This window comes from Roseobacter sp. AzwK-3b, assembly GCF_000170875.1.
Taxonomy (GTDB): Bacteria; Pseudomonadota; Alphaproteobacteria; order Rhodobacterales; family Rhodobacteraceae; genus Roseovarius; species Roseovarius litoreus.
The window spans coordinates 1-57,671 of the sequence record NZ_ABCR01000014.1 but is presented as its reverse complement, the minus strand read 5'-3'; the positions used below and the strand labels follow the sequence as shown (position 1 = coordinate 57,671).

47 protein-coding genes (1 of these 47 running past the window's edge) are annotated in these 57,671 nt (G+C 64.2%); 23 read left to right on the top strand and 24 right to left on the bottom strand.

Annotated elements, in window-relative coordinates; translation table 11 throughout:
• A protein-coding gene (locus tag RAZWK3B_RS18325) for an ABC transporter permease (protein WP_007817814.1) crosses the window boundary here: on the bottom strand, positions 1–1,067 show its 5' portion. The gene continues 601 nt to the left of window position 1, outside the view; only the first 1,067 of its 1,668 coding nucleotides appear in the window; the start codon lies at positions 1,065–1,067; its stop codon lies off the left edge, out of view.
• Positions 1,068–1,197: 130 nt separating this feature from the next.
• A complete protein-coding gene (locus RAZWK3B_RS18320; RefSeq protein ID WP_007817812.1) occupies positions 1,198–1,575 on the bottom strand; it encodes a DUF6746 family protein in 378 nt (125 codons plus the stop codon).
• 442 nt (positions 1,576–2,017) lie between these two features.
• On the opposite strand from RAZWK3B_RS18320, the gene RAZWK3B_RS18315 reads away from it, so the two are divergent.
• From RAZWK3B_RS18315 to RAZWK3B_RS18295, 5 genes are all read left to right on the top strand, one after another.
• On the top strand, positions 2,018–3,595 hold the full coding sequence (locus RAZWK3B_RS18315; RefSeq protein ID WP_007817810.1) for an ABC transporter substrate-binding protein: 1,578 nt from the start codon (positions 2,018–2,020) through the stop codon (positions 3,593–3,595).
• Between the two features lie 86 nt (positions 3,596–3,681).
• Positions 3,682–4,665 carry an ABC transporter permease gene (locus RAZWK3B_RS18310; protein WP_007817807.1) on the top strand — a complete coding sequence of 328 codons (984 nt, stop codon included), beginning with the start codon at positions 3,682–3,684 and terminating at the stop codon, positions 4,663–4,665.
• A gap of 1 nt (position 4,666) precedes the next feature.
• Entirely contained in the window at positions 4,667–5,608 is a 942-nt protein-coding gene (locus RAZWK3B_RS18305; protein WP_007817805.1) for an ABC transporter permease, read from the top strand.
• The gene (locus tag RAZWK3B_RS18300; protein ID WP_007817803.1) at positions 5,605–6,618 is read left to right on the top strand and encodes an ABC transporter ATP-binding protein; all 1,014 of its coding nucleotides are present in this window, start codon (positions 5,605–5,607) and stop codon (positions 6,616–6,618) included. Before RAZWK3B_RS18305 ends, RAZWK3B_RS18300 begins: the two co-directional genes overlap by 4 nt.
• Positions 6,615–7,580: an ABC transporter ATP-binding protein gene (locus RAZWK3B_RS18295; RefSeq protein WP_007817801.1), complete on the top strand. Its 966-nt coding sequence runs from the start codon at positions 6,615–6,617 to the stop codon at positions 7,578–7,580. Before RAZWK3B_RS18300 ends, RAZWK3B_RS18295 begins: the two co-directional genes overlap by 4 nt.
• 102 nt (positions 7,581–7,682) lie before the next feature.
• Here RAZWK3B_RS18295 and bfr read toward each other — a convergent pair whose 3' ends face one another.
• From bfr to RAZWK3B_RS21320, 5 genes are read right to left on the bottom strand one after another with little or no spacing between them, the layout of a single operon-like run.
• On the bottom strand, positions 7,683–8,171 hold the full coding sequence (bfr, locus tag RAZWK3B_RS18290; RefSeq protein WP_007817799.1) for a bacterioferritin: 489 nt from the start codon (positions 8,169–8,171) through the stop codon (positions 7,683–7,685).
• Entirely contained in the window at positions 8,146–8,412 is a 267-nt protein-coding gene (locus RAZWK3B_RS18285) for a (2Fe-2S)-binding protein (protein ID WP_007817797.1), read from the bottom strand. The genes bfr and RAZWK3B_RS18285 overlap by 26 nt, the downstream gene beginning before the upstream one ends.
• Before the next feature lie 29 nt (positions 8,413–8,441).
• Entirely contained in the window at positions 8,442–8,906 is a 465-nt protein-coding gene (locus tag RAZWK3B_RS18280; protein WP_037296251.1) for a hypothetical protein, read from the bottom strand.
• Positions 8,903–9,067, bottom strand: coding sequence for a hemin uptake protein HemP (locus tag RAZWK3B_RS20750; RefSeq protein ID WP_007817793.1), 165 nt, complete (start codon positions 9,065–9,067; stop codon positions 8,903–8,905). The genes RAZWK3B_RS18280 and RAZWK3B_RS20750 overlap by 4 nt, the downstream gene beginning before the upstream one ends.
• The gene (locus tag RAZWK3B_RS21320; protein ID WP_007817792.1) at positions 9,064–9,222 is read right to left on the bottom strand and encodes a hypothetical protein; all 159 of its coding nucleotides are present in this window, start codon (positions 9,220–9,222) and stop codon (positions 9,064–9,066) included. The genes RAZWK3B_RS20750 and RAZWK3B_RS21320 overlap by 4 nt, the downstream gene beginning before the upstream one ends.
• Positions 9,223–9,428: 206 nt before the next feature.
• Between RAZWK3B_RS21320 and RAZWK3B_RS18275 the strand changes: the two genes are divergently transcribed.
• The 8 genes from RAZWK3B_RS18275 (at position 9,429) to ptsP (ending at position 16,095) form a co-directional block, all read left to right on the top strand.
• Complete coding sequence (locus RAZWK3B_RS18275; protein WP_007817790.1) at positions 9,429–9,905, top strand: NUDIX hydrolase; 477 nt, start codon at positions 9,429–9,431, stop codon at positions 9,903–9,905.
• 69 nt (positions 9,906–9,974) lie between these two features.
• Positions 9,975–10,421, top strand: coding sequence for a DUF1178 family protein (locus RAZWK3B_RS18270; protein ID WP_007817788.1), 447 nt, complete (start codon positions 9,975–9,977; stop codon positions 10,419–10,421).
• Positions 10,422–10,459: 38 nt separating this feature from the next.
• Positions 10,460–11,104 (top strand): SDR family NAD(P)-dependent oxidoreductase, encoded by a 645-nt coding sequence (locus RAZWK3B_RS18265; RefSeq protein ID WP_007817786.1) that lies wholly within the window; start codon positions 10,460–10,462, stop codon positions 11,102–11,104.
• Positions 11,105–11,225: 121 nt separating this feature from the next.
• A complete protein-coding gene (locus RAZWK3B_RS18260; protein WP_157132318.1) occupies positions 11,226–11,474 on the top strand; it encodes a hypothetical protein in 249 nt (82 codons plus the stop codon).
• A 111-nt stretch (positions 11,475–11,585) separates the two neighbouring features.
• On the top strand, positions 11,586–11,762 hold the full coding sequence (locus RAZWK3B_RS21315; RefSeq protein ID WP_007817782.1) for a hypothetical protein: 177 nt from the start codon (positions 11,586–11,588) through the stop codon (positions 11,760–11,762).
• Between the two features lie 89 nt (positions 11,763–11,851).
• Positions 11,852–12,418 (top strand): response regulator transcription factor, encoded by a 567-nt coding sequence (locus RAZWK3B_RS18255; RefSeq protein WP_007817780.1) that lies wholly within the window; start codon positions 11,852–11,854, stop codon positions 12,416–12,418.
• A 122-nt stretch (positions 12,419–12,540) separates the two neighbouring features.
• Positions 12,541–13,779 carry an aspartate kinase gene (locus RAZWK3B_RS18250; protein ID WP_007817778.1) on the top strand — a complete coding sequence of 413 codons (1,239 nt, stop codon included), beginning with the start codon at positions 12,541–12,543 and terminating at the stop codon, positions 13,777–13,779.
• Between the two features lie 72 nt (positions 13,780–13,851).
• On the top strand, positions 13,852–16,095 hold the full coding sequence (gene ptsP, locus RAZWK3B_RS18245) for a phosphoenolpyruvate--protein phosphotransferase (protein ID WP_007817776.1): 2,244 nt from the start codon (positions 13,852–13,854) through the stop codon (positions 16,093–16,095).
• A 225-nt stretch (positions 16,096–16,320) separates the two neighbouring features.
• On the opposite strand, the gene RAZWK3B_RS18240 is transcribed toward ptsP, so the two are convergent.
• Complete coding sequence (locus tag RAZWK3B_RS18240; protein ID WP_037296259.1) at positions 16,321–17,070, bottom strand: EcsC family protein; 750 nt, start codon at positions 17,068–17,070, stop codon at positions 16,321–16,323.
• 53 nt (positions 17,071–17,123) lie between these two features.
• Positions 17,124–17,609, bottom strand: coding sequence for a GNAT family N-acetyltransferase (locus tag RAZWK3B_RS18235; protein WP_007817772.1), 486 nt, complete (start codon positions 17,607–17,609; stop codon positions 17,124–17,126).
• Between the two features lie 89 nt (positions 17,610–17,698).
• On the opposite strand from RAZWK3B_RS18235, the gene RAZWK3B_RS18230 reads away from it, so the two are divergent.
• Positions 17,699–18,304, top strand: coding sequence for a flavin reductase family protein (locus RAZWK3B_RS18230; RefSeq protein WP_007817770.1), 606 nt, complete (start codon positions 17,699–17,701; stop codon positions 18,302–18,304).
• A 34-nt stretch (positions 18,305–18,338) separates the two neighbouring features.
• On the opposite strand, the gene RAZWK3B_RS18225 is transcribed toward RAZWK3B_RS18230, so the two are convergent.
• The 5 genes from RAZWK3B_RS18225 to RAZWK3B_RS18205 all read right to left on the bottom strand — a co-directional run bounded on the left by RAZWK3B_RS18225 (position 18,339) and on the right by RAZWK3B_RS18205 (position 23,563).
• Positions 18,339–19,889, bottom strand: a complete 1,551-nt coding sequence (locus RAZWK3B_RS18225; protein WP_007817768.1) for an SPOR domain-containing protein — start codon at positions 19,887–19,889, stop codon at positions 18,339–18,341.
• A 65-nt stretch (positions 19,890–19,954) separates the two neighbouring features.
• Complete coding sequence (gene upp, locus RAZWK3B_RS18220; RefSeq protein ID WP_007817766.1) at positions 19,955–20,587, bottom strand: uracil phosphoribosyltransferase; 633 nt, start codon at positions 20,585–20,587, stop codon at positions 19,955–19,957.
• 85 nt (positions 20,588–20,672) lie between these two features.
• Positions 20,673–21,860 carry a phosphopentomutase gene (locus tag RAZWK3B_RS18215; protein ID WP_007817764.1) on the bottom strand — a complete coding sequence of 396 codons (1,188 nt, stop codon included), beginning with the start codon at positions 21,858–21,860 and terminating at the stop codon, positions 20,673–20,675.
• Between the two features lie 2 nt (positions 21,861–21,862).
• Positions 21,863–23,167, bottom strand: coding sequence for a thymidine phosphorylase (locus RAZWK3B_RS18210; protein WP_007817762.1), 1,305 nt, complete (start codon positions 23,165–23,167; stop codon positions 21,863–21,865).
• A gap of 3 nt (positions 23,168–23,170) precedes the next feature.
• Positions 23,171–23,563, bottom strand: a complete 393-nt coding sequence (locus RAZWK3B_RS18205; protein WP_007817759.1) for a cytidine deaminase — start codon at positions 23,561–23,563, stop codon at positions 23,171–23,173.
• A 158-nt stretch (positions 23,564–23,721) separates the two neighbouring features.
• Here RAZWK3B_RS18205 and RAZWK3B_RS18200 point away from each other — a divergent pair, with 158 nt between their 5' ends.
• The 3 genes from RAZWK3B_RS18200 (at position 23,722) to RAZWK3B_RS18190 (ending at position 28,807) form a co-directional block, all read left to right on the top strand.
• On the top strand, positions 23,722–26,001 hold the full coding sequence (locus RAZWK3B_RS18200; RefSeq protein WP_007817756.1) for an NADP-dependent malic enzyme: 2,280 nt from the start codon (positions 23,722–23,724) through the stop codon (positions 25,999–26,001).
• Positions 26,002–26,246: 245 nt separating this feature from the next.
• Positions 26,247–28,139, top strand: a complete 1,893-nt coding sequence (gene prpE, locus RAZWK3B_RS18195) for a propionate-CoA ligase PrpE (RefSeq protein ID WP_007817754.1) — start codon at positions 26,247–26,249, stop codon at positions 28,137–28,139.
• A gap of 122 nt (positions 28,140–28,261) precedes the next feature.
• The gene (locus RAZWK3B_RS18190; protein WP_007817752.1) at positions 28,262–28,807 is read left to right on the top strand and encodes a CIA30 family protein; all 546 of its coding nucleotides are present in this window, start codon (positions 28,262–28,264) and stop codon (positions 28,805–28,807) included.
• An 11-nt stretch (positions 28,808–28,818) separates the two neighbouring features.
• On the opposite strand, the gene RAZWK3B_RS18185 is transcribed toward RAZWK3B_RS18190, so the two are convergent.
• The 3 genes from RAZWK3B_RS18185 to RAZWK3B_RS18175 form a co-directional block, all read right to left on the bottom strand.
• Positions 28,819–29,526, bottom strand: coding sequence for a type 1 glutamine amidotransferase domain-containing protein (locus tag RAZWK3B_RS18185; RefSeq protein WP_007817750.1), 708 nt, complete (start codon positions 29,524–29,526; stop codon positions 28,819–28,821).
• A gap of 56 nt (positions 29,527–29,582) precedes the next feature.
• Complete coding sequence (locus tag RAZWK3B_RS18180; RefSeq protein WP_007817748.1) at positions 29,583–30,260, bottom strand: DUF4396 domain-containing protein; 678 nt, start codon at positions 30,258–30,260, stop codon at positions 29,583–29,585.
• 100 nt (positions 30,261–30,360) lie between these two features.
• A complete protein-coding gene (locus tag RAZWK3B_RS18175; RefSeq protein WP_007817746.1) occupies positions 30,361–31,122 on the bottom strand; it encodes an NAD kinase in 762 nt (253 codons plus the stop codon).
• Between the two features lie 173 nt (positions 31,123–31,295).
• Here RAZWK3B_RS18175 and glyA point away from each other — a divergent pair, with 173 nt between their 5' ends.
• Positions 31,296–32,603: a serine hydroxymethyltransferase gene (gene glyA / locus RAZWK3B_RS18170; protein ID WP_007817745.1), complete on the top strand. Its 1,308-nt coding sequence runs from the start codon at positions 31,296–31,298 to the stop codon at positions 32,601–32,603.
• 111 nt (positions 32,604–32,714) lie between these two features.
• Here the strand turns inward: glyA and RAZWK3B_RS18165 are convergent, their stop codons facing one another.
• Entirely contained in the window at positions 32,715–33,089 is a 375-nt protein-coding gene (locus tag RAZWK3B_RS18165) for a hypothetical protein (RefSeq protein ID WP_007817742.1), read from the bottom strand.
• A 90-nt stretch (positions 33,090–33,179) separates the two neighbouring features.
• Between RAZWK3B_RS18165 and RAZWK3B_RS18160 the strand changes: the two genes are divergently transcribed.
• Positions 33,180–33,935, top strand: coding sequence for an alpha/beta fold hydrolase (locus tag RAZWK3B_RS18160; RefSeq protein ID WP_007817740.1), 756 nt, complete (start codon positions 33,180–33,182; stop codon positions 33,933–33,935).
• 94 nt (positions 33,936–34,029) lie between these two features.
• Here RAZWK3B_RS18160 and RAZWK3B_RS18155 read toward each other — a convergent pair whose 3' ends face one another.
• Positions 34,030–34,203 carry a CTP synthetase gene (locus tag RAZWK3B_RS18155; protein ID WP_157132317.1) on the bottom strand — a complete coding sequence of 58 codons (174 nt, stop codon included), beginning with the start codon at positions 34,201–34,203 and terminating at the stop codon, positions 34,030–34,032.
• A 174-nt stretch (positions 34,204–34,377) separates the two neighbouring features.
• Here RAZWK3B_RS18155 and RAZWK3B_RS18150 point away from each other — a divergent pair, with 174 nt between their 5' ends.
• Positions 34,378–34,584, top strand: a complete 207-nt coding sequence (locus RAZWK3B_RS18150) for a hypothetical protein (protein ID WP_007817736.1) — start codon at positions 34,378–34,380, stop codon at positions 34,582–34,584.
• 16 nt (positions 34,585–34,600) lie between these two features.
• A complete protein-coding gene (locus RAZWK3B_RS18145) occupies positions 34,601–35,587 on the top strand; it encodes a DUF6976 family protein (RefSeq protein WP_007817733.1) in 987 nt (328 codons plus the stop codon).
• A 64-nt stretch (positions 35,588–35,651) separates the two neighbouring features.
• Here the strand turns inward: RAZWK3B_RS18145 and RAZWK3B_RS18140 are convergent, their stop codons facing one another.
• From RAZWK3B_RS18140 to RAZWK3B_RS18120, 5 genes are all read right to left on the bottom strand, one after another.
• The gene (locus RAZWK3B_RS18140) at positions 35,652–53,516 is read right to left on the bottom strand and encodes a leukotoxin LktA family filamentous adhesin (RefSeq protein ID WP_007817731.1); all 17,865 of its coding nucleotides are present in this window, start codon (positions 53,514–53,516) and stop codon (positions 35,652–35,654) included.
• A gap of 60 nt (positions 53,517–53,576) precedes the next feature.
• The gene (locus RAZWK3B_RS18135; RefSeq protein WP_157132316.1) at positions 53,577–54,104 is read right to left on the bottom strand and encodes an invasion associated locus B family protein; all 528 of its coding nucleotides are present in this window, start codon (positions 54,102–54,104) and stop codon (positions 53,577–53,579) included.
• A gap of 42 nt (positions 54,105–54,146) precedes the next feature.
• Positions 54,147–55,688: a ShlB/FhaC/HecB family hemolysin secretion/activation protein gene (locus tag RAZWK3B_RS18130; RefSeq protein ID WP_007817728.1), complete on the bottom strand. Its 1,542-nt coding sequence runs from the start codon at positions 55,686–55,688 to the stop codon at positions 54,147–54,149.
• Entirely contained in the window at positions 55,685–56,047 is a 363-nt protein-coding gene (locus tag RAZWK3B_RS18125; protein ID WP_232279566.1) for an invasion associated locus B family protein, read from the bottom strand. The genes RAZWK3B_RS18130 and RAZWK3B_RS18125 overlap by 4 nt, the downstream gene beginning before the upstream one ends.
• 584 nt (positions 56,048–56,631) lie before the next feature.
• Positions 56,632–56,883 (bottom strand): hypothetical protein, encoded by a 252-nt coding sequence (locus tag RAZWK3B_RS18120; protein WP_007817723.1) that lies wholly within the window; start codon positions 56,881–56,883, stop codon positions 56,632–56,634.
• A 216-nt stretch (positions 56,884–57,099) separates the two neighbouring features.
• Here RAZWK3B_RS18120 and RAZWK3B_RS20915 point away from each other — a divergent pair, with 216 nt between their 5' ends.
• Both RAZWK3B_RS20915 and RAZWK3B_RS21310 read left to right on the top strand, forming a co-directional pair.
• Entirely contained in the window at positions 57,100–57,210 is a 111-nt protein-coding gene (locus RAZWK3B_RS20915; RefSeq protein ID WP_007817721.1) for a hypothetical protein, read from the top strand.
• Positions 57,211–57,277: 67 nt separating this feature from the next.
• Positions 57,278–57,421, top strand: a complete 144-nt coding sequence (locus RAZWK3B_RS21310) for a hypothetical protein (protein WP_007817720.1) — start codon at positions 57,278–57,280, stop codon at positions 57,419–57,421.
• The last annotated feature ends 250 nt before the right edge of the window (positions 57,422–57,671 follow it).

Here is a 57,671-nt window from a genome sequence, read left to right as displayed (position 1 = left end):
CGGTCCGGCCGGGTGCGTGCGCGAAACCCGATCAGCACCGCCCCGATCACCGTCAGAACCGCCGCAACCCCCGCCAGCAGAACGGAATTCTGCATCAGCGACAGATACCGGCTATCGAACAGGTTCTGCCCCGACCCCACCGCCATAAACCCCAGCATTATAACGGGGATCAGGAACCCAAGCGCCACCGGCGCAAGGCAGAACGCCGTCGCCATCCAACCCGCCGCACCGGTCAGCTGGGGCCGCTCCATCGTCTCGAACCGCGCGCCCTGCCCCGCAGTCCGCGCCTTGCCGCGCTGCGCCCGCTCCAGCCCCGCCAGAAGCAGCGCAAAGCTCAGCAAACACAGGGATAATTGCGCCGCCGCCGCCCGATCCCCAAGCGAGAACCACGCCTGGTAAATCCCCGTGGCAAAGGTCTGCACATTGAAGAACGCAACCGTTCCATAATCCGCGATGGTCTCCATCACCGCCAGCAGCGCGCCCCCCGCAATCGCAGGCCGCGCCATCGGCAGCGCCACCCGCAGAAAGGCCCGGAACGGCGAGCGCCCAAGCGTCCGCGCCACCAGAAACGCGTTCGAGGATTGCTGTTTGAACGAAGCCCGCGCCAGCAGGTAGACATAGGGATAAAGCACGATGGTCAGCATCAACGCCGCCCCGCCCAGACTACGGATTTCCGGGAACCAATACTCCCTCGGCCCCCAGCCCGTCACCTCGCGCAGCAAGGTCTGCACCGGCCCCGGATGATCCAGCAAGGATGTATAGGCATAGGCCAGCACATAGGCCGGAAACGCCAGTGGCAGCGCCAGCGCCACCTCCAGCCAGCGGGAGCCGGGAAAGCGGTAGACGGTGACAAGCCAAGCCGTCACACTGCCGATCAGTGCCGTCGAAACCCCTACGATCATTACCAAAATCAGCGTCGTGCGCGCATAGCGCGGCAGGACGGAGGCGAGAATATTGCGCCACGTATCAAGATCGCCAGTGAATGCCGCAAGCGCCGCCGCCAGGATCGGCGCGACGCAAAGGATCACGGCAATCCACGCAATTCGATGCAGCAGGCGTTCGGACATATCGGTGCTTTCGACGGTTCAGGCGCCATGGCTGCCACAAAACGCTGTCGGGTTCCAGACATTCCCGACAAAAAAAGTGTGGGATGCGGTGCGACCCTGTCTTCGGGCCGCACCGGGTTGCGGCTTCGCGTCAGCGATCCAGCAGTCTTGCCTGCGCCAGATAGGCCTCGCCAGCGGCACGCAGACGCTCGGGGTCATCGCCTTCGGATGTCTGGTGCACTTCCTCCAGAACCACAGGCAGCGCGCCCAACTCCTCGTTGATCTTCGCCAAGGCTATTTCCAGAGTATAGGTATATTCGTGCACCTCTTCCATATCCGCCGTCGTCAGCGGATCGCGGTCCAGCACATTGGCCAATTTGGCGTTATATTTAGCGAAATTCTCGACCGCCTGCTCCAGCGTCTCGGATGGTTCGGGCGCATAATGCGTCACCTGCTCGGCTGTTGCTGGCACCAAATGCCCAAGCGTGATCGCCGCAGCTGTGACAAGACTTCCAACGGTATGTTTCATCGGTCTGATCCTTTTTCGGATATATCATGCTGGCTACCGCGCGGGTTGGCCGATGATCCACCGACTGCGTACCGCTCAGGTCGCTCTCGTTTCGCGGGGACAGTTCTGCACCATCACCATTCGGGTGCAGATGATCCGCGCGACACCGTCGCGACGCTCGTGCAAAGGCCGGAAACCCAAGCCTCGCGCCACGCCACTGTCATGCTCACGGCTAAGGAAGCGCAAGATGGTTGTCAATATTTCCTGATTATTTTCGTAGGTCTTTAAGCAATTCGCACGGTCAGAACCTCTCACAATCCGGACGATACAGACCAAGCTTGACGAAACGTCATGCCCGGATGACGAATTATCTTTTGGCGTTCGCACACACCATGGTTAATCTTGCCTATCGTTAAGGCTACGAATTCAGAGAAAAATCCAAAATATCGACAGGGAGTCCACAATGAAAACAACAGCAATTCTGACCGCAGCGCTTCTGGCCAGCACTTCCATCGGCGCCTCTGCCGAGACACTGCGTTGGGCCCGTGCGGGGGATTCGCTCACCCTCGATCCGCATGCACAAAACGAAGGGCCGACCCACACGCTGGCCCATCAGATATATGAACCCCTGATTATCCGCGACATGACCGGCGCCTTCCAGCCGGCGCTTGCGACGGACTGGGCTCCCAAGGCGGATGATCCCAACGTCTGGGTTTTCAACCTGCGCCAGGGCGTCAAATACCATGACGGCTCGGATTTCACCGCCGAGGATGTGGTCTTTTCCATCACCCGTGCAAAATCCGAGAATTCCAACATGAAAGAGCTTTTGACCTCGGTGGTCGAAGTGCGCGCCGTGGACGATCATACCGTCGAATTCGTGACCGATGGGCCGAACCCGATCCTGCCCTCGAACCTGACCAACATGTTCATGATGGACAAAGGCTGGGCCGAAGCGAACGACTCCGTCACCGTGCAGGACGTCGAGGGCGGACAGACCACCTTTGCCTCCACCAACGCCATGGGAACCGGCGCTTACAAGCTGGTCAGCCGCGAGCCTGACGTGAAAACCGTCCTTACCCAGAACGAAAACTACTGGGGCAAGGACGAATTCCCGATGGATGTGACCGAGATCGTCTACACCCCGATCCAGAACGCCGCCACCCGCGTCGCGGCGCTTTTGTCAGGCGAAGTCGATTTCATTCAGGACGTTCCCGTGCAGGATCTGGGCCGCGTGGGCGAGACCGAGGGGCTGCTCGTCAAGACAGCGCCTCAGAACCGGGTGATTTTCTTCGGGATGAACATGGGCGCAGACGACATCGCCAATGACGATGTCGAAGGCAAGAACCCGCTGGCGGATGTGCGCGTGCGCAAGGCCATGTCCATGGCGATCAACCGCGACGCCATCAAGCAGGTGGTGATGCGCGGGCAATCCCAGCCCGCCGGCATGATCGCGCCCCCCTTCGTCAATGGCTGGACCGCCGAGATGGACAGCTCGGCCAAGACCGATATCGACGCCGCCAAGGCGCTGATGGCGGATGCCGGATATGGTGATGGCTTCTCGATCCAGCTCGACTGCCCGAACGACCGCTACATCAACGACGAGGCGATCTGTCAGGCCACCGTGGGGATGCTGGCGCAAATCGGTGTCACCGTGAATCTCGACGCGAAACCCAAGGCACAGCATTTCCCGCTGATTACCAATGATCAGACGGATTTCTACATGCTGGGCTGGGGCGTTCCGACCTACGATTCCGAGTACATCTTCAACTTCCTCGTTCACACCCGTGGCGAGGATCGCGGCAGCTGGAACGGGACCGGCTTCTCGAATGCGGACGTCGACGCGATGATCGTGTCGCTGGCCTCCGAGACCGACCTTGCCGCGCGCAACGAGACCATCCAGTCGATCTGGAACGTCGTGCAGGAAGAGCAGCTCTATATCCCGATCCACCATCAGGTGCTCAACTGGGGCATGACCAGCGCGGTTGGCACCGAAGTCAGCCCAGAGGATGACCCGAAGTTCAAGTTCTTCACGATGAACTGACGCGTATTCGGGCGGGCCGCATGCCCGCCCGGACATGCCGCGCCCCACCTATGGGGCGCGGTTTTCCGCATTGATCGGAGCCCCAGATGCTCGCCTATATCATCCGCCGCGTATTCCAGTCCGTGCTGGTCCTTCTGATCGTGGGGCTTGTCGCGTTCTCGATGTTCGCCTTCGTGGGCGACCCGGTCGACAACATGCTCGGCCAAGAACGCACCCAGGCCGATATCGAACGTCTGCGCCAGCAGCTTGGCCTCGACCGGCCCTTCATCGTGCAATACTGGCTGTTTCTCGAACAGGCCGCGCAGGGCAATTTCGGTCTCAGCTACCGACAGGGCCGCCCCGTGGCCGAGATCCTCATGGAGCGCTTGCCCGCAACGCTGGAACTTGCCTTCGTCTCGGGCCTTCTGGCCCTGTTTGGTGGCATTGCGCTTGGCATCTTCACGGCGATCCACCGTCGCGGCGCTGCAGCAAATATCATCATGACCCTGTCGCTGCTCGGCGTGTCGCTGCCTACCTTCCTGATCGGCATCCTGCTGATCTATGTCTTTTCCGTCGAGCTTGGCTGGCTGCCCAGCTTCGGGCGCGGCGAGGTGACGGATCTTGGCGGCTGGACCACGGGCTTTTTGACGGCAAGTGGTCTCAAGGCGCTGATCCTGCCGGCCATCACCCTTGGGCTTTACCAGATGACATTGATCATGCGGCTGGTGCGCACCGAAATGCTCGAGGTGCTGCGCATGGACTACATCCGCTTCGCCCGCGCCCGTGGCATCCGCGAAAAATCAGTCAATTTCCGCCATGCTCTGAAGAACACGCTGGTGCCGGTCATCACCATCACCGGCCTGCAACTGGGCAGCATCATCGCCTTCGCAATCATCACAGAGACGGTGTTCCAATGGCCCGGCGTCGGCCTTCTTTTCATCAACGCGATCCAGTTCGTCGATATCCCGGTGATGGCCGCCTATCTGATGATGATCTCGGTGATGTTCGTCGGCATCAACCTGATCGTGGACATGCTCTATTTCGCGATCGACCCGCGCCTGCGCGTCGACCGCACCGCAGGAGGGCACTGAGATGGCCGATACCAGCAACGATATCCGTCCCACCCGCCTGCGCCGCGTCTGGAACAGCGACATTGCCTGGTCGTTCCGCCATGCGCCGGTGGCCATGGTCTCGACGCTGATGGTTGTAGTGCTGATCCTCGGCGCAGTGCTGGCGCCCCTGATCGCGCCTCATGACCCGTTCAACCCAGCAACCTTGAACCTGATGAACGGCTTCACCCCGCCGGGCGTCGCCAACCAGTTCACCGGGGATTTCTTCGTGCTCGGCACCGATGATCAGGGCCGCGACGTCTTTTCGACGATCCTCTACGGGATGCGTATCTCGCTGTTCGTGGGCTTCGCGGCGGTGCTTCTGGCAATGGTGCTCGGCGTAACCCTCGGCCTCTTGGCAGGCTACGCAGGAGGCTGGACCGAAACGATCATCATGCGCATCGCCGATGTGCAGCTGACCTTCCCTGCGATCCTCGTGGCGATGCTGATCTTCGGGATCGCCAAGGGCATCACCCCGCCCGAATACCGCGACCAGATGGCGATCTGGGTGCTGATCCTGGCCATCGGCCTCAGCGATTGGGTGCAGTTCGCCCGGGTGGTGCGTGGTGCCACACTGGTCGAAAAGAACAAGGAATACGTGCAAGCCGCCCGCCTGATCGGGCGCACGCCCTTTGCCATCATGCTGCGCCACATCCTGCCCAATGTGCTCAACCCCGTGCTGGTAATCGCCACCATCAGTCTTGCGCTGGCGATCATCGCCGAGGCGACACTGTCCTTCCTCGGCGTAGGCGCCCCCCCGACCAAACCCAGCCTCGGCACGCTCATACGCATCGGTCAGGAATTCATGTTCTCCGGCGAATGGTGGATCCTGTTCTTCCCCGCCGCCACGCTTCTGGCGCTGGCGCTGTCGATCAACCTGCTGGGCGACTGGTTGCGCGACGCATTGAACCCGAGGCTCAGATGACCGCAACACCCGTCCTGTCCGTCCGTAACCTTGTCGTGGAAATTCCCACGCGCCACGGCGTGCTGCGCCCCGTCGATGCCGTCAGCTATGACATTCACGCAGGCGAAATCCTTGGCGTCGTGGGCGAATCCGGCGCCGGAAAATCCATGACCGGCAATGCGGTGATCGGCCTTTTGGACCCGCCCGCGCGGATCGTCTCGGGCCAGATCCTGCTGTCGGGCCAACCGGTCCACACCCTCAGGGGTGACGCCCTGCGCCGGCTGCGCGGCAAGCGGATGGGCATGATCTTTCAGGATCCGCTGACCTCGCTCAACCCGCTGCTCACCGTCGGCGACCAGCTGACCGAAACGATCCTCGAGCATCTCGACGTCTCCCCGTCCGAGGCCCGCAAGCGCGCCGTTGCAGCCCTCGAAGAGGTGGGCATCCCCGCCGCCCGCGACCGGATCGACAGCTACCCGCATGAATTTTCCGGCGGGATGCGGCAGCGCGTGGTGATCGCCCTTGCGCTCTGCGCCGAACCCGATCTCGTGATCGCCGACGAGCCAACGACTGCTCTGGATGTGTCCGTGCAAGCCCAGATCATCGCGCTCCTCAAGCGGCTTTGCCGCGACCGTGGCGTGGCGGTGATGCTGGTCACACATGACATGGGCGTCATCGCCGAGGCCGCCGACCGCGTGGCGGTGATGTATGCAGGCCGCCTGGCCGAGCTTGGCCCCGTGCGCGAGGTGCTCACCGACGCGCACCACCCCTACACCGCCGGTCTCATGGCGTCGACCCCGCTGGCAAGCCAGGGCCACCGCCGCCTGCGTCAGATCCCCGGTGCCATGCCCCGGCTGGGCAATCTGCCACCGGGCTGCGCCTTCTCGCCGCGCTGCGACCACGTGCAGGACCGCTGCCGCCACGATCCCGGCCCGACACTCGACACATGCGACGGCCGCGCCGCCTGCTGGTTCCCGCTGCGCTCTCAGGCTGACACCACCACCGACCGCGATCAGGAGGCCGAAGCATGAGCGCGATCATCCGGATCGAACATCTGACCCGCATCTTCGATGTCTCCAAACCCTGGCTCAACCGGCTGATCGAACGCGCCCCCCGTGCACTGCTCACCGCCGTGTCGGATGTCAGCTTCGAGATCGAGGAAAACAGCGTCTACGCCCTTGTTGGCGAAAGCGGCTCGGGAAAATCCACCATCGGCAAGATCATCGTGGGCCTCGTGCCGCCCTCGCAAGGCTCGGTCCTGATCGAGGGCGTGGATCTCGCCACCGAAAGCGACGCCGCCCAGATCGATGCCGTGCGCGCCGATATCCAGATGATCTTCCAGGATCCCTACGCCTCGCTCAACCCACGCTGGCGCGTGCGTGACATCATTGCCGAACCTGTGGCCGCGCGCGGCGGGGCAACCGCCGGGCTCGCAGAGAAGCTGCTGGAACAGGTGGGGCTCTCGGCGGCGGATGCGGGCAAATATCCGCATGAATTCTCCGGCGGCCAGCGTCAGCGCATCTGCATCGCCCGGGCGCTGGCCTCCGGCCCGAAGATCATCGTCTGCGACGAACCGACCTCGGCGCTCGATGTCTCGGTGCAAAGCCAGGTGCTCAACCTGATGTCGGACCTGCGCGAAGAGCTGGGCCTCACCTATCTCTTCATCAGTCATGACCTCACGGTGGTGCATCACATGGCAGACCGGATCGGCGTGCTCTATCTGGGCCGTCTGGTCGAAGAGGCCCCGCGCGATACGCTCTTCGCCGACCCCAAACACCCCTATACGCAGATGCTCTTCGATGCCGCGCCGCGCATGGATGCCTTCGGCCGCGAAGTGGATCCGCCCAAGGGCGAGATCCCCGATGCGATCAACCCACCCTCGGGCTGCGCGTTTCACCCGCGCTGCCCGCTGGCCATAGACCGCTGCAGCCGCGAGCGCCCCGAGATGCGCCGCCTTGGCGACACCCGCGTGGCCTGCCATCTGGCGGAATGACACCGCGCCCGAAATACGTTCGGGCGCGGCTTCTTCTGGCCGAAAATATCCCGGGGGAGGCGTTGAAAATCCCCGGATTTTCAACGTCGGGGGCAGAGCCCCCTACCCGTCGCCCTCATCCGCAGGCGAGGCGTTCAGAAGCCCATAACGCTCGGCGCCCAAGCTGTCATAGAGATCGATCTGCGTCTCAAGGAAGTCGATATGTCCTTCCTCATCGGCGATCAGCTCTTCGAACAGGTTTTTCGAGACGTAATCCGCCACGCTGTCACAGTGACTGCGCGCCTCGATGTAAAGCGTGCGCGCCTCATGTTCGGCGGCCAGATCGGCCTCCAGCGTCTCGCGCAGGGTCTCGCCGATCCGCAGCGCGTCCAGCTTCTGCAGATTCGGGTGCCCGCCGAGAAAGATGATCCGGGCGATCAGCTTATCGGCATGGTGCATCTCTTCGATGCTTTCCTCGCGGCTCTTCTTCGCGATCCGGCCATAGCCCCAGTCTTCCTGCAGGCGGTAATGCAGCCAGTATTGGCTGACCGCCGTCAGCTCGCTGCGCAACGCCTTGTTGAGATACTCAATTACCTTTTCGTCGCCCTTCATCGGTCACTCCCTGTGTCATGTCACGGCGCAGGCCGCGCAACTCCATCGGTACTTCAAACTTGTCGCATCCCTTGAGCGTGTCAACGAACCGCGGCAGACATCCGCCGCAATCGGCTCGTTTACCAAGGGCGCGATACACCTTCCCCGGTGTTATGATCGTGTCGGGATCCGCAGCCCGCATCCAGTCCACCGCGCGCCGGATATCCCCGTCGGTGATGGCCATGCAGTGACAAATCATCATGTCTTGTCTCCTCGTGTCCTTGTCGCCGGTCAATGCCGCGTGGCGCTGGCGGGTTCGGGGAAGCTGGCTTTTTGTCTCAATCCGGCTTGATACAGGTACAAGCCCGCTATGCGCGCGGCGTCCACCATCGGCAGCAGCAACGGCCCGTCCACCAGAAGCGAGGCGATCAGCATGGCGTCCTCGCGCTCACCCGTCGCCGCGACCATGACAAAATGCGCAAGGATCGCCTCATCCGAGCCCACGCAGCGGCACGCCTGGCCGTGTTGCGCCAGCGGACGGCGGCAATGGCGCTGCATCAGGCCCATCATCTCACTGAAAGCGCGCAGACACGCCCGCGCCCCGCTTGGCCCCAGCGTCGGCAAGAGCAGCGCCTCGACAGCACCCGGCCCGTCGCTCCATCTGCGCAGGCACAGCACCACCAGCGCCTCGCCCGGATCCAGCCTGTCCAGCGCAGAGACCGGAAAGGCGCCGACCATGTCCCTGTCATGCTTCATTTGGTCAGGATCAACTTGCCGGCGCGGGTGATGCGCAAGGTGTAGATCTGGCCGTCCAGCACGATCGTGGCCGTCTGCCCGCCATCGGTCAGGGCACGCGCGTCGTGGCTGGCGGGATCGGGTTGCAGCTGCGGCTGTGCGGATGTCTGCGCCCGGATCATCGTCCCGCCTCCACCCGGTCGAGCAGCGCCTCGAGCCAGTAATCAGAGGTCACGCCCCCCTGAAAGGCGGCGGCGAGAATATCCTTGCGCCATGCGTCACGCTCGCTTGGGGTGACAGCTTGGGGCGCGGGCGAAAGAGTATGGGACTGTACCATGCCAAAATTCCGTGTTGGGTCGTTTCTGATGCCGGCTGGTCCGCATGGGGTGGCGTGGCCCCACCAACCTGACAAAAATGATAGGATATGTCAATTCTGATTTTTTTAGTCGGAAATAAAAATCCTCTGCAAACATCACTGGTCAGTGGCCCGTTTGCTGACTTATACTTGGACAATTCCGGCCGGGCACACAAAGAGACTTCGCCATGTCGCTTCACCCCTACAGGCAAATGCCGATCACATTGCGCCCTCGGATCAAGTCCGACATGCGAACCCAGTTCGCGGCGCTGTGCTATCGCATGACCAACGACAAGCCGGAAATCCTTCTTGTGACAAGCCGCGGTTCCGGTCGATGGATTCTGCCCAAGGGCTGGCCGATTCCCGGCAAGACCCCCGGCGAATGCGCACTGACCGAAGCTTGGGAAGAAGCCGGCGTGCGGGGCAAGGCCCATGAGCAATGCTTGGGAATTTTCTCTTACAACAAAACCACCGATCCCAAGAACAACTTGCCCTGTCTCGGCCTCGTGTTTCCGGTCAAGGTCAAGGCTCTGACCAACGACTATCCCGAGGCCGATCAGCGCAAGCGCAAGTGGATGCGCCCGAAAAAAGCAGCCGCGCGCGTCGATGAACCTGAACTCGCCGCGATACTGCGCCATTTCGATCCCAAGGCGCTGATACGGTGAACCGCGCGCGCCCTCTTGATCCCGCATCCCCCGGGGTTAAGTTCAGCGGGTAACTGACGTGATGACCCCATGATACAATTCACACTCAAATGTGACCGGGATCACCGGTTCGACAGCTGGTTCCAGAGTGCGGCCGCCTTCGACAAGCTCAAGGCGTCCGGGATGGTCTCCTGTGCGGTCTGTGGATCGACCAGCGTGGACAAGGCGCTCATGGCCCCCCGTGTCGCCGTCAGCCGCGCGCCGCAGGACCGCCCCGAAGACCGCCCCGAACCGGGCGCCCTCAGCACCCCGAGCCATCCGGCAGAACAGGCCCTCGCCGAGTTGAAAAAGCGCATCGAGTCGCAATCCGAATATGTCGGCATGAACTTCGCGGCCGAAGCCCGCCGCATCCATGCCGGCGACAGCCCCGAACGCCCGATCTATGGCGAGGCCCGTCCCGACGACGCCCGCAAACTGATCGAAGACGGCGTGCCCGTGGCGCCTCTGCCCTTCGTGCCGGGCCGCAAATCGAACTGACCTCGGCGTATCCGACCAAGGCCTGAAGGAGCGTTTTTATGCATATCGTCATCACCGGGGCCAATCGCGGCATAGGTCATGCCCTGATGTCACATTACCGGGCCGAAGGGCATGTCGTGACCGGCACCTCCCGCGAGGGTGGCGCGCTGGCGCAACTTGATGTCACCGATCCCGCCAGCGTCGCGGCCTTTGCGCAGGCGCTCGAGGGGCGCGCGGTGGATCTTCTGGTCTGCAATGCCGGCGTCTATCTGGACAAGCACGAAACACTGACCAAGGGCTATCCCGCGCAGATGTGGGCCGATACCTTTGCCGCCAATGTGACCGGCGTGTTCCTCTCGGTGCAGGCGCTGCTGCCCAATCTGCAAGCCGCACAGGCGGGCAAGATCGCGATCATCTCCAGCCAGATGGCCAGCCACACCCGCGCACCGGGCGGAAGCTATGTCTACCGCGCGTCCAAGGCGGCGGCGCTGAACCTTGCGCGCAACCTCGCCGCCGATCTTGCCCCCCTACAGATTGCAGTCGGCATCTATCACCCCGGCTGGGTGCGCACAGATATGGGCGGCGATGCCGCCGATATCTCGGTCGACGAATCCGCCACGGGGCTGATGGCGCGCTTCGCCGAGCTTGGCCCGGACAGCACCGGCTGTTTCCTGACATGGGACGGCCGCCCCCACCCCTATTGAGCCGTACATATACAGCGCCAGCCGCTCGCCAAGCCGTGACTTGCCCGACTGTTTGCGCCGTATTAGTATTCCGTCGGATACCACACCCTCAGGACGCGATCAGCACGGGATGCAAAGCGCGATGCACCATTATCTGTCACGGATCGGCACGCTGTGCCGTGGCGCTGCAGCGACGCTGATCGCACGGCTCTGGCCGGGTCATACGGTGCGCGATGTGGATCGCAGACTTGCCGCCTGTCCGGCCCGCCAGCAAGCGATGGTGACCGGCGGCGTGATGCTGGTTCTGCTGCTGCTCAGTCTTTTTGCAGCGCAGTTCGGCTGGATCGGAATCCTGCTCTTCTGGCTCGGCGTCATCCTCGTCGCGCGCTGACCAAACAGGCCTTTGCCGCATGCCGCCGCATGCTGATTTCTGACATTTTCGTTATCCCGAAATCCAATGGTTCACCCATGTCGTAACCCTTCCATAACCAAGGAGGTTGACATGGAAATCGTCGCAATACTGGCACTTGGAACTATGGGATTTGTCGCTGCGTTCGCGTTTCTGAGCGTGCGTGCGATGGAAGAGCTTCGCAACAGCGACACACCGAAATCCGCGCTGTCGCGTGACGGCGCACAGGAACGGCTCAAAGTCGCAGCCCGCGTCAGCGAAGCCGGGTAACCGCATCGCGCGGCGGCGCATACGGCGCCGCCGCCTCATCCGACCCGGCAGCCTGATCCAGACCGGTTACCATTTTCTCGGGGGCTAGAATGACAGATATCGCAGACCTGCAAGACCGCACGCTGATGATCGTCGAGGATGATGACGCGCTGCGCACGCAACTGGCCAAGGCACTCGGCAAGCGTGGCTTTTCGGTCACCACCTCGGCCTCCGTCACCGGCGCGATCGGCCTTCTCGAACCCTCTCCGCCCGCCTTTGCAGTGGTGGACCTGCGACTCGATGATGGCTCGGGCCTCAGCTATATCGAAGCCCTCAGCACCCGGCGTCCGGATGCGCGCCCCATCGTGCTCACCGGCTATGGCAACACGCCCACCGCCGTCGCCGCCGTGAAACACGGCGCGATCGACTATCTGGCCAAACCCACGACCGCCGATGAGATCGTCGCGGCCCTCCTCGCCCCTCGCGAAGGGCGCGCAGCGCCGCCCGACAATCCGATCGACCCGGATGCCGCGCGGCTGGAACACATGCAGCGCATCTACCGCGAAGCTGGCGACAACACGACCGAGGCCGCGCGCCGCCTGAACATGCATCGCCGCACGTTTCAACGCCGCATGAAAAAGCTGCGCGAAACGATGCAACGCGCCAGCCCCGTCTGATATCCGCCTGAGATCCGGGCGCAGCCGACCCTGCATAAATCGGCAGTCATCGACAGCTTGTATCTTGCTCTTGGCCGCAACCAAGCGTAAACCCCGCCCGGATTGCAGCCAGGGATAGGCCCATGCCCGTTCTCGTGATGAAATTCGGCGGCACATCCGTCGCCACGCTCGACCGCATTCGTCGTGCCGCCAAACGCGTCGGCGTTGAGGTGGCAAAGGGCTATGACGTGATCGTCATCGTCTCGGCCATGGCGGGCAAGACAAACGAACTCGTCGGATTCGTGAACGAAACCTCTCCACTTTACGATGCGCGCGAATATGATGCCGTCGTCAGCTCGGGCGAGAACGTGACCGCCGGCCTCATGGCGCTCACCTTGCAGGAAATGGACATCCCCGCGCGCAGCTGGCAAGGCTGGCAAGTGCCGGTCAAGACCACCTCGGTCCATTCCGCCGCCCGGATCGAGGATATCCCCCCCGACAACATCAACGCCAAATTCGCCGAAGGCATGCGGGTCGCCGTCGTCGCGGGCTTTCAGGGCGTCAGCCCCGAAGGCCGCATCACCACGCTTGGCCGGGGTGGATCGGACACAACAGCCGTGGCCTTCGCCGCCGCCTTCGACGCCGAACGCTGCGATATCTACACCGATGTCGATGGCGTCTACACCACCGATCCGCGCATTTGCGACAAGGCCCGCCGGCTTGACCGGATCGCCTTCGAGGAAATGCTCGAACTGGCCTCGCTCGGCGCCAAGGTGCTGCAGACCCGTTCGGTCGAACTTGCAATGCGCTACAATGTGAAGCTGCGCGTGCTCAGCAGCTTCGAGGAACAATCGGATGACGCCGGCACCCTTGTCTGTGCCGAGGAGGAAATCATGGAATCAAATGTCGTCAATGGCATCGCCTATTCGCGCGACGAGGCGAAGATGACCCTCATCTCCGTGGCCGACCGCCCCGGCATCGCCGCCGCCATCTTCGGCCCGCTGTCCGATGCCGGCGTGAACGTGGACATGATCGTGCAGAACATTTCGGAAGAGGGCCGCACCGACATGACCTTCTCCTGCCCCACGGATCAGGTGCTTCGCGCCGAAAAAGCGCTCCAGGCGGCCAAGGAACGCGGCGAGGTCAATTACCATGATCTGGTCGCCGACACCAATGTTGCCAAAGTCTCGGCCGTGGGGATCGGGATGCGCAGCCAGTCGGGTGTGGCCGCCAAGATGTTCAAGACCCTGTCCAACGAGGGCGTCAACATCAAGGTCATCGCCACTTCCGAGATCAAGATTTCCGTCCTGATCGACAGGAAATACATGGAACTCGCCGTCCAGGCCCTGCATGATGCCTTCGGGTTGGACAAATCCGCCTGAACCCGTCACCCTGCTCGGGTGGGCCACAGGTGTAGCCCCAAGTGACTCGGTCAGAAACCCACGGCATTTGCAATGACGCATGACTTCGAGACCGACAGCCGCCAGATGCTGGGCCGCCTGCGCTCGGTCATGGCTGAAGAGGCGGCAGGCCAGCAAAGGCTGGACCGCATCACGCTGCTTATCGCCGAAGAGATGCGCACCGAAGTCTGCTCGATCTACCTCTTCCGCGACGAGGAGACCCTCGAACTCTGCGCCACCGAAGGCCTGAACCCCCAGGCGGTGCATGAAACCCGGATGCGGCTTGGCGAAGGGCTTGTAGGCCGCGTGGCCCGTACCGGCGCGATCATCAATACCGACGACGCCCCCGGCACGCCCGGTTTCCGCTACATGCCCGAAACCGGAGAAGAGGCCTATCGCGCCTTCCTCGGCGTGCCGATCCAACGCCTCGGCGAGATGCTCGGCGTGCTTGTGGTTCAGTCCCGCGAGGCGCGCATCTATTCCGACGAGGAAATCTACGCGCTCGAAGTGGTCGCCATGGTCATCGCCGAAATGGCCGAACTGGGGGCTTTCGTGGGCGAAGGTGCTGCCATGTCCGCGCGCCACCAGCAGGCGGTGCTGTTTCGCGGCACATCCGCCCAGGAAGGCGCCGCCCAGGGCCATGTCTGGCTGCACGAACCCCGCGTGGTGGTCACCAATCCGATCGCCGACGATCCCAAACGCGAGCTGGAGCGCCTGCGCGAAGCGGTCGACCAGTTGCGCGTCGGCGTCGACCGGATGCTGTCCACGGCGGTGGGCGGCGACAAGGACCAGCTGCAGGTGCTCGAAGCCTACCGCATGTTCGCCAATTCCAAGGGCTGGATGCGGCGCATGGAAGAAGATATCGACCGCGGTCTCTCAGCCGAAGCGGCGGTGGAAAAGGAACAATCCACGGCGCGCGCCCGGATGTCTCAGGTCTCGGACAGCTATCTGCGCGAGCGGCTGCACGATCTGGACGATCTGAGCAACCGTCTGCTGCGCATCCTCACCGGCCAGGGCAATCAGACCGGTGCAGAAATGCCCGCCGACCCGATCCTGATCGCGCGCAATATCGGCCCTGCGGAATTGCTCGATTATGGTCGATCGCTCAAGGGGATCGTGCTCGAGGAAGGCTCGGTCGGCTCACATGCGGCAATCGTCGCACGTGCCCTGGCCATTCCCCTGGTGATCCATGCCGAACGTGTAACCACCGAGGCGTTGAACGGTGACAAGATCCTCGTCGATGGCGATCAGGGCATCGTGCATCTGCGCCCGGACGACACGGTCGCCTCCGCCTTCCGCGACAAGATGGCCATGCAGGCGCAGGCGCAGGAACGCTACGTGTCGATCCGCGACAAACCGGCCGAAACGCTCTGCGGCACACGGGTCACATTGCTGATGAATGCGGGGCTCATGGCCGACCTGCCCAGCCTCGACAGCTCGGGCGCCGAAGGGGTGGGCCTTTTCCGCACCGAATTGCAATTCCTGGTGCGCAACCACATGCCCAAACGGGCCGAACTCAGCGGGCTTTACGCCCGCGTGATGGAGGCCTCCAAAGGCAAGCGCGTGGTGTTTCGTACGCTCGATATCGGCTCCGACAAGGTGCTGCCCTACATGAAGGCCGTGAACGAGCCCAACCCCGCCTTGGGATGGCGGGCGGTGCGCGTCGGTCTCGACAAACCCGGTGTCATGCGCATGCAGCTGCAGGCGCTGATCCGCGCCGCCGCAGGCCAGCCCCTGACGGTGATGTTTCCCTTCGTGGCGCAGCGCGAGGAATACACCGCCGCCAAGGCCGAGATGGACAAGGCGCTGGAGCGCGAGCGCATCCTCGGCCACCCCCTGCCCGCCTCGCTCGAAGTGGGCGCGATGCTCGAAACCCCGTCGCTCGCCTTCGCCCCGGACAGTTTCTACCGCGAGGTCGATTTTCTGTCGATCGGCGGCAACGATCTCAAGCAATTCTTCTTCGCCGCCGATCGCGAAAACGAACTGGTCCGGCGCCGCTACGACACGCTCAATGTCAGCTTCCTGACCTTTCTCGAAAGCATCGTCGAGCGCTGCAAGAGCCTTGGCACACCGCTCAGCTTCTGCGGTGAGGATGCGGGCCGCCCCGTGGAAGCCGCGTGCCTTGCCGCGATCGGCCTGCACAGCCTGTCCATGCGCCCGGCCTCGATCGGGCCAGTGAAATCCATTCTCCGGCGCACCGACCTCACCGAACTGCGCCGCGTGATCCACGAGGCCCGCGAGACCGGCACCCAATCGGTCCGCCCTGCCGTGATGACCTATCTGCGCGGCAAACTCTGAACCCGCCACAGCCGGAATTTTCAAGAAAATTCCGGTCTGGGGGCTCTGCCCCCGACGTTGAAAATCAAGCGATTTTCAACGCCTCCCCCCAGGATATTTTCGCCCAGAAGAAACGCGCATGTGGCGCCTCTTTCATCGTTCCCCCAATACTCCCGCCGGAGGCCCCCATCCGTTTTCCGCGCACCGACAGGATACCGACGCTATACCGACGTGATACCGACCGCCTTACCCAAGACGTTCGCGAAACGCCTCGACCAAATCGGCATGATCGCGGCCGCTTTCGATCGCCAACCGCCGCAGCCCGAAATGTACATGCGCCATCTGTTGATAATAGCTCGTATAGGCATAGTTCGTCGCAGCCCCAGCAGCCGCCCCCAGGACCGGCACGGTCTGGGCTGCCAGTTTCTGGCCCAGCACCGTCGCGAGCCGGGGCGCGACGCGCGCGATCATGGCGCGCATCGTGGTGCCGGTCAGCGCCAAACGCGTGCTCAGAAAGGCGAGATCGGCCCCATCGTCATGGTCAAGCGGCCCTGCTGCCGCGAAGACCTGAACGCAATCGAAGCGCACCGCTTGTTCCTCGGGGGAAAATCCCTGCTCGATGGCGGCGTCCTGAATGGCGCGCAACAGAATGGTCGTGGTGATCGGCAGTTCGGCCAGAGCGGTGGGCAGCCCGCCCCACCCGCCGGCAGCCCCCATCGCCGTGGTCAGCGCCCGGGTCATCCAGCCGGGGCTTTCGGCCACCAGCCCGCGCGAGCGATGTGCCGCCTCCATCGCTCGGGTCAGCGCATCGACAGTGGCGCTGTCGAGCCTGTCGCGCACGGGGCCCGGCAACCGGTCGAGCAGGTTTTCGGCCTGTCCGCCGATCAGGTTCAGGACCTGCAATCCCGGCGAGGCCGCCCGGGCATGGCGCGCGGCCAGATCATCGAGATGACGCGAGACCTCTGCGGCATCCATCGGTTTTGCAATGATGTCCATGGCGGCGCCCTTCCGACGGTTCGTCATCAAGATCGGCGCTTGCGCCGTGCTTTTCAAGCACCGCGCTCGACCTTGCCGGTGATCTTGTCCCAGGCCCCGGGTTTGAGCTCCAGTCCAAGCACACGGGCCGGGTTGGTGGGCGGCGGCATCTCGATGCCCGTCAGGCGGCGAAACCCGAACCGGCCATAATAGGGTTCATCCCCGACCAGCAGCACCCGGTCCCAGCCCTGCGCCGCTGCGAGCACAAGGCTTTCGCGGATCAGCCAGCCGCCCAGACCCTCGCCCTGCCGTGTGGGATGCACCGCCACCGGCCCCAGAAGCAGCGCCCGGCGCCCGGCCACCTGCACGGGCCAGTAGCGGATCGCGCCGGCCAGAATTCCGTCATCGTCACGCGCCACAAGGCTGAGGCCCCGGACAGGCGGGACCCCATCGCGCAAGCGATAGGATGACAGCGCCTCGCGACCCGGCGCAAAGCACAGGTCATAGAGCGCTTCGATTTCCCACCAGTCCTCATCGGTTTCCGGGCGCAGCTCGGACACAGCGCAACTCCTTGCAAAATCGGCTGGATTTGCGCGTAGCACGCCGTTAGGTCTGGCACAAACCCAGAAAACAAGCGAGGCGCTCTCTGATGTTCTATCGTCCCGAAGACGGCCACGGCCTGCCGCACAACCCGTTCAACGCCATCGTGACACCCCGCCCCATCGGCTGGATTTCCAGCCGTGGCAAGGACGGGCAGGACAACCTTGCGCCCTATTCCTTCTTCAACGCCGTGGCCTATGTGCCGCCGCAGGTGATGTTCGCCTCGACCTCGGCCAAGGCGGATCGGGGCGACACCAAGGACAGCGTCGCCAATATCCGGGAGACCGGCGTGTTTTGCGTCAATATCGTGGAATACGCCATGCGCGACGCCATGAACCAGACATCAGGCGCCTGGGACAGTGACGTGGACGAATTCACGCTCGCCGGGATCGACCGTGCCGAGTGCGACACCATCGCCTGTTCGCGTGTGGCTGGCGCGCCGGCCAATCTCGAATGCAGACTCACCCAGATCGTGACCCTGCCCGGAGAAGCGAATGTCGCGGTCTTCGGAGAGGTGACGGGCGTTCACATGCGCGACGACTGCCTCAAGGACGGTATGTTCGATGTTCTGGCGTTCAACCCGCTGGCCCGCCTGGGATATCGTGACTACACGGTCGTGCGCGACACGTTCGCACTCAACCGCCCGGGCGAATGACCCAGTCCGCCGGATCGCCAATGAGGGCCAACCGTTAGCGGGGGAACGCGTCGCTGAAACCTGCCTGCCGTGTGCGGACCAACCCGGCTTGCAGCTCTTGTGCAGAGCCGAATGGCCCGGCAAGCACGAGCGTATAGGTCTGTCCCCCACGGGTGATCCGGCCCATGCGCGCAGGCAATCCGGTGTTGGCCAAACGCTGTGCCGCAGCGCGCGCATTACCGTGATCGCCGAACATGCCAGCCTGCACATACCGCTTGCCGGACTGTGCCGCCTGCGCCTTGGGCTGCTGCGACCGGGTCGAGATGACGGCCCTTGTCCCACCCTCGCCGGAGCGCCGCACCTCGGCCATGCCAAGGGGCTGGCGGTCCGACGCAGAGCTTCGGACAGTGCCGTTTCGCGTCACCCGGATCGGATCGGGCACCACACGCCCTTGCGTTGCGACGACAATACCGGCCGCGCGCTGCTGCTCGAAACTGGTGAACGGATAGCGCAACCCGGGAAAGCGGAAACTGACATCACGCCCCGTGCGCGTATCGATCAGATAGCGCGGCACGGTTTTCGACCAGATCACTTCCATATTGGCCTTGCCATCAAAGTTTTGATGCGCACGATAGGGGTTGAGCCTGTCATCCTCCCAGACTTTCTTGTAGCCGTGCGGCACGGTAATGCCCTGGGATTTCACTTGCTGCTCATAGACATGCCGCGGCACGACCCGCGTTTGGCCAGTCACCGCCACCTGACGCGAAACAGGCGCCAGAACGCGCGCAGACCCTGCATGAACAGGGACCTGTGGCACCACGGTCAAATCCGACCCACGTGCAGCGTAAGGCTGGGTCACGACCACGCGTCGCACCTTGGCGCCGCTTCCGCCACCGCCTTCGATATAGGTCACATGCGCGCTTGTCTGCGGACCACAGCGCACACCTTCGCCCGTGGAATACCGCGCCGACACGCCGGTCAGCCCCGGACAGGAGGACACCACCTCCCGGCGCGCTGCCGGTGCCATGACAACGGCTGGCGCCGTCACGACGGGCAAGGTCCTTTGGGCCGGTGGCTGGGTGACGATCCTGACAGGCGCAGGCGCCGCGGCAGGGGCTTGGGCGGGTGCGACGCGGCGCTGCTGCACCGTCACAGGCTGCGGGCGCGGCGCAGGTGCTGGGGTTGCGACACGCGCGGGACCCTGTGTCACCGTGCGGGCCGGCGCGGTCCGCGCAGGCGCTGTGGCCGGCGCAGCTGGCGCTGTCTGAACACGGGTTGTCTGGGTCGGGGCGGCCGCTCTGGGGGCGGTCTGGGCGGGGGCGGTCTGGGCGGGCGCGTCAGCCGTCCGGCTCAATCCCGGAAGGCTGGGCTGAAACCCGCAGACCAGTTGGCGCGAACGTGTCACGCGCGGCACCCAGGTGGTCGCACCACCCACACCGGCCCGGATGAACACGCAACCGTTGCTGTCGACATATTGGCGTCCGGCAAAGGATGCCGGCGGTATTTCTGCGGGAATGGCGTTGGTTGACGATTGCTGTGCGGGCGCATTTTCGCCCAAGCCCAGAACCGCGACAGCAGCAATCGCAACGACTTTGAAAACTCTCATGACACACCCCGGAACAGACGGACAAAGTCTGCCCGATTTGTTCCGGTTAGTAAACAACGAATAGCTTATTTTGTGCCATACATGCGGTCACCCGCATCACCTAGTCCCGGAAGGATATATCCTTTGTCGTTCAGCCGCTCATCCAGCGCCGCCGTGACAATCGGCACATCGGGATGCGCCTCCTTCATTCGGGCCACCCCTTCGGGCGCGGCCAGCAGGCACAAGAACCGGATATGCTTCGCCCCCGATTGCTTCAGCAAATCCACCGCCGCCGCCGAGGAATTGCCCGTCGCCAGCATCGGATCGACCACGATCACCATGCGCTCGTCCAGATAATCGGGAACCTTGAAGTAATATTGCACCGGCTTCAGCGTCTTTTCGTCCCGGTAAAGCCCCACGAAGCCCACCCTTGCAGACGGGATCAGCTCCAGCATCCCATCCAGCAGGCCATTGCCCGCCCGAAGGATCGAAATCAGCGCCAGCTTGCGGCCCGCCAGAACCGGGGCGTCCATCTCCTGCAGGGGCGTTTCGATGCGTCGCGTGGTCATGTCCAGTTCATAGGTGACCTCATAGGCCAGAAGCTGACTGATCTCGCGCAGAAGCTGCCGGAACACGGCGGTCGAGGTGTCCTTTTCCCGCATGAGCGTCAGTTTATGCTGGATTAGCGGGTGTTTGACGACGGTCAGATGCTCTTTCATCTCGGGATCCTCGAATGTGCCGGTCTATGCGTTCACCCTGTTTTTCAGAAACCGCCGCCAAGGGCAACGGGATTGGGCACTGCGTCTAGGGCAGAAAACTGCGCCCCGGCCCCCGCTCAGGCAGCTTGAGATGCGCGGCAACACTGGCGGCCACATCCACAAAAGCCACTTTGCCGATCTGTCCGCTCCCCAGCCCCGCCACCAGCACCGGCACCCGCTCACGGGTATGTTCGGTGCCGGGCCAAGTCGGGTCATTGCCATGATCGGCGGTCAGCACCATCAGATCGCCGGGTCGCAGGCCCGGCAGGATACGGCCAAGCGCCGCATCGAACCATTCCAGCGCCCTCGCATAGCCCTCCACATCGCGGCGATGACCATAAAGGCTGTCGAATTCCACGAAATTGGCAAAGGTCAGGCTTCCCGGCTCGGCCCTGTCGACCGCGCGCACCAGATGGTCCATCAGCTCGGCATCGGTGCCCTTGTGGACATCATCGATCCCCCGCATCGAGAAGATGTCCCCGATCTTTCCGATGGCATGCACCTTGCCCCCCGCCTGCCGCACCCAATCGCACAGCGTGGGCGCGGGCGGCGGGATGGCAAAGTCGCGCCGGTTGGTGGTGCGCACAAAGCCGGTGTCGGCATCCCCCACGAAGGGCCGCGCGATCACCCTCCCGACGCGCATCTTATGAAGCAACGGCGCCACCGCGCGGCACAGATCAAGCAACCTCTGCAGCCCAAAGGACTCCTCATGGGCCGCGATCTGAAACACACTATCCGCCGACGTATAGCAGATCGGCCATCCCGTGCGCAGATGCTCGGCCCCCAGCCGGGCGACGATCTCGCTGCCCGAGGCGTGGCAATTGCCCAAGATACCTTCGGTACCCGCGGCATCCGTGACCGCCTTGACCACCTCATCGGGAAAGGCCGGCTCCTCATCCGGGAAATAGTGCCAGACCCAAGGCACCGGCACCCCCGCCAGTTCCCAATGGCCCGTTGGCGTGTCCTTGCCGGGCGAGGCTTCGGTGGCGCAGCCCCACAGCCCCTCTGGCTCCGTCCCTAGCCCCGGAGTTTCATCACCCGAAGCCAGCCGAACAGCCGCCCCCAGCCCCAGCCGGTCCATCACCGGCAGATGCAGACCACCGGGGCGGGCCTGCGCGATATGGGCGACCGTGTTGGCGCCCCTGTCCGACCGCCCGCCACCAAAAAACCGCGCCGCATCCGGCGCCCCACCGATGCCCACCGAATCGAGCACCACGAGAAAAGCGCGCGCCATCCTCAGCCCAGCCTTTCGTGCACAAGCGGCGGCAGATCGGGCGCGGCCTCCCCGATCTCGATGGCCTGCAACAGCGCAGCCGCGGCCCGGTCGGCCTGATCCTGCCTTGCGGCATGGATCCGCAAGAGCGGCGCCCCCGCCTCCACCCGGCTCCCGAGCGGCATCACCCGGTCCAGCCCCACCGCCGGATCGACCGCATCGGTTTCAACCTGCCGCCCGCCGCCAAGCCCGATCACCGCCAGTCCCATCGCCTCGCCATTCATCGCGCGGACATAACCCGCGCGCGGCGCCAGCAGATCCCGGATCACGGGTGCCACGGGCAGCACCTGCTCCCATGTCTCGACAAATCCCGTCGGCCCGCCCATCGCGGCGATCATCCGCCCGAAACACTCGGCCGCGCGCCCGTCACCCAAGACCTTGCGCAGCGCCTCTTCCCCCTCCTCTCGGCTGTCGGCAAGCCCCGCATCCCCAAGCGCCATGCCCCCCAGCACCACCGTCAGCTCCGCCAGCCGCCCGTCCCCGGCGCCACAAAGCACCCGCATCGCCTCGGCCACCTCCAGCGCATTGCCCGCAGCAGGCGCCAGCGGCTGGCTCATATCCGAGATCACGGCACTCGTCCGGCACCCCGCGGCATTGGCCGTCTCCACCAAAGCCGACGCCAAGGCGCGCGCCTCTTCAAGCCCTTTCATGAACGCCCCCGAGCCCATCTTCACATCGAGCACCAACCCCTCCAACCCCGCCGCAAGCTTCTTGGACAGGATCGACGCGGTGATCAGATCAAGGCTCTCGACCGTCGCCGAAACATCGCGGATCGCATAAAGCCGCCGATCCGCCGGCGCCATCCGCGCGCTGGCACTGACGATTGCGCAGCCGACCTGCGCCACCACATCCCGAAACCTCTCGCCCGACATGGCCGTGCACAGCCCCGGAACAGCCTCCAGCTTGTCCAGCGTGCCCCCCGTATGCCCCAGCCCCCGGCCCGAGATCATCGGCACATAGGCTCCGCACGCCGCCAAGGCCGGGGCAAGGATCAGGCTGACGCAATCGCCGATCCCACCGGTCGAATGCTTGTCGATCACCGGGCCATCCAGCGACCAGTCCAGCGTTTCGCCACTGTCGCGCATCGCCAACGTCAGCGCCGTGCGGCCCGCCTCACCCAACCCGTTCAACAGAACCGCCATCGCAAAGGCGCCGGCCTGCGCGTCGCTCACCCGTCCATCGGCCAGCCCATTGGCGAACCACGACAATTCCGCCTGCCCGATCGCAGCACGATCACGGACAGACGCGATGATCGCGCGCGCATCCATCCCTCACCCCCTCGGCAGACTGACCGAGGAAAACGCCCCCGGCAGCAACTCATCCAGCCGCGCGGTTGCCTGCTGGCCATCCAGCGTCGCCATGATGACCCGCGTCTCGCCGCCGCCGAACTCGGCCAGCCTCTGGCGACACCCGCCACACGGGCTGATCGGCGCGGGACTGTCGGCGATGATCGCCACCTCGATCAGCGCGGTCTCACCGGCAGCCACCATCGCGGCGATGGCCCCCGTTTCCGCGCAGGTGCCTTCGGGATAAGCGGCGTTCTCGACATTGCACCCGACATAGACCCGCCCCGAGGCACCGCGCACCGCAGCACCCACCTTGAAGCCGGAATAACGCGCATAAGCCCTTTCGCGCGCAGCGCGTGCCTGATCCAGCAAATCCATCGGCCTCTCCCTCGCGTTGCAGCCCCGCAGGCCTTGCGGGTTTCACATTGCGTCCTGACGCAACCGGATGCAAGCTGGCGCAACCCGCCATAAAGCGCGGGATTGCGCCGCCAGAAATTTAGTTTAATGCTAAACTAAATGGTGTGAGGGAGGATCGAATGACCGACAACCAGAAAGAAAACCTGCGTCAGGCGGCACTGGCCTATCACGAATTCCCCAAGCCGGGAAAGCTCGAGATCCGGGCGACCAAGCCGCTCGCCAATGGCCGTGATCTTGCCCGCGCCTATTCGCCGGGCGTGGCCGATGCCTGCCTTGAAATCAAGGACGATCCGGCCAATGCCGCCCGCTACACCGCGCGCAGCAACCTTGTCGCCGTCGTCACCAACGGGTCAGCCGTTCTGGGGCTTGGCAATATCGGGCCGCTGGCCTCCAAGCCGGTGATGGAGGGCAAGGCGGTTCTGTTCAAGAAATTCGCCAATATCGACTGCTTCGATCTGGAAGTCGATGAAAGCGACCCCGAGAAATTCGCCGATATCGTCTGCGCTCTGGAACCCACCTTCGGGGCGATCAACCTCGAAGACATCAAGGCGCCCGATTGTTTCATCGTCGAGAAACTCTGCCGCGAGCGCATGAATATCCCGGTCTTTCACGACGATCAGCACGGCACTGCCATCGTCGTCGGCGCCGCGGCCACCAATGCACTCTTCGTCGCAGGCAAACGTTTCGAGGATATCAAGATCGTCTCGACGGGCGGGGGTGCTGCCGGCATCGCCTGCCTGAACTTGCTCTTGAAGCTGGGTGTCAAGCGTCAGAACATCTGGCTGTGCGACATCCACGGGCTGGTCTACAAGGGCCGCACCGAAGACATGAACCCCCAGAAAGAGGCCTTTGCCCAAGAGACCGACCTGCGCGAACTGGGTGATGTCATTCATGATGCGGACCTCTTTCTCGGCCTCTCCGGCCCCAATGTGCTCAAGCCCGAGCATGTCGCGAAAATGGCGGCGCGCCCGATCATCTTCGCGCTTGCCAACCCCAACCCCGAGATTATGCCCGACGAGGCCCGCGCCGTGGCGCCCGACGCGATCATCGCCACGGGCCGCAGCGATTTTCCCAATCAAGTCAACAACGTGCTATGCTTCCCCTTTATTTTCCGGGGCGCATTGGATGTTGGCGCCACCGAGATCAACGACGCGATGCAGGTGGCCTGCGTCGAAGGGATCGCCGAACTGGCGCGCACCACCACCTCGGCCGAAGCCGCCGCCGCCTACAAGGGTGAGCAGATGTCCTTCGGGGCCGATTACCTGATTCCCAAGCCCTTTGATCCGCGGCTCTCCGGTATCGTCTCGACCGCCGTGGCACGCGCCGCGATGGAGAGCGGCGTCGCCCGCCACCCGATCGCCGATCTCGACGCCTACCGCGCCAGCCTTGATGCAAGCGTCTACAAATCTGCACTGCTGATGCGCCCGGTCTTCGATGCCGCGCGCACCGCCGCACGGCGCATCGTCTTTGCCGAAGGCGAGGATGAACGCGTGCTGCGCACCGCACAGGCGATCCTCGAGGAAACCACCGAAACCCCCATCCTGATCGGCCGCCCCTCGGTGATCGAACAGCGCTGCGAACGGCTGGGCCTGACCATCCGGCCCGGCCGCGACGTGAGCATCGTCAACCCCGAGGACGACCCCCGCTATCGCGACTATTGGGGCAGCTATCACGAGATCATGAAGCGTCGCGGCGTGACCCCCGACCTGGCCAAGGCGATCATGCGCACCAACACCACCGCCATCGGCGCCGTGATGGTCCATCGCGACGAGGCCGACAGCCTGATCTGCGGCACGTTCGGCGAATATCGCTGGCATCTGAACTACATCACCCAGGTGCTTGGCGGGGCGGATCTGCGCCCGCATGGCGCGCTGTCTTTGATGATCCTCGAAGATGGCCCGCTCTTCATTGCCGACACCCATGTGCATTCCCGGCCCACCCCCGAACAACTGGCCGAGGCCGCGATCGGGGCCGCCCGCCACGTGCGCCGCTTCGGCATCGTGCCCAATGTCGCGCTCTGCTCGCAGTCACAATTCGGCAACCAGTCCGAAGGATCTGGCCGGCGTCTGCGCGAGGCGCTCGAGATCCTTGATTCAGCACCCCGCGATTTCGCCTATGAGGGCGAGATGAACATCGACGCGGCGCTCGATCCCGAGTTGCGCGCACGTCTCTTGCCCGACAACCGCATGACAGGGGCCGCCAATGTGCTGATCTTTGCTCATGCCGACGCGGCCTCGGGCGTGCGCAACATCCTCAAGATGAAGGCCGGCGGGCTGGAAGTGGGGCCGATCCTGATGGGCATGGGCAACCGCGCGCATATCGTGACCCCCGGCGTCACCGCGCGCGGCTTGCTAAACATGGCCGCCATCGCCGGAACCCCGGTGCGCCACTACGGCTGAGCGGTCTTGACGGCCTGCGAATCTCCCATGCGCTGAATTTGCAGCGCATGGGTTTGCAGCTTTGCAATCATCCGGCATTTTGCCCCTCAATCCGAATATATAAAGGTGGTTTGCAAAAATTTGCAGGCTTCCCTTGCCCATCTCTGCAAATTTCTTGCGGTAATCCGCCGCGAAATCCGCCAACTCCCTTGCCGCGCGGCCCCCTGACCCCGTAACAGTTTTGCAAAGGACCGGAGGAGACTGACATGGCGTACAAGGCCGTATACGAAAACTGGCAGGCGGACCCCGAAGGGTTCTGGATGGAGCAGGCCAAGGCGATCGACTGGGACAGGATGCCCTCGAAGGCGCTCTTCGACGACAACGCGCCTCTGTATGAATGGTATTCCGACGGTCTGGTGAACACCTGCTACAACGCCGTCGACCGCCATGTCGAACGGGGCCACGGCGATCAGGTGGCGATCATCCACGACAGCCCGATCACCCACACCAAGCACGAAATCACCTATGCCGAGCTGCGTGACCGTGTGGCCAGCCTCGCCGGCGCCCTGCGCGCCCAAGGCATCGAAAAGGGCGACCGGGTCATCATCTACATGCCGATGATCCCCGAGGCAGTCGAGGCGATGCTGGCCTGCGCCCGTCTGGGCGCCATTCATTCGGTCGTGTTCGGGGGCTTCGCCGCCCATGAGCTGGCCGTCCGGATCGAGGATTGCAAACCCAAGGCGATCATCGCCGCCTCCTGCGGGCTCGAGCCGGGCCGCGTCGTGCATTACAAACCCCTCGTCGACGGCGCCATCGAACAGGCCAGCCACAAACCCGAATTCTGCGTGATCTTCCAGCGCGAGCAGGAAGTGGCCAGCCTCACTCCGGGCCGCGATCACGATTGGCACGGCTTCCAATATGGCACCACCCCTGCAGATTGCGTGCCCGTCGAAGGCAACCATCCCGCCTATATTCTCTATACCTCCGGCACCACGGGCGCCCCCAAGGGCGTGGTCCGCCACACCGGCGGGCATCTCGTGGCGCTCAACTGGTCGATGAAGAACATCTACAATGTCGATCCCGGCGATGTGTTCTGGGCCGCCTCGGATGTGGGCTGGGTCGTGGGCCATTCCTATATCTGCTACGGGCCGCTGATCCACGGCAACACCACCATCGTCTTCGAAGGCAAGCCCGTGGGCACCCCCGATGCCGGTACGTTCTGGCGGGTCATCAGCGAACACAACGTGCGCAGCTTCTTTACCGCCCCCACGGCTTTTCGGGCGATCAAGCGCGACGACCCCAAGGGCGAGTTGATCAAGAATTACGATATGTCCTGCCTGCGCGCGCTCTATCTGGCCGGGGAACGCGCCGATCCCGACACGATCGAATGGGCGCAGGACGTGATGGGCGTGCCGGTCTATGACCATTGGTGGCAAACCGAAACCGGCTGGCCCATCGTCGGCAATCCCGCCGGGATCGAAGCCCTGACCGTCAAGATCGGCTCACCCACCGTGGCGATGCCCGGCTATGACGTGCAGATCCTCGACGACTCAGGGCATGAAATGCCCGCGGGCGAACTGGGCGCCATCGCGATCAAGCTGCCCCTGCCGCCCGGCACCCTGCCGACGCTGTGGAACGCCGAAGCGCGGTTCCACAAATCCTATCTCAACACCTTCCCCGGTTATTACGAGACGGGCGATGCCGGGATGAAGGACAAGGACGGCTATCTGTGGATCATGGCGCGCACCGATGACGTCATCAACGTGGCTGGCCACCGCCTGTCCACCGGTGCCATGGAAGAGGTGCTTGCTGCCCATCCCGATGTGGCCGAATGCGCCGTGATCGGCGTCTCGGACGAGCTCAAGGGCCAGTTGCCCGTGGGCTTCGTCTGCCTCACCAAAGGGGTCGACCGCCCGCATGACGAGATTGCTCGCGAATGCGTCAAGATGGTGCGCGATCAGATCGGCCCGGTTGCGGCCTTCAAGCTCGCCGTGGTCGTCGACCGCCTGCCCAAGACGCGCTCGGGCAAGATCCTGCGCGCCATCATGGTCAAGATCGCCGACGGGACCGAGTACAAGATGCCCGCCACGATCGACGATCCCGCGATCCTCGACGAGATTCGCGCGGCACTTCAGGGCATCGGCTACGCCAAGGGATGATCTGCGCCCGACCCCGCAGATCTTGCGCCGCCATGGCTCGGGCCTTGGCGGCGCCTGTCGTTTGGCAGGATGCAAAACCCCGCGCGCGACCCTATATCCACTCTGAATGACGGAGTGCTGCCATGCCTTTTCGCCCCCTGATCGCCCTTTTCACCGGCCTGTTTCTGGGCCTGCCCGCCAATGCCAACCCGGTGAGCGACTATACCCCGCCCCCGGTGACCGAATGGCGCTATATCTCGGATCAGGTGATGGGCGGCGTGAGCCACGGCGGCGCGCGCGCCGAAAGCCTGGAGGGCGAGACATATCTTCGCCTCATCGGCGATGTGAGCATAAAAAACAACGGCGGCTTCATTCAGGCGCGCGCCGAGCTGGAACAAGGTTTCCCCGCCGAAGCCCAAGGCGTTGTGCTGCAGGTGCGCGGCAATGGCGAGCGGTATTACGTCTTTTTGCGCACGCGGGGCACGATCCTGCCTTGGCAATTCTACAACGCGCCCTTCCAGACAAGCGATGACTGGCAGACGGTCCGCCTGCCCTTCACAGCCTTCAAGCCTTCGGGCCGAATGCTGCGTGCCACCCCCCTGCCCGAAACCGTGACAAGCCTTGGCGTGGTCGCCTATGGCCGCAACCACCGGGCCGATGTCACGGCCCGGTGGATCGGTCTTTACTGATCTGACAATGGTCAGGCGGCCTTGAGCCCGGCCTCTTCCAGCGCCTCCAGCATCCGGTGCGCCACCATCTCGGACGAGGCCGGGTTCTGCCCTGTCACAAGACGTCCGTCACGCACCGCAAAGCCGCAGAAATCCTCGACGCTGTGCTGGAACTTGGCCCCTTGCTCCTTCAGCGCGTCTTCCAGCAGGAACGGCACCACGGTATCAAGCCCGGCAGCCTTTTCCTCGGAATTGGTGAAGCCGTTGACGCGCTTGCCTTGCACCAGCGGCGCACCGCCCGGCTCGGTCGCCCCCAGCAGGCCCGCAGGGCCGTGGCAGACCGCGCCGACCACACCGCCGCGCTCATAGATACGCGACACGGCCTGCCCCACCGCCTCGGTCTGGCGCAGGTCCCACATCGTGCCATGACCACCGGGCAGGAACACCGCGTCATATTGCGACGGGTCGATATCGGCCAGCTTGGCGGTGGTCTCCAGCGCTGTCATCGCATCCGCGTCATCCATGAAACGCTGCACCGCCTCGGTCCGCTGGCCATTGCCATCGTCCGAGCCGGGATCGGCCGGTGGATGCCCGCCCCGCACGCTGGCCAAATCGACCTGCAGCCCCGCATCGCGGAACGACCAATAGGGCTTGGCCATTTCCTCCCAGAAGAACCCGGTTTTGTCGCCGGTATCGCCCAGCTTGTCCCAGGATGTCAGAACCATCAGAACGCGTGTCATTTGCGTTGCCTCCTTTAAAGTTGCTTACAGTTGGTTTTCAGGGATGGGCCGCGCGATCAGCCATGGGCGTGATCGGTGTTGCGCGGGTCCATCATGCCTTGCTTGATGCCCAGTCGGATCAGGATCAGGTTGACCGGGTAGGCCGCGATCAGCCCGCAGGTCAGCGACACGATCATCGACGACCAGAACAGCACATCACCCATCCCCGCATCGCCCGCCAGCGTCAGGTCCACCCCGATCGCCACGATCTCCATGACCGTGATACTCGGTGTTTCGGACCACAGCGCGTCGCGCACCGCCGCACCAAACGGCGTGCCCTCCTGCATCAGCGGGCCGACCGTCAGCGCAAAGCCCGCCGCATAGGCAAAGGCAAATGTGACGCCCGCCACCCAGACCGTGCTCAGCGACAGGATGCCCACCGTCAGCACAAGGCCCGCGATCTCGCCCATGCCGCAGCCGGAATAGCAATGCGCCACTGACCGGGCAGCACGCCGCCATGGACCATCGGCAGGAATCTCCTTGCGACCCGACCATCCATAAACCGCCAGTCCGACCGGACCGGAATAGATCACCGTCAAGGCCCAGACCCATTTCATCAGCGGCATGAGATGCGCATTGCGCACCCGCATATCCCACAACAGGATCGCAAGGCTTGGCAGCATCGCCAAGGCCCAGACTGTCAGAAACAGCGGGTGGGCAAGGATCGCCGTAAGGGTGGTGGCTGCCTGTTCCATTCCCAGCACCTAAGAGGCGCCCCGACAGGATGAAACCGTCCCTCACACCGACGTGATACCGACGTTTTACCGACGTGATACCGATGCGGTTTTTTGGGGGTCAGACGAACTGTTCGCGCAGCAACCGCTCTTCCAGCCCGTGCCCCGGATCGAACAGGATTCGGTGCGAAATACTTGGTTCTGAATGGATTTCCACCCACAACACATTCTCGACCCATATACTATCCGCATCCGCCATCACCGGCCGTTTCTCCGGCTCGATCACATCAAACCTCACATGCGCCGTCTTCGGCAACAAAGCCCCCCGCCACCGCCGTGGACGGAACGCTGCGACCGCCGTGAGCGCCAGAACATCCGACCCGATCGGCAGGATCGGGCCATGCGCACTGTAGTTGTAGGCGGTTGATCCGGCGGGGGTCGCCACGAGCGCGCCATCACACACCAGCTCGGCCAGCCGCAAATTCCCATCGATGGTGATCTTCAGCTTGGCGGCCTGCGGCCCTGCGCGCAAGAGCGACACCTCGTTGATTGCAAGGGCATCATGCACTTGGCCATCGGCCCCTTGGGCCTTCATGCGCAGGGGATTGATGACCTCTTCCTGAGCGGCGTCCAGCCTCTCGGTCAGATCGGTTTCGGAATATTCATTCATCAAGAAGCCGACGGTACCGCGGTTCATGCCATAGACAGGCGCCCGAAGCCCTTGGGTGCGGTGCAAGGTATGCAGCATGAACCCGTCGCCACCAAGGGCCACGATCACATCCGCCTCCTCTTCGGGCGTAGTGCCGTAACGCGAGATCAAGGCTGCCCGGGCAGTCTGTGCGGTGGGAGCGTCGCTTGCAGCGAAGGCGATCTTTTTGGCCATGTCAGGCGCTGTTCCGTTTCCCAAGGGCGTCTTGTGGGTCGGATGGAACCACAATTCCACCTGTTGCGCCAGTAATGCCGGTCCGGCAACCCCTTTTGTCGCTTTACAAGCTTTCAAAAACACTAGGTTTCCGATAGGAAAACCGCCAAAGTGATACGCACGGAGTTGCCACTATGCCTCATGATGGAAACCAGCCCTTTGTCAGCCAAGGGTTTTTCACCGAATCCCTGACATCACGCGATCCCGAGATCGCCAAGGCCATTGGTCTTGAACTGGGCCGACAGCGCGAAGAGATCGAACTGATCGCCAGCGAAAACATTGTCTCCGCCGCCGTGATGGAGGCTCAGGGCAGCGTGATGACCAACAAATACGCCGAAGGCTATCCCGGCCGCCGTTATTATGGCGGATGCCAGTTCGTTGATATTGCAGAAAATCTGGCGATCGAACGGGCCTGCCAGCTGTTCGGCTGCAGCTTCGCCAATGTGCAGCCCAATTCGGGCAGTCAGGCCAATCAGGGCGTGTTCACGGCCCTTCTGCAGCCCGGCGATACAATCCTTGGCATGAGCCTCGACGCGGGCGGTCACCTGACCCACGGCGCGGCGCCCAACCAGTCGGGCAAGTGGTTCAATGCCGTTCAATACGGCGTGCGCCGCGATACGCTGGACGTGGATTACGACGAGATCGCCCGCCTTGCCGCCGAACACAAACCCAAGATGATCATCGCCGGCGGCTCGGCCATTCCGCGCAAGCTCGACTTTGCGAAGTTCCGCGAGATCGCCGACAGCGTGGGCGCCTATGTGCTTGCCGACGTTGCACATTTTGCCGGTCTGATCGCGGCGGGGGAATATCCCAACCCGTTCCCGCATGTGCATGTGGCCACCACCACCACCCACAAGACCCTGCGTGGTCCGCGTGGCGGCATGATCCTGACGGATGACGAGGCACTGGCGAAGAAGTTCAACTCGGCCATCTTCCCCGGCATTCAGGGTGGGCCGCTGATGCATGTGATCGCCGCGAAGGCCGTCGCCTTCGGAGAGGCGCTGCGCCCCGAATTCAAGACCTATATCCAGCAGGTCATCGCGAATGCGCAGGCGCTGAGCGACCAGCTGATCAAAGGGGGTCTGGACACCGTCACGCATGGCACGGATACCCATGTTTTGCTGGTTGATCTGCGGCCCAAGGGCGTCAAGGGCAACGCGACCGAAAAGGCGCTTGGCCGGGCCCATATCACCTGCAACAAGAACGGCGTACCGTTCGACCCGGAAAAGCCAACCGTGACCAGCGGTATCCGTCTTGGATCGCCCGCCGGAACGACGCGCGGCTTTGGTGAGGCCGAGTTCCGCCAGATCGCGGATTGGATCGTCGAAGTGGTCGACGGGCTGGCCGCGAATGGTGAGGATGGCAATCACGCGGTCGAAGCCAAGGTGAAAGCCGAGGTCGAAGCGATGTGCGCGCGGTTCCCGCTTTATCCAAACATCTGAGACACTTGACGGATTGAGCATAACCCCGCGCAGCCGGTCTGCGCGGGGTTATGCGTGCGAGGGTCGCCGCGTTCAGAGCTTGTTAAACAATCGCTGGCAGGGTGCCCGCAGTCAAATCACGCCACGCCAACGCAGGACCAGCATCACAAGTGTGAGCAAGATCAACAGGTTGAAGACGATCACACCCACCAGACCGAGAATCGTTCTCATGCGGCGCTGCACAGGATCGATCCCGGACAGATGGGCGCGAAGGATGCCGATAGCATGATCAACAGCGGCCCGGTCCACCTGTGCGGCAAGGCGCGGATGCTGCATCATCTGCTGGGACTGCGTGATGACCTGTCCGGCCCGACGGGCGAAACGGGGCAAGCGGCGACCCGCACGGCGCAGCTGTTTGGCGAATGTGGCGCCACGGATGCCAAGCCTCTCGCGCAACAGCGTTTCCAGCTGCGCAACGTCCTGGTTTATCTCTTCTGGATCAATCACTTCGCGACTCCCATTGGGCAACCTACAGCGACCGGCAGAGACCCTCAATAGGGGTGGCTCTTGCTGGAGCACCCTTGTAATACTCGGCGCATGTTGAACCGGATCGAACATGGAACGCGGACCGATCAGCCGGGTTTGCTGATCGCGCACGGGCTTTATGGCTCGGCGCGGAATTGGGGGGTGATCGCGAAGCGGCTGTCGGACACCCGGAAAGTGGTGGCCGTGGACATGCGGAATCACGGTCTAAGCCCTTGTTTTGAAACACAATCATATCCGGATATGGCCGGTGATCTGGCCGAGGTTCTGGCGACGCTGGACGGACCGTTCGATGTGTTGGGGCATTCGATGGGCGGCAAGGCGGCGATGGTGCTGGCGCTCACCCGGCCCGAGCTGGTAAACCGCTTGATCGTGGCAGATATTGCGCCTATTGCCTATTCACACACCCAGATACAGTATATCGAGGCGATGAAATCGGTCGATCTGAGCCGTGTCGAGAAACGGTCGGACGTGGCGGAGCAATTGAAGCCGGTGGTGGATGATCCCACGCTGATCTCGTTTTTTACCCAATCCCTTGATATCAAATCAAAAAAATGGCGTCTGAACCTTGATGTCCTGGCGGGGGAAATGCCCAAGATCCTGTCTTTTCCGGATATTTCAGGGCGATATGAGGGGCCGGCGCTGTTTCTGTCGGGCGCGGACTCGGACTATGTGAAGCGCGAATACCGAAGCATTATCAAAGACTTGTTCCCCAAGGCGCAATTCGCCAAGATCCCCGGAGCGGGACATTGGCTGCACGCCGAAAAACCCCGCGAATTCGAGGCCGCGATCAGGGTCTGGCTGGACTGAGGATGTGTAGGGTTCGTACGAAACCTACACGCGTTCAGGACGAAACACGCCCCATCTTTCGGGATTTGTGTCCCATCCGTACACATCGGCCCGGTCACTGACCCGAATTGAGCCCGCGGGCCACGAGCCAGGCCACCGGAAAGGCCAGCACGAACCCGGCCAGCACCGCGCCGCCCAGGCCCCAGACATCGTCCAGCCCCATGACGAGGACGGCCACGAGCCCCACCCCCGCGAGGGTGGCGCCGATGAAGAGATGTAAAACAATCAAGAGCCAGACCATGGCGCGAGACTAGAGCGGTCCGGTCGGTGCCTCATTGATCTGCGTCAGATGCCGGCGGGTCACCTGCGACACTTTCCCTCGCCTCGGTAAAGCGGGCGCCGGTCGCGCCGTTGGTCAAGTCGGGAGCGCGCGAAACGACCCAAAAAAAGGCCATGACATACCATGCCACTACCATCACCGAACGCGCTGAAGGCGCTTATTCAATCGGACCGCAACCTTGACGGCGCCAAACTGGCCACCCGGATTTTCCTGGGCCGTGTGCGGATCGAGGTCCGAAACGATCCTGCGCTGCTTGATGCCAAGGTCGCAGAGTTCTTGGCCTTCGCCCGGGCCAATGCCTTTGCCGCCGATGACCTTGCCAATATCTGAAGAGACGGACTTACCCATGAAAAACGAACTTCTTTCTGTCGAAGACGCCGCGGCCCGGATCGTGTCGGGCGCTGTCATGACCATTGCCGGCGATGAGGCGCTTCTGGCGCAATTGCCCAAGGGCCAGTGGATCGGCGGCACCTCGGTCTATTTCGTCACTGAAACAGGCGGGGCGGTGATCCGTGACCGGCTGTATTGCACCACCCTGCCCGAGGCGACGAAGGCCGATATCCGCGTGCTGGAGGCCAGCGACCTGCCCCGGATCGCCGAAGGCTATGCGCCGGGGGGCATGTCGTTCATCCTCATCCCCGCCTTCAGCACGGCGCATTCGGTCTTTGCTGTGGATGGTCCCAGCTATGCCGGCTTTTTCAATCAACCGTTGGTCGGCTGGATTTCGGGCGTGCATCTGGACGATATCGGGCGCGTCGCGCCCAAGGTCTTTGACGGAACCACGGGGGCTGCACATGACAACGCGGCCGTTCTGATGCATCTGACGCTGGAGGCCGGGCTGGTCCCGCAGGTCGATATCGTCAATATCTTCGAGCAGAACGATGCGGATGCCCCCTGTTTCCGCTTTACGCAAAGCGGCTTTGAGGCGCAAACCGCGCTGATCGACGGGGTGGAAACGCCGCTGGCCGACTATCTGCAGGAGAATGGTATCGATACGCGCCTGCCTCTGATCGCGAATTATGGCGGCGCGCTGATCAATGTCTCGGTTCAGAGCGTCGATGCGCAGAGCGGCAAGGTGGCCTTTTACGCGCCGGTCATGCAGAACGTCGATTACCGCTTTGCCAAGCCTCTGGCGGATTATGCCCAGGCTTTCGCAAAGCAGTTGGGGGCAGGCGGCGATACGCAGTATTCGTGCAATTGCATCCTCAACTATCTTTACGGCGATCTTGAGGGCAAATCCACGGGCGGTTTCACCGGCCCGGTCACCTTTGGCGAGATTGCTTACATGCTTCTGAACCAGACGCTTGTGCGGCTGGAGTTGCAACCGGCGTGACGCTGGTCTGATTGCGGCGTCGGCAGACACCGCCGCAAGGAACAGCGCAGCGAGGCGGCCCGGCTCAGGGTTGGGCCGCCTCCGCGTCTTGGTCGGACAGGATGAAGCTTGTCAGGCGCGGTGTGCTGTCGCGGTCGGACGGGCGCAACGCCGTGAGGCTGGTCAGGCGCTGCGGCCAGCCGAGGATCCCGGTTTCCACGCCCACGCCGAAGGCAAAGCCCTGCCCACCGTTCAGGTCCACGCCACCGAGACGGCGGTTCAGCACGATAACCGTGCCGCCTGATCCGTCGATCGGAAATCCGTCGGCGATGGTATCGAGGCTGATGTCATTGCGGATGTCAAAGGTCATGACCCCGGCATTGATGGCCAGAACCTGCGTATCCGCGACGGTCGACAGCGACTGGTAAGACGTTTCGGCCAGCAGGTCAAAGGTGCCTTGACGGAACCAGACCTTGTTGCCGATGCGAATGTCCCGCCCGATCAGGACCGGACCCGCGTGGCTGACATCGCCGGAGCGGATGTAGCCGGTTGTCAGGGTCAGGGTGCCGGTGGAGCCAACGATGCGGCTGCGATCGGTCAGAAGCGGGCGCGGATTGTCGAAATACCGGCCTTCCGGGATGAACGGGCGCACGCCCGCGCCAACCGAGGCGATGAGCGCACGCTCGGCAAGGCCACCTGCGGCATCGGTGATGGTCAGGTCAAGCCCGTCCGCAGGGGTGGCGTCGTGCAGCATCACATCGACATCGTCACCAACGAGATCGAGGGTGAGTTGCGCGCCGACAAGCCCCGCCCAGATGACACTTCCGAGGTTGCGCGTCAGAAGGTCGAGATTGCGGGGCGAGCGCGCCTCGCGCAGGCCATAGACAGCCGGGTTGACCAGTTGGAGAGCGACCTCGTCGGCCAGATCGATGCGCGACTCACCGATCATGGTGATGGTCAGGCTGTCGCTGGCGGTAAGGCGCAGATCGCCATTGGCACCGAGGATGCCCAGTGTCATGTTGCCCGGTGCCGAGAGATCGAGGCTGCCCTGGTCGGAGAGGGCGAAGCCTGCGCGCAGATTGCCCGCGGTTTCGGCATAGGTCACGTCGCCGCTGCCAAAGAGATAGAGGGTGGAGGCATCGGGTATATCCGCGCTGAAGGCGCCGGCGGCGGTGCCGCCGATCCGCCCGTCGAGGGCGAAAAGCCGGATGTCGGACCCCGAGATCACCGCGGCATCGGACACCAGATCGCCGAGCGCGGTGGTCAGGACGACAGGCTGGCTGGCCAGCGCTCTGACCGTGCCGACCTGCATCAGGCCGTTGCCGAAGATGTCGATCAGGCCGTCCCGCGCGATGACGCTTTGCAGGTCGATGCCATCGCGTTCGTTCAGATGCACCGGCCCGGTCGTCACGTCGAGATCCAGTTGATCGAGGGCGACCCCGAGGCCATCGGGACCGACCGGGACCAGCGCGCCCAAGCGCAGCACCGACAGAGCGCCATCGGCATTGGCCAGCAGTTGCGGGCCGGGCTGGCCGGGTGCGATGGACAGGCCGCCGCCGACGGTCAGGTTCAGGGCATCCGCCGTTGCGTTCAGGGTCTCGATCCGCGCAAGGCGCAGATTGCCGCCCACATCCATGAGGATCGTGCCGGTGCCCGATTGCATCGCGGATCCGGCGGTCTGTTCCATGTCGTTGGTCACCGTCACCTCGAGCGTGCCACCGAGACTGTCGACAAGGCTGTTGGCGGCCTGCGTGAGCCGGTTTGCGGTCACCTCGACCGGTCCGCCACTCAAGACGCGCGCGCCTTCGGCCATCGCCAGCAGCGCGTCAGTGCTCAGGGTGACAGGCCCGCCGCTGGAGTCGACCAGCACGTTCTGCCCCAGCGAGAGGCCGTTGGTTGCGTCCAGGTCGATCTCGCCCGTGCGCGAGAGGATGTCGGCGAAGGCCTCGAACCCACCGGCCCGCAGCAGGATCGTGCCGCCTTGGGTCGTCATGCCGGGACCTGCGAGCAGCGTCAGTATGACATCGGGCGCGCTAATGTCGATCTCGCCCGTGCCGCCGGCAGCGATGGTTTCGATATCGGTGTCGCGGTCGCGCAGACCGAGGATGATATCGCCCGAGACGGACTGGGCGCGCAGGGTGCCGGCTGTGAGGTCCATCCGGGTTCCGGTGCCGATCCCGCCGGGTGTGCCATTGGCCGACAGCTCGATCCGCTCGGCGGCGATGCGCCCGTTCAGGATGGAGGCCGCCGTGAGCGTCGCGTCAGCGGGCGTCGTGATGGTGCCGATGGTGAGCGCACCGCCCGCGGTGACCGTCACGTCGGAGCCGGCCACAGTCTGGAGGATGGTTCCGATGGCCAGATCGTCACGCTCTTGCACAACAATCGGTGCGGGCGCGGTTCCGGTGCCGGTCATGTCGAAACCGGTCAGCGCGGTCTGTAACGGATCGGCTGAGGTGCCGACTTCGCCGCCCGCCCCGAGCGACAGAGTGCCGCCCGCGATATCGGTTCCGGTGCTGGCCGACAGGTCGATCCCCTCGGGCGCGACCAGCGACAGCGTGGATGTGGGCCCGAAAACAATCGTGTTCACACCGATCAGGGCAAAGGCGCCCGTCGCCGCGATCTGCCCGCCACCGGCCAGCCGTGCGTTTTCGAGCCGCAGGTCGCCTTGGGCGGTCAGGTTCGCGTCGCCCGTCGTCGTGGTCAGATCGAGTGCCCCGGCAGGGTCGGTGATCTCGACGACCAGAGGCACGGCGAGTGTCCCGATCTCGGTCGCTTCCAGCGTGATATCGGCTGCGCGCACGCGCACCGCGCCGGTGGCGACAATGTCGGTGATCGCCCCCCCGGCCCGCAGCACGAGCGGCCCGCCCGAGAAGAGTTCCGCCAGAGGCGCATCGCCGAGCGTGGTCAGGAAGACCCCGGTGCCGCCGCGCGCGATCAGGCTGCCGTCGGTCAGGATATCGAGGCTCAGAAGCTCGTCCGGTGTTCCGATGGCGGCGAAATTGCCCGATTCCAGCAGGATATTGCGCCCCGTTATGGCGGCGCGGTCGACGGGGCTTGCGTCGAAGATCGTGCCGTCCACCTTGAGTTCCACATCGCCGGTCGTGTCGATCTGCGCGACCGAGACCGGAACCTCGGAGCCGAGGAAGACATCGCCGGTGGTGGTGCCGACGGTCAGAGCGCCCTCGGGCCTGCCCGATGCGTCCCGCGATGTGAGGGCGATGTTCAGGTCGTCGCGGCGGGCAACGGTGATCCGCGTGCCCTCGGTGGTGATGTCGTTGCGCTCGGCCCCGGCAAGGACACGCAGATCCTCGGCCCGGTCGCTGCCCACGACATAAGGCTCAAGCAAGGAGCCGATGCCGTTTGTATTGAGTGTAATGTCACCGGCGGCGAGGATGTTCGGGTCTTCGACGCGGATATTGGTATCCCCGGTGCCACGGATCAGACCCGCGCGCAGCCACGAGTCGAGCTCTTCACGTGTCCAGGAGGCACCGTCCAGCACCGCGACACGCTCTTCGGCGGTTACGGCATGGCTGTAGGCCGGGTCAAAGTCCGCGTCCGCATTCCAGAGATCATAAAGGGCCTGCCGCTCGGCGACATAGGCCGCGATCCGGGCGTCTGACCAGCCATCGGCGCGCAACGCGGTTTCGGTCGCGGGCTCCAGCGTGAATGCCAGTGGCGCGCCGCCCGCATCGTTCCGGTCCTGCCAATAGGCACGGTAGCTGCGTTCGCGTTCGGCCTTGAGTGCGGCCACCTGTTCGGCGGCGCGCGCCGCGACGGCGGGATCTCCGAAGAGGCCCAGGTCGTTCGACCACAGGTCGAGCAGCTCTGCTTCGGTCCGCAGGTCGCGGCGTTCGATGGTGTTGGCATCAAGCACAAGGCCGGACGGCACCGACAGCGTGACCGATCCGAGCGACGAGGTGACCTCGCGCAGGTTCAGGTCGCCCGCTTCGTCGATCAGATCGACGTTCCCACGGGAGCGAACGGTCAGGCCACGGCCCTCTTCGCGCAGCACCAAAGGCGCCAAGTCGGTACCGATCGTGCCATTGGTCGAGATCAGTTCGATCGCCGAGCCTTCGACATGGGGGCCAGCGCCCGAGCCGAGGATCGCACCATCGGCGGTCAGCCGGATCGCGCCGGTCACCGCACGGGTAGGATCGCTGTCACGCGCAGTTGTACGGGCCGAGAGCACGGTCATGTCGCCCGACACCTCGCGCAGATCGATCCCGGTGAGGGCCGTCGCGGTCAGGGTGGAGCCGGGGGTCTGATCGACCCGGAACTCGGAACCCATGCCGCCGATGCGTCCGCCGAGACCCGAGAAGGTGGCACTGCCCACATCGACGACAATCGAGGGATCCGTTGTCACAAGAGAGCCGCCGGTCGACTGAATCGTGGTCGTGCCCAACTGGTTGCGCACCGCGCCCGCCAACTGCACGTCGCCGAGGCTGAGCACGGTCAGCCCGCCGGTATCCGTGCCGTCAAAGGTGATGGCGATGGGAGTGTCGGCCTTCAGACGATGCGAATAGAGATGTGTCGTCGTCACCTCTTCGATCTCGGTTTCCTTCACCTCGCCTATGAGGCGCGTGCCTTCGGTCACCGTGCTGACCACTCGGCGCCGGTTCTCGGTCCGCTCTGCCGTCAGGCGATAGGGAGCGGTCAGATCGGTGGTCGCCGTCGCGATGTAGGAGCCGCTGTTTCCGGTGAGGACGGCGGCATCCAGCTCTTTCGTTTCGGTTTCGATCACTTCGCTCTCGACCTCGTCGCCGCTGGCATTGATGGCGATGATGTAGAAGGCGGTTGTCGTGTTCTCGAAGGTGCGCACGACCGTTTCGGCGCGGTTGATAACCAGTTCCTGCCGCTCTTTCGTGGCATAGCTGGCGCTGCGCCCGTCACCCGCGGTGATGGACGACACGAGGTTGGTGGGATTGATCCGCGTCGCGTCGGTGGTGCCGTCGGCGTCGAAATCCAGGTCGATGATATCGAAGGTCTGATTATCGAGAACCTGCAGTTCGGATCCGATCCGGCGGTATTCGGTGATGAAGAAGTCTCCGCCGACGGTGCGGCTGGTGTCAGTGATCCGCACGAGGCCCTCGACGCCCGCGGGCGTGTTGGCGCCGGTATCCATCCGGCCCAGCCGGACCGGGCGGGTCGAGTCGTTGACCACGTTTATGGAGCCGAACCCATCGAGGGAGCGGATCTCGCCGCCACCGGTCGAAAAGACCTTGCCGGTGATCTCGACCACGCCGCCCTGCACGACCATCGGATTGACGACAATGGCCCCGGTCGCGTTTCCGTTATCGTCGAGCGCGGTAGGATCGAAGCGCACGAAGACATCGCTTGTGATGTTCGGATTGCGCACGATGTTGGTGCCGGTGGGGGTGACGATGAAGGGCTCGGAGGGATCATAGAGCATCTCGAGCTTGGTGGTGCCGGCCAGCGTGTCGAGGAAGGCGTCGATGCCGGCGTCGATTTGCACATCGAAGCTGCCGCGCCCGGCCTGGATCAAGCCGTTCACGTTCAGCTGGTCCGCCGAGATATAGACGTTGCGCCCGGCCTGAATGCGGCCCCGGCGCGGTGCCAGCTCGAACCTTGGGAGCCCGCTGGCAAGGCTGGCGGAGATCACGCCGGTATTCGCGAGCTCGGTGCGGACAGTATCTTCGACCTTGTCGAAGTAGCCATCATAAATCTCTTTAGGGTCGCCATCGACATGGCGGATACCCAGGGTGAAGCCCTGCAGGAAGTCGCGCCCGGCACGCAGTTCGATGGTACGCGCCGTGATGTCGTCGCGCACGTCCAGATCGCCTTCGTTCGAGTTGAATCTCGCAAGGCCCGCGACATTGCTGATCGCGCCGCCGACGATGATCGAGCCTTCACCGAAGGTGACGACCTCGATCTTGGATTCACCGCTGCTGGCACCGGAAATCATCGTGTAGCTGTCGGGACCGGGGCGGGTCGGATCGGACAATGCGGTGATCTCAGCCGGGGTGGTCACCGTGACATCGTTGAAGAAGATACGCCCGCCATCGCCGATGGCGATATCCATGCCCTTGGTGTTGATGAAGCGCGCCCGGGCACCATCGCGCACATAGGAATGCACGATGATCTCGGCGTTGACGGGCGCATCCAGCGTTCCGGTCGCCGTTCCGTGGACGTAATCCGCGCGCAGGACGATATCGCCCTGGGCCGCGACGATATCCTCGAGATCGAGGAAATCCGCGCGTCCCGAGATGTCGCGCAGCGTCAGGGTCGCGACTTCGGCCTCCCAGGCGGCAACCGCTTCGGCATCCTGGTTCAGGATCGGGTCCGCCAGCAGGCTGTTCAGCAGGTCGATGCGTTCCCGCACCTCGTTGGCGATCGACACGTTCTCGCGGATCGAGAAGGTGATCCCGTCGACCATGTCGTTGGTATAAGGGCCGATGCGGGCGTTCTGAATGGCGCCATCCTCGTTGATCACGAGGATCTGCTTGTTGCGGGAGCCGGCGCGCACATAGCCGTTCACCAGGATTCCATCGTTCGACGTGTCACTGGATGTGCCGGATTCGATATCGAGGCTGACGGGGTCGCCGCCAAAGGCCTCGCTGATGGCGGTGCCCAGTTCGGCCAGAACCTCGCGGTAGAGGTCCTTGCCACGTCCATAGCCCAGGACCTCGCGCTGGCCCGCTTCGGAGAACAGATAGACGTCGCGCACCGCCACGACCCTGGCGCCCTCTTGCACGTCGATGATCGATGTGGTGTTGGCCACCGCATCAGCCGCCGGGTCCGACGGGATCGGGATGGCGGTCTTGTTGAAGAGCCGCGTCTCGGCGCGCAGGTCCACGGTTTGTATCCCGTTCGCGCCATAGCCCGCACCGATGCGGATATCGCCAAGGCTCTGCACGTTGGCGCCATCCTGAAGCACAACCCGGTTGTCGGAGTTCAGCGTCACAGCGCTGGTCCCGGTCGCGGCCCCGGCGAGACCATAGGAATTGGCGTTCACCTCGGCGCTGAGGGCGGCGTCGCCACCGGCCCGCAGGGTTATATCATCGAGTGCCAGAAGATCGGCGCTGCCGATGGTCAGGGTCGCATCGCTGGCGATCACCTCGATGCGCGAGACGCCACGCGGCGTGGCGATGGCGCCGCCTGCATCAAGGTTGAGGCTGTCGACAACCGACAGCACATTACGCGCCGCCAAAGCGAAAACCTCGGCGCTGCCGCGCGTTCCACTCTGAATGAGGGATGCGCCGTCATCCACGGTGAGATCCGTGCGGACGGCCAGTTCGAGGTCGCTGACCATGGCCGCCGCGTCGAACACGCCGCCGGAACCCGACTGCATGTTGAACCCGTCTTCAGGCCGGTTGACCGCGTTGGTGGCCGTGATCTCGATCGCGTCTGCCGTGATCGCGACGCCTGCGCCGAGAGTGGCCGCGACGGTGCTGTCGATGGTCCCGCGTGCGATGGCACCCGAATTGCCCAAGGCTGCCGCACTCGTGGTATCCACAAGGCTGGCCAGCGTCTGCGCCTGTCCGGTGCTCAGGGCCACGGTTTCAAGCCCGTCGAAGAGAACTGCCGCACTTTCGCCAAAGCTTGCGCGGGTCCGCGTTGCCGCTGTCGTGATGGCCTCGGAGGCCGAACCGGCGGCAACTCCGCCAGACCCCGACACCGCCTTGACCGTGGTCGAGCTGTCGTTCGTCGTGTCGATCACGACCCCCTTGCCGGTGAAGGTGGCGTCATCGACCACAAGATCGACACGGGCAAGGCGGTCGTCGGCGGCCAGCGCCACATTCTGATTCTGCCCGGCCTGCGCAACGGTCCGGCCCACGGCCAGAACACCGCCTGCAGCGCCGGTGGCATCTGCGCGCGCGTGCACATCCGACGCGCCCGTCACGATGGTCGTTTCGTTCGATGCCTCGAAAGTGCCCGCAATCCGGGCGGCAATGGCGTGGTTCGTCCAGGCCGAGGACACCGCGCCGTTCCCAGCCAGGATCCCGCCCGACGCGGAGGTCGAGTACGCCGCCGACGTATCGAACGCATCCCCGCGCAGCCCGGTGACCAGGATGATGTCCTGTGCCCGGATGCTGGCATCGATCTGGCTGTCGAGTGTCACGCGCATGTCGGATGTCGCCACGCTGGCGCCGATGGCAAGGCCGCCTGCGGCGATGCCGTTCGCCCGTGCCTCGGCGGACACGGCACTTTCGTTGGCGATGCGCACCGTGCCGGCCTCGATCGTGGCCCCATTGGCGGTCAGGGTGCCTGTGGCCTCGGCGGTCGCGGTCGCGACGACCGAATTCAGACCCCCGCCGATCCCGCCGGAGCTGCCGTCGCCCGCAGCGGTCACGCGGCTGGTATCGTCGGCCTCGACCGTCACATCCTCGGCGTTGATGCGGGTATCGGCGATGTCGATATTCGTGCCGCCCAAAAGGCTGGCCGAAGAGACGACAAGCCCGGCACCCCCTGCAAGCGACAGGCTCACATTGGTGATATCGACCGAAACCGTGCCGCCCCGGGTGGCCAACAAGCTGACGTCGTTCGCTCGTCCACCGGCATAGCCGCCAATCCCGGCGCCCGGACCGAAGGTCAGCCCCGATGTGCCGTTCACGGTGGTGGTCACGACGCCGACGCCCACCGCGTATCCCGCCGATGCAGTCAGGGTATAGCTGTTCGCGGTCAACAGGTCCTCGGCGTCGATCCCGCTGTTGTTCGCCAAGACGGTGACATCACCATCCGCGCGAAGACGGGCATTGGCGCCAAGGTCGATGCCCACCGATGTGGACAGGTTCGAGACGCCAACGCCGCTGGTGCTGCCGCCGAAGATCGCGACGGACAAGCCGCCGGTGATCTGGGTGACGGATGTGGTCGCATCGGCGCGCAGGCTCAAGTTGCCCCGGGTTTCCAGCAGCACGTCATTGCCAAGCCGGATCGACACGGAATCGCTGCTTGCCGGGCCATTCAGAGAGATGGACTGGCGTTCCGCCGCCAGCGAAGCGCGGCTGTCGTCCGCCCCGGCAAAGACCATCAGGCCGCCGGCAGTGTTCTGGCGCTCCTCTTCGGTGAGGCCCGGCTCTTCGGCGCGGAGGTCGGAGGCGAATTCATCCTGTGCGCCGTTGAGGAGGATATCGCGGTTGCCCGCCGTATCTTCGGCGCGCGCGCCCATGTCGATCACACCGAGCGCGGCATTGACGGCGAAGGCCGCGCCGCCAAGCGCCACGACCGACGAGGTCACCCGCCGTTCAGACAGTGCTTCGATGGTCAGGTTCTGGGTCGATGCCGCAGGATCGCTCAGACGCGCCGCGCCAGGATCGGCCTCGATCCGGGTATTGTCCCCGACGAGGACCCGCGTCGTGCCGGCAAAGCGCGCGTAATCCAGAGAGGCCCCGCCACCCAGGGCGCCCACGCCAAGGGAACCGGCCATGCCGGTGATCGAGACAACGTCCCGCGCGCGCAGCGTCAGCGCCGCGTCGGCCCGGAGGGATTCGTTTGCGCCGATCTCGACCAGAGTGGTTGAGGTCACAACGCCCACGTTCAGCGCCAGTGCCAGCGTTGAGCCGCCAGCAGCGCCCGAAACCGCCTTGCCGTCAAGCAGCATGTCGCTATGGGCCGTCAATGACATGGTGCCGCCCGCTCTGAGCGTGCTGTCGAGAAGCGTCTCGCCCCGACCCACCGACACGCGAGAGAGCGACTCGAACACCGTGACCTGCACGCCACCCGAGGCGCCCACGGCACCGCCCGCGGCGGCGCCGACCACGGCCGTGCTGTCACTGTCGACATTGGCAGCAAGGGTCAGGTCCCGCCCGGCGGTGATGGTCGCGCCATCGACATCGACCAGCGCCTGAGCGCCCAGAATGCTGACGCCGGCATTGGCCGCCGCGCCGACAAAGCCGCCCGCAAGGCCAAGCGTCACCGCTGTCAGTTCGGTCGTCGCGCGGGCGTCGAGCGTGATGTCGCGCGCGGCGTCGATCCGGGCTTCGCGGGCCTCGATCCCGGCCAGCGAGCGCGAGACCAGCGTTCCCGAGCCCGCGCCGACGCCGGCCTTTCCGCCGACCGCCACATTGGCGGTGAGAACCGTGGCCGTGCTGGTGGTGTTCGCGGTGATCCGCACGTCCTGACGGGCATCGGCGGTATCTGTGCCCAGAAGCCCGGCAAGGCCGGTGGCAGGGGCATTGATCCAGACCTGAGCGCTCCGCTCGCCGGTGCCCAGTTCGATCCGGGCGTCATCCTCGATCAGGTTGAGCGACATCAGCGCCGCGACACCGGCAATGCCGCCGACCGCGCCATTGGCGGTCAGCATCGAGATCGTCGCATCGGCACTGGCATCGATCACCACGCCGAACCGTTCAGCGCCATCCCGGATCACGCCGGTCTGGCCAAGTCCGGTGATCCGTGTATTGCCCGAGACGGCGATGCGCACATCGTTGCGCAGCGTATTGACCGTGGCGCTTGCGCCGACACCGGCGGTGCCGCCGCCTGCGAAGCTGATGTTCAGGCCGGGATCTTCCTCGGAGCCAGCCTTGAGGCGGATGATGTTGCTGGCATCTGCCGCCAGCAGGACCGATCCGGCTGTGACGATCTGGCTGCCTTCCCGCACCGCACCCAGCACCGGGGGGGTCGTGTCGCGGACCAGCACCTCGACGGTGTTGAGCGCGGAGTCGCCGATGCCCGTGCCGGTGATGCCTGCAACGCCGTCGAGGGCGCCCGCGATGCCGGCGCCTGACAAGGTCCCTTCGGCAAGGGCGGTCAGGAGGATCGGACCCTGGGCCTGCAGATAGGAGCCGTCGATATCGGTCCGGATCGTCTGACGCGCGACATTGGTGGCGATCGCAAGACCCACGGCGCCCGTGGCGCCCACGGCCACGGCCCCTGCACTTGCCGCGAGGTCCGCGCCGCCGGTCGCGGCGGCACTGATCGTATCAGCCAGCACGGTGCTGTCGCGCAGCGTGGTACCCACGGCCCCGTCGGCGACGTTCACCACGAAGGATCCCGCAAAAGTGCCGCCGGCCCCACCGCCGAGCGCCGCTGCGGCGCCGCCGACGATCTGATCCTGCCGTGCTGAAAGCTGCACGGCGCCCGCGCCCACGAGATCGGCCCCGATGCGGGTGTCGACGCGGATATCGGACAGCTCCACATCGGTATCGTCCGACAGGATGTTGACCGCAATGGCCCCGCCGATCCCGGCGGTCCCGCCAAGGCCCGCGGCCCCGGTGATCGATGAAATCAACCCGAATTGCGTGGTGTCCAATGTCAGGTCGTGACCCGCCATCAACAGCGTCGCCTGGTCGCCTGCAAGGCTGCTGGCAATGCGCGCATCGGCTTGCCGGTTCATCACGTTGAGCGAGATCGAGCCGGCGCCGCCAATCGAGCCGGACGCCCCGCCGGAGACCCCTGTCGTCTGGACACTGCCGTCCTGCGAGGCGGTGACGGTCACGTCACCCTGGGCTGTCGTGATCTCGTCCGCAGGCAGGATAAACTCGGCTTCTGCCTTGCCAAAGAGCAGGTTGAGCGCAAGACCCGCGCCTGATCCCCCGGTGGTGCCTGCCCCCGTTGCCCCGGCGAAGGACCGGGTTCCCCCGGTCTGCGAGGCGGTGATCGACACATCCGGGACAGTGGGCGCCGCGCCCGCCAATTCAAGCCGCGCGCGCACCAGGTCATCGGTGTCGAGCTCCAGCCTCAGTTGTTCGCGGAAGATGCTGACATCGCCGCGTCCCGTCACGTTGTCCGCCACATTCGAAAGTGCGGAATCGCGCGCCTCGGTGATCGCGGTCTCGGTCAGGGACAGGGGATCTTCGCCGGGTGCCGAGCCCGGCAGCGGATCGACGGACGGGCCGTCCACCGCCACGCGACCGATCTGGGTATAGACGAGCGATCCGGTGACACCGGTGCCACCCGCGCCCGCGACGCCGGAGGCGGAAATGGCGTCGATCGCCGCCTCATCCGACGCATCGATGCTGAGCGAACTGCCCGAGATGCCGCCTGCAGCTGTATCGACCACATCCGCCGTCACGGCGCCGGTGATCGAGGCCACGCTCAGCGCGCCGCCGACCGCATTGGTCCCGCCGAAGGCCGCAGCGCCCGACAGGATGTCGATACTGCCGCCACGGCCTGCCGAAACGCTGACATCCCCGGTCCCGGCATCAAGCCGGGTTCCGGTTGCCGCCGCGCGGGTCTCGTTGCTGATACCGCCGATGGCGATAGACCCGGCAAAGGAATTGGTCCCGCCGGCCGCAAGGCCGACCGCCGCAGTTTCGATGCCGGAGTCGTTGCGCGCCGAGAGGCTGACGCCCTGCCCCGTCATGCTGCCGCCGCTGGCTGCGACGCTCGTGTCATGGTTGATGAAATTCGCCGCCGCTGCGCCGCCGACGCCGGTGCCGCCCGCGCCAAGAGCGGCGCCGCCCGCAAGGCTGCTGATCGTGGCGGTATCGCTGGCCGAGAGGCTGACCGCGCCGGGCGCGTCGAGCGTCGCGTCGGTTGCGGTGATCCCGGTCGTTGCCGTGGTCACGTTGACCGTCAGCGCGCCGCCGACCGAGTCTGCGGTCGAGGCGGAAATGCCCGCCGCAAGCGAGGCGATCTCGCCTTCCCCCGTGGCGGTGGCGGTGATCGCCCCGCCGTTGCGGGTGGACAAGGACGCGTTGTTCAGGTTGACGAGCGTATCATTCGACGGAAGCAGGTTCACCGTCATGCCGGCCCCTGCGGCCGCGCGCCCTGCGGCTGCCGCTCCACCAGCCAGGCTGCGGATCGTGCGCGCGCCGGTTGCCGTGGCGGTGATATTGGCCGCGTCGATGACCGAACTGCCTGCCAGCGAGGCAATGGAATCCGCATTGATCGTGTTCACGGAAAGGCCAAGCCCCGCGGCCTCGCCGGTCAGCGCCGCCGCACCTGCAACTGCGATGGCCGTGATGGTGCTGTCGCTGTCTGCCGTGATCTGCACCGCGCCCAGATCCGGGCCTGCGGCGCGTTTCGCAATCTCGGACCCCTCGACCCTGGCTTCGGTGCCCGCGACGATGGTATTGACCGAAAGTGCTGCGCCAACGGCATTGCTGCGCCCACCCGCCAAGGCTCCGGACAGCGCGAATATGATGTTGCTCTCGTCAGCGGTGACGGTCAGGTTGTCCGCCTCGATGCTGCGAACGCCCAGACCGGCTTCGATCAACGCCCGCGCGCCGCCGGAAATGGTGTTGACCGTGATCGAGCCGGCCAGCCCTGTCTGACCGACACCTGCGGTGGTGCCGAACCCGAAGATTGACTGGCTGCTGGTCGCCATGAGCGACATGACACCGGTGGATATGGTGCCGGTGCCGGTGATCCGGGACAGCGCATCGCGAACGACCGTGTTCACGGCGATGCCCACACCCACGCCATAGCCTTGGGTTGCGTCCATGTTGACGCCCACCGCGCCCGCCACACTGACCGTGACCGACTGATCATCGGCATTGAGGCTGAGACTTTCGGACGCGATCTCGACGTCGCGCAATTCCGACAGGGTTTCCCCTGAGAGGACCGCCACGGATACCGACCCGGCCAGCGCCAGATCCCCGCGCGAGGTTCCGGCGCCGCCCACGGCGATATTGACCAGCGTCGCCGCGTCGGTTGCGTCGATGGCGACCGCACCGGCATCGACCGTCGCGCCGTCGATGCGCGCGCGGACCAGCCGTTCGTCGACATGGACGGCAAAGGCACCGGCCAGGGCATTGGTATCCTTTTGCGACCCGAGGCCCGAGGCAACAGAACCGCCCACGTTAATCATGGTCGCCGTGCTGCCTGCAGTCACCGACAGCGCACCGTCGAGATTGACACGCCCCGTGGTGCGGAGGCTCGCCGTGGTTTCATTCTGCAGAGCGAGGTTCACCACCGCAGCACCCGACACGGCCCAGCCGGAGGTCTGGCGGTCGCCGTTGGCATCCGCGGGCGTCGGGTTTTGCTGCTGTTGCTGGGCGGCGTCGTCTTCCTCGTCCGAGAAGAGCCAGCTGGGGATAATCATGTCGTCATCGGAAGTGTTCGGCGGCGGCGTTGTGTCTGCGGCCGGGTCTTCCTTGCCGACGACCTTGGTTCCCGCGACCGCCACCGTGATATCGACCGATGCGTTGGTGGCCGTGATCGTGAGGCTATCGGCGTCGATCACCGGATTGGTGGGCAGGACGAGCGGCGCCTCAACCAGTGCCGGGCCGATCCCGGCCCATGTCCGGCGGCTGGAGAAGTTGAACACGCCCGAGGCGCCGACGCCCACGTTTTCCGATCCGGTAATGGCGCCCGCGCTGGCCCATGTCACCGAATTGTCGGTGGCCGTGATCGTCACATCCTGCGCCACGATGCGTGCAGCCTCGCCGATGCGGGCCATGGTTTCGGCCTCGGCGACATGCGCCGCGACCGAGGCATTGATCGCCACATCCGCGCCCTGCCCGCCCGAATAGGCCAGGCTGGCCGTGAGATTCTTGGTCTCGGCCGTCACGTCGAGATCACCCGAAGTCACCGTTACCTCGGCGCCGTTCTCGATCTCGGCGCGCACGTCGCTTGCCGTGCGGCTGAAGAAGATACCGCCGCCGATGGCGTCATTGACCTTGGCCGTTCCGCCAAGCGGGTTGCTTCTTGGCAGGTTCGTCACATGCAGGAACAACGCCTCCTGCAGCGCGGTTACGCTGGCCGCATCGTTGAGGTTGAGCACGGCGCCTTCGCGCACCACCGCCTCGGTCACATTGTCGGTGTTGAAGATGGTCAGGGTGATGCCAAGCGCGAGCCCCTGTTCCTCGCCGGGCACGACCACGCGATCGGCGGCGACTTGCGCCTCGCCCTTGGCCTTGGAGTCGGTCGTGAGGTAGGTCAGCGGGTTGACGATGTCGAGGAAACCGGCGAGGTCGGGGGCCGGGGGCGCCGCGGGCTCGGGCGGATCGGCGGGACCACCGGTGCTGATCGGGCTGTAGGACGTGACCTCATCGACATAGGTCTGCCACTGGTTCAGCAGGCTTTGCCATGGGTTCGTGTTCGGATAGCGCGTCAGCGCGTCGACCGAGGCGGATGTCGCGGTGACGATGGTGTTCGGTCCGATCTCGGCCAGGGTTTCCCCGGCAAGCGAGGAAATCGACAGGTTCAGCATCAGCGCGGTGGAAAACCGGCCCAGAAGCTCGTCCTCGGTGATCTCGGCCAAGCCGCGTGCTCGCAAGCGATCATTCTCGCGGTCAAGCTGGCGCCGCAGCGCATCGGTCAGCTTGCCGAAGGCGGCCGATGTGGACCGGGTCAGCGACCCGCCGCCTTCGCTGCCGCGATCGGCAAAGCGGTAGGCGGCGTTCACGGTCACGGCGCCGCTGGCCGTGACGTTCGTCGCCCCCAGTGCGACCGGCGCCACGGTAAGGTCGTCGATGTCGCGATAGCTGCCGCCAAGCGTGGCAAAGGCATTGTCATCGCTGAGCTGAAAATCCACCGCGACACCCATTCCGAAATGCGGCTTGCGCGCGGGATCGGGGGTCTTGCCGGTGGCTCTTTGCTGAATGGTCTGGGCAAAACCGGTTGAATTGCTTGAGTTGGCGCGACTGCGCGCGACGGCCCGCGACAGGCTGCCGAGGCCCAGGGTGGCCGTGGTCACGCGTGTCGAGTTGAAGAAAAGTTGCTCTGCCGCGATGGCGACATCGCCGCCGAGGGCGGTGATCGTGCCGCCGATGGCGGCTTCGGTCAGCGACTCGGAATAGTCGACATTGATCCCGATCGACACCTCGCCTTCCATCCCGGAATTGGCGATCACGGTCGAGGACACGTTGCGCCCGGTAAAGGCGCCAGCCGTGATCCCCGCCGCCGAGGTCAGGCTTCCGCCGTCGACACGAAGCTGGTTCGCCAGATTGCGGACCGAGACAGCGACCCCGAGGGCCACATTCTGACCAAAGGCCTTCTTGGCCGTAATGCTGATGGTCTGGTTCTCGCTGGCTGTCGCGGCCAAGCGCAAGTTGCCCGCATTGGTCAGCAGGGCACTGTCGGTGATTTGCACCGCCGATACGGTCTTGGTGCTGGACACCGCAACGTCGACGGCAAAGGAAAACGGAGCGATATTCGTTTCGGTCTCGGAATGGGAATGCACGACCAGCGTATCGGTCGACAGGTCGACTTCGGAGGGCAGACGGATGCTGAGCTGATAGGCATCGTCGAAAATAAGGCTGTCGAGCACCGAATCCGCGGTCAGGAACCTGTATGTGTCCTCGCGCAGGCCCTCGGCCATCAGGAATCCGTTATCGGCGAATTCCGCCGTTGGGTCGGTGATGCTGGCACCGATGGGGGTCCAGTTGCCATCGGCCGTAAGAGTGCTGTCGGTGATCTCGACCCGGGCGTCGGAGGTCAGGAACTTGATCTGCAGTGGCACGAGCTCGTTCACCGAGGTGATCGCGCGGTTCGCGACGGTTTCGTAGGTATTGAGCAGATTGTCGAACATCTGTTCGAATTGCTCGTCGGTGGTGCTGGCCTCCATCTGTTCGACCTGGTTCGCCTCGAGGGTCTCGTCCAGCTCGTCGCCGAAGATGCTGCTGGCCCGGGCCACGGCGGACACGATGACCGATCCGCCGGCGATATCGGCGTCGGTGATGGTGACCCTGGCCACTTTAGTATCAGGATCGAAGGCCCAACGCGCCCCGGTGGACACGTTGCGCGCACTTACCAGCACAAGCCCGCCATTGCCGTCGCCGGTGCCCTGTGCGTTGAGGCTGGTGCCCGGCTTGATCTCGATGTCTTTCGAGGAGATGACGAGATCCCCCGCCGCGCCGCCGGCGCGGGCGGTCGACACTTCCATCGTGCCGCCATCATTGCCGATCGCCACCGAGGTCGTGCCGCGAATGCCAAGGGAGCCGCCTTCGGTCGTCAGGCTGCGCGCAAGATCGACCGTGTCGCCCACAAGGAACGTCTCGCCCGAGCTGTCGGGGCTGCCGGTGTCGGTCACGATGCCCGCGCCCGAGGTCGTGCCGGTGGTCAATGTCCCGTTGGCCCGAAGCGCCACGAAACCGCCTGCGGCGGCGCTGGAGCGCGCAACAATCTGCAAGCCGGGTTCGAGGATCGCGTTGCCTTCGGTGAACATCATCACCGATCCTGCCGCACCGCCCCCGTTGCTGACATCGAATATGCCGCCCGCCTGCAACTCACCTTCGGCGATGACCTCGATCAGGCCACCGTGAGGGGCTGTGCCCGCCAACGAGCCACGCGCGCTGGCATTGCCGGACACGCGGGACGAGCCACCCGAGACCAGGCGGATCACGCCGTCACGGCCGATATTCACGCCGCCTGCGGTAGGCACACCCTGCAGGTTGACCGACGGGCTGATCCGGCCGGGGGAAATGCCGCTCTGCACATCGAGCCGCCCATCCACGATCATCCGGGCGCCCGCGCGCATGTCGAGCCGGGTTGCATTGATCCGGCCCTGGATGTCGATCTGCCCGGTGGCGGACAGAGGTTCGTTCCCGGCGAACAGGATGTTGCTGGCCGATCCGATGCCATTCGCCTCGTTGCGCAACTGGTCCATGAAACCTGAGGTCGGCGTGCTGAGCGTCAGCTTGCCAGCATTGATGACGCCGGTCGAGGAGACGACGAAGCCATCCGAATTCAAGAGATAGGTATTGCCGCCGATGATGGAAGCCCCGGGTGATCCGAGACGGGCATTCAAGGTTCCGGCAATCGTCGACGTGCCGCCGGAGATGATGTTGACCAGCGCTGTGGCCCCGAGAGGCTGGTATAGATTGACCGTGTTTCCAAGGTTCACGTTGAATTGCGAGAACTGATTGAAGGCCACACCGCCCCGAATATTCGAGGTGGTAACATCCGAGACGAGGCCTGCGGTCGCAACTGTCGTGTCGGGCGTTGCGGCGACAACCTGAGCCTGCGCGGGAAGGGGAAACGCCCCCGCCACCAGCGCGAGTATCGACACCGACCCGACAGCATTTCGCAACATGGGCAAGACGCGCGCGCTGCGAGGCGCCTTGTCGAAGGGACGGGCTTTCCTGCTGGTCTTGCTCTGTGTCATGGCGGACCTCCGGGTCGTCGCAAAGATAGAACCGGCCCCTTTTCGGGGCCGGCCCGGGCGTCAGGGACGCAGTTTCTCGATCGCCTCGGCAAAGCCGTCGATACCGACGCTGAGGACCACGGGATCGCCATCAGAGGTTTCGCGGAAACCGAACAGCAGTGCATCGCTCTCGGCGAAGAGCGCCAGCTCTTCCTCGGAGAGCGGTGCCGCGGCTTCGCAGACCGTATCGGCGCAGCGCTGCCAGATCATGTTGCGCTGCTCGATCTCGTCCTTTCCGGAAAAGCGATAGACGGCGCCGCCCGGCAGGTAGACGCCCATGGGCACCTGCGCCAGAAGGATCGCCCCGTCCGACACCGGCACGGCGATGAACCGTGCGATCATCTCGCCGGTCTCGCGAAGGGATTGTTCCTGCACCATGCGGCATTGGGTCTGGCTAATGGTGACCGCCTCGCAGACGACCACCCAGTCGCCCACCATCTGACCGTTGCGCATCTCTTCGGTCGCGGTCTGCGCGGCCTCTTGGGCCTGCGCTGTCGCCGCCATGCCGGCGGCGGCAATGATCCCCAAGATCATCGATGTCTTTTTCATCTCGTTCCCCCTTTCGCGGGCCATTCCCGGCCCTTCTTCATGTCAAAAGCGAATATCGGCCCCCACGTAGAACTGGGCCTTGCCCGAGTCGTTGAAGCCCAATGTGTCTCTCAGCGGCACACCCACCATGGCCACCAGATTGAAGCGTTCGCTGTGCGAAAACGTGACCCCGGCCCCCACCGAGGCCAGAAGGTCCTGATCGTTGTCGAAACCGCCCGTGGTGCGGAAAGGCACCACGACCGCGGCGTCGAAGAACACGAAGGGCCGCGCCGTGATCCGGTTGCCCAGCCGGACCGGGTTCTGCAAGGACAGCTGCTGGTTCAGCACCACGCCGCTGTCGCCCGAGCGGATATTGTTGGGATAGCCCCGCACCGACCCGACACCGCCGACAGAGAAAAGCCGCGCGACCGGCAGGTTCTGATCGGGGGCGTACTGGTAGCGGAGATTTGCCTCGTAGAAGAGTGATCCGCCGACGGGGCGCAGATAGCTGCCCTGACCATAAAGCAGCCAGAACGACCCTTCGGTTTCACTGGTCCCCAAGGCATCGGCATTACCGGCCCGCAGCCCGAGGCTGACACTCAGCTGCGACTGTTCGAAGCGTCGCGTATAGGCCGCGGACACCCAAGCATCGTTGATCGAGATATCGGCGAAGGGCAGTCCGGTCGTGGTGGATTCCGTGCGCTCATAGCCGATGCCCGCATCAAGGATGATATGGCGGTCCTCACGGATCCGGATCGGGCGGCGATAGCCGAGCGTTGCGCTGACACTGTCGGATTCGATGTCGATGGGAACCAACGGACCGCTGATGATCTCGGAATTGGAGACGCCGACCCCGGCTGTCAAACGCCCGCCACCGGGCCCCACCGGGCGCGAATAGCCAAGCGCAAACGACCGCGCGCCTTCCGTGGCCTCGGCCTGCAGGGACAGGCTGTCGCGCACGCCGGTCACGCTGTTCCAGCGCAGGAAAACCGAGCTGCGCACTTCGCCGGTTTCAGGTCGGCCGAAATTGTCGACCGAGATCACCGTCTCGAACCGGTTGGGTTCCTCGATCTTGATCGTCGCATCTGTTGTGCCGGTTTCCTGCCCGGACCCGAAACTGAGCCGGGGGCGGATGTCATGGGCCAGATCGAAAAGGATCAGATCGCGCTCGAGCTGGACAAAATCGGGCTTCTGTCCTTCCTGCAGGGACAGGTTGCGGCGCAGGAACGCTTCGGAGGTGGTCCGGTTGCCTTCGATGATGACCCGGTCGACGACCGCCTCGACCAGCGCCACGCGCAGCACGCCATCGCGAATTTCCTGTGGCGGGAGAATGGCCTGTGCCGTGGGCGCGCCTGCCGTAAGGTAAAGCGCGTTGACCTCATCCACGAAGCGCAGCAGGTCTTCGAAGGTGATCGGGCGATTGACATAACGCGACGCGACCTGCTGCAATTCCTCGGGTTCGAGGTAGCTCGACTCCTCGAAGGCGATCCCGGCAAGCGAAAACGTCTGTGCCTGCGCGGTGCCGGGGGCTGCGAGGAGAAAGAAGGCGAAGGTTGCGAAGGCACGCAGGGCGAGGCCCGCGTAAAAAGGCAAGCCGTGGCTCATTGCACGGCCTCCATCGTGTGGGCGAGTGCGGCCGAAAAGCCCATGAGCGAGGCTTGCACACGGACCGGCGCGGTCGTGCTGCGCGGGCGATAGACGATCTGGGCGCGCGTGGCGCGGCGCAGGGCCATTATTTGTGAGGCGTCGAGATCCAGGGTCGCAAGGCAGGCTTGCTCAGAGCACCGCTGGAATTCGGCCTGGCGCGGCTTGCCCCTGCCCACAGCAACGAAAAGTCCCGAGGCCAAGTGCACACCGGGCGGCACGAGGATCTTCATGATGCCCGAGGTGCCATCCGCATCAGGGCTTACATGCAGACCGGCCAGCCACGCATTCTTCGCATCCGCCACGTTCGTCGCCAGCATGCAACCGGAGCCGGCACCCGGACAGTCGGACCGCCAATCGCGGAACGTCTCGGCAGACGCCGCAGCAGACCACGCCACCATAGCCAGTGCCACAAATGACAGCCCCCGAGAAGTACCGAAGCAGCGCAGCACCTCTGAAGGTGCCGCAGCCTGCGCCGTGGCAGATGGGGGTAAGCCTAGAACCATTACCGTACATAACTTTCGAACACCAAACCCCATCAATAGCGCATGGATGATATCTTTTGTCTATACGTGAGACTTGTCACATATGGCGGCTTGGGCACATGGAGCCAGCACAATACTGCCTTTACTATAGGAAACTTTCGACAAAGCGGGACATTTGGGAGCAGCGGCACTGACCTCATCCTTAGAATTTATCAACCTTATGGAGAAATGCAGACTTCGACGCCGATCCAAGAGTGTGCACCGCAGTCCACCGAGCTCACAAGAAGAAGGCGCCGCTCATGATCGTGATTCGGGCTTGAGGAGACCCTCGAGAGACTCGCTTGAGGGTCCGTGTACCCGCAATGGGTGACAGGCCACTGGAAGGGACGGCGGACGGCTGTGCCGTCTTCAGGGTCGCGTCACACTTCTGGTGCGTGCGGGTCGGGGATCACGCCGGCGCGGTCTTCGCGGGTATGATCGAAATCCGGGTCATGGCGTTTGATCCGGCGCGAGACCAGATAGGCCGTGGGCCAAGCCAGCAGAAACCCGATAGCCGCCGCCGTACCGATCACCGGCCAGCCATAATACCCCATGCTCATCGCGGCGATGACAAGCACGCCTGTGGTGACGGGTCCGGTGGCGAGGGTGAGAAACAAGCTCAGTCTGTCCATAGCATGCCTCCTTTCGTCATATGTAAGACGTAGGAAGCGCGCTCGGCGCTGTCAGGGGGAGATCACAGGAGTGTGAGGGTTTGCTGGCGCGATGGGGGATGTCTGGCGCTTTTGCCGTGGCCCCATGATCGGAAAATCCCCGCCGGGTGCCTTGACGCAGGGCCGGGACGGACCCCACGTGATGGGGCAAGACCAAGACAGATCGAGGAGAAGCGCATGATGCGACTGCTGATGATCGTGCCACTGGTGGCTGGCCTGGCCGGTTGCGAGACGGCGGAAGGATTTACCGAAGATGTGGAGAGCGCCACGGAAGCGGTGATCGACTGAGAGATCGCCCATTTCGCGCGCCCGCGCTGCGGCGCGCATGGAGCGACAGGCAGAAAGGAGTGTCACAATGACCCGAACAGGATTGATCGCGCTGGCCCTTGCCGGCAGCTTGCCCGTTCTGAGCGCCTGTGGCCCGCTGGTGGGCGCAGGGGCCGTGGTGGCCGCCGATACGGTGGTCGAGGAACAGGAAGGCGGCGAAGGGCTTTTCTAAGGACGGCACGCGGTTGGCGGCATATTAATGATTTCGAACATTACGCAAACACCCTTTGGGCCGATATGGCCTTGATCTTATCCATTTTTCCCGTCGCCCGTCACTGGTTTTGGGACAGATGAGTCTGAGTGCTTAACGGAAAAATGGTGGGCGGTGTTAGAGGGGTGGCATCAGGTGAACGCCCCGGATGTGGCGGGGTCAGGGCCGGGACAAAAGGCTGCGGGCGGTGGTCTGACCGGAGAGGATCGCG

Bases quoted from the DNA above. Each gene is read 5' to 3' on its own strand.
- RAZWK3B_RS18320 (WP_007817812.1), bottom strand. From the start codon at position 1,575: ATGAAACATACCGTTGGAAGTCTTGTCACAGCTGCGGCGATCACGCTT.
- RAZWK3B_RS18315 (WP_007817810.1), top strand. From the start codon at position 2,018: ATGAAAACAACAGCAATTCTGACCGCAGCGCTTCTGGCCAGCACTTCC.
- RAZWK3B_RS18310 (WP_007817807.1), top strand. From the start codon at position 3,682: ATGCTCGCCTATATCATCCGCCGCGTATTCCAGTCCGTGCTGGTCCTT.
- RAZWK3B_RS18305 (WP_007817805.1), top strand. From the start codon at position 4,667: ATGGCCGATACCAGCAACGATATCCGTCCCACCCGCCTGCGCCGCGTC.
- RAZWK3B_RS18300 (WP_007817803.1), top strand. From the start codon at position 5,605: ATGACCGCAACACCCGTCCTGTCCGTCCGTAACCTTGTCGTGGAAATT.
- RAZWK3B_RS18295 (WP_007817801.1), top strand. From the start codon at position 6,615: ATGAGCGCGATCATCCGGATCGAACATCTGACCCGCATCTTCGATGTC.
- bfr (WP_007817799.1), bottom strand. From the start codon at position 8,171: ATGAAGGGCGACGAAAAGGTAATTGAGTATCTCAACAAGGCGTTGCGC.
- RAZWK3B_RS18285 (WP_007817797.1), bottom strand. From the start codon at position 8,412: ATGATGATTTGTCACTGCATGGCCATCACCGACGGGGATATCCGGCGC.
- RAZWK3B_RS18280 (WP_037296251.1), bottom strand. From the start codon at position 8,906: ATGAAGCATGACAGGGACATGGTCGGCGCCTTTCCGGTCTCTGCGCTG.
- RAZWK3B_RS20750 (WP_007817793.1), bottom strand. From the start codon at position 9,067: ATGATCCGGGCGCAGACATCCGCACAGCCGCAGCTGCAACCCGATCCC.
- RAZWK3B_RS21320 (WP_007817792.1), bottom strand. From the start codon at position 9,222: ATGGTACAGTCCCATACTCTTTCGCCCGCGCCCCAAGCTGTCACCCCA.
- RAZWK3B_RS18275 (WP_007817790.1), top strand. From the start codon at position 9,429: ATGTCGCTTCACCCCTACAGGCAAATGCCGATCACATTGCGCCCTCGG.
- RAZWK3B_RS18270 (WP_007817788.1), top strand. From the start codon at position 9,975: ATGATACAATTCACACTCAAATGTGACCGGGATCACCGGTTCGACAGC.
- RAZWK3B_RS18265 (WP_007817786.1), top strand. From the start codon at position 10,460: ATGCATATCGTCATCACCGGGGCCAATCGCGGCATAGGTCATGCCCTG.
- RAZWK3B_RS18260 (WP_157132318.1), top strand. From the start codon at position 11,226: ATGCACCATTATCTGTCACGGATCGGCACGCTGTGCCGTGGCGCTGCA.
- RAZWK3B_RS21315 (WP_007817782.1), top strand. From the start codon at position 11,586: ATGGAAATCGTCGCAATACTGGCACTTGGAACTATGGGATTTGTCGCT.
- RAZWK3B_RS18255 (WP_007817780.1), top strand. From the start codon at position 11,852: ATGACAGATATCGCAGACCTGCAAGACCGCACGCTGATGATCGTCGAG.
- RAZWK3B_RS18250 (WP_007817778.1), top strand. From the start codon at position 12,541: ATGCCCGTTCTCGTGATGAAATTCGGCGGCACATCCGTCGCCACGCTC.
- ptsP (WP_007817776.1), top strand. From the start codon at position 13,852: ATGACGCATGACTTCGAGACCGACAGCCGCCAGATGCTGGGCCGCCTG.
- RAZWK3B_RS18240 (WP_037296259.1), bottom strand. From the start codon at position 17,070: ATGGACATCATTGCAAAACCGATGGATGCCGCAGAGGTCTCGCGTCAT.
- RAZWK3B_RS18230 (WP_007817770.1), top strand. From the start codon at position 17,699: ATGTTCTATCGTCCCGAAGACGGCCACGGCCTGCCGCACAACCCGTTC.
- RAZWK3B_RS18225 (WP_007817768.1), bottom strand. From the start codon at position 19,889: ATGAGAGTTTTCAAAGTCGTTGCGATTGCTGCTGTCGCGGTTCTGGGC.
- upp (WP_007817766.1), bottom strand. From the start codon at position 20,587: ATGAAAGAGCATCTGACCGTCGTCAAACACCCGCTAATCCAGCATAAA.
- RAZWK3B_RS18215 (WP_007817764.1), bottom strand. From the start codon at position 21,860: ATGGCGCGCGCTTTTCTCGTGGTGCTCGATTCGGTGGGCATCGGTGGG.
- RAZWK3B_RS18210 (WP_007817762.1), bottom strand. From the start codon at position 23,167: ATGGATGCGCGCGCGATCATCGCGTCTGTCCGTGATCGTGCTGCGATC.
- RAZWK3B_RS18205 (WP_007817759.1), bottom strand. From the start codon at position 23,563: ATGGATTTGCTGGATCAGGCACGCGCTGCGCGCGAAAGGGCTTATGCG.
- RAZWK3B_RS18200 (WP_007817756.1), top strand. From the start codon at position 23,722: ATGACCGACAACCAGAAAGAAAACCTGCGTCAGGCGGCACTGGCCTAT.
- prpE (WP_007817754.1), top strand. From the start codon at position 26,247: ATGGCGTACAAGGCCGTATACGAAAACTGGCAGGCGGACCCCGAAGGG.
- RAZWK3B_RS18190 (WP_007817752.1), top strand. From the start codon at position 28,262: ATGCCTTTTCGCCCCCTGATCGCCCTTTTCACCGGCCTGTTTCTGGGC.
- RAZWK3B_RS18185 (WP_007817750.1), bottom strand. From the start codon at position 29,526: ATGACACGCGTTCTGATGGTTCTGACATCCTGGGACAAGCTGGGCGAT.
- RAZWK3B_RS18180 (WP_007817748.1), bottom strand. From the start codon at position 30,260: ATGGAACAGGCAGCCACCACCCTTACGGCGATCCTTGCCCACCCGCTG.
- RAZWK3B_RS18175 (WP_007817746.1), bottom strand. From the start codon at position 31,122: ATGGCCAAAAAGATCGCCTTCGCTGCAAGCGACGCTCCCACCGCACAG.
- glyA (WP_007817745.1), top strand. From the start codon at position 31,296: ATGCCTCATGATGGAAACCAGCCCTTTGTCAGCCAAGGGTTTTTCACC.
- RAZWK3B_RS18160 (WP_007817740.1), top strand. From the start codon at position 33,180: ATGTTGAACCGGATCGAACATGGAACGCGGACCGATCAGCCGGGTTTG.
- RAZWK3B_RS18150 (WP_007817736.1), top strand. From the start codon at position 34,378: ATGCCACTACCATCACCGAACGCGCTGAAGGCGCTTATTCAATCGGAC.
- RAZWK3B_RS18145 (WP_007817733.1), top strand. From the start codon at position 34,601: ATGAAAAACGAACTTCTTTCTGTCGAAGACGCCGCGGCCCGGATCGTG.
- RAZWK3B_RS18140 (WP_007817731.1), bottom strand. From the start codon at position 53,516: ATGACACAGAGCAAGACCAGCAGGAAAGCCCGTCCCTTCGACAAGGCG.
- RAZWK3B_RS18135 (WP_157132316.1), bottom strand. From the start codon at position 54,104: ATGAAAAAGACATCGATGATCTTGGGGATCATTGCCGCCGCCGGCATG.
- RAZWK3B_RS18130 (WP_007817728.1), bottom strand. From the start codon at position 55,688: ATGAGCCACGGCTTGCCTTTTTACGCGGGCCTCGCCCTGCGTGCCTTC.
- RAZWK3B_RS18125 (WP_232279566.1), bottom strand. From the start codon at position 56,047: ATGCTGGCGACGAACGTGGCGGATGCGAAGAATGCGTGGCTGGCCGGT.
- RAZWK3B_RS18120 (WP_007817723.1), bottom strand. From the start codon at position 56,883: ATGGACAGACTGAGCTTGTTTCTCACCCTCGCCACCGGACCCGTCACC.
- RAZWK3B_RS20915 (WP_007817721.1), top strand. From the start codon at position 57,100: ATGATGCGACTGCTGATGATCGTGCCACTGGTGGCTGGCCTGGCCGGT.
- RAZWK3B_RS21310 (WP_007817720.1), top strand. From the start codon at position 57,278: ATGACCCGAACAGGATTGATCGCGCTGGCCCTTGCCGGCAGCTTGCCC.